Raw genomic sequence first — 56,140 nt, 5'->3', positions numbered from 1 at the left:
AGTTGAAACCGACGGCGATGGCTCCGAGCGCCTGGGCTGCCCAGAACGTGATCACCCATTCCGGGGTGTTGGCGGCAAGAATGCCCACACGATCGCCCTTGCCGACGCCGTACTGTTCGCGCAGCGCAGTGGCTAGAGCGGCAACGGCCGCACCATGTTCGAGGTAGCTGAAGCGTCGGTCCTTGGTCACCAGGTAGTCGCGTGAACCGTAGTCGACAGACGCTGCGAGTACGTCTCCCAGCGACTTGTCACGGTTCTTCATGACGGGCATCGAACTACCGAGAACGTCTTCGACGCCCATTTCGAAAGGTCCACCGGGGCCGGTCAGGCCTGCCATGACGGACGCGATGTATGCCTGTGTATCAGCGGGAGTGGTCACGTGAAGCACCTTTCGAGAATTAGGGTACGAGCACTGCGCGTCCGGTGACCTTGCCGTGCTCGAGACGATCGAGTGCGTCGCGGGCATCAGCGAGGTCGAAGCGGGCCACTTCTACCGTTACCAGACCGGCCTGCGCCAGGGCGATGGAATCGACGAGGTCGTTTCTGGTGCCGCCATACGACTTCCGGACCGATGCACCCCACGGCCAGCCCGGTCCGCCGGCGGCTTCGGCAGTGATTCCGGGGTTTCCGCCTCCGAGACCTACCATGCGATACGCGCCGTTCGGCGCAACCGCTTGAACGGACATCTGTGCAGTTGCGTCGATACCGACGAAGTCGAAGATGACTTCTGCGCCTCTGGCCGACGTGAGGTCGAGGATGTGCTGCGCGGTGTCCGGTCCCGATTCGAGCGTGATGTCGGCGCCGCAACGTTTGGCGAGATCGAGTTGATCCTGTCCGACATCGACGGCGATGACGCGCACGGCACTGATTGCGCGAAGTATTTGTACTGCAACGTGACCGAGGCCGCCGACTCCGATTACCACGGCGGTGGCGCCGGGCTGCAGATGCTCACGAGCGCCACGGATGGCGTGGTAGCTGGTCAGCGCTGCGTCGGCGAGTGGTGCGGCCTGGAGAAAGTCGAGATCTCCGATGGGGACAAAGGAGCGGGCCGGGATTTTCACGTACTCGGCCATGCCGCCTTCGGGACCGAGCCCGGGACAGGGAGGCATTGCGGTTCGTCCGGCAGCGAGGCACATGTTCTCGTTGCCGCTCATGCATTCTCGGCACTGTCCACAGGACCAGCACAGGTAGACGACGCCACGCTCTCCGACGGAACGGCCGTCGACGCTACTCCCGACGGCTTCGATCGTTCCGGCAATTTCGTGGCCGATTGTCAGCGGTTCTTCGCGCATCTTGTACGGAAAGTGCAGCAGGTGCAGGTCGGAGTGGCAGATTCCCGCTGCGCCCACCCGAATCAGCAGTTCCGACGGACCGATCTCGGGGATCGGCACGTCGTTGATCTCGAGGAGACCAGGCCCCATGAGCTGAGCTGCCTTCATGAACTGACCTCACTGATCTCGGAGTTGTACGCAGCGCTCAGGTAGGCGTTGCTGCGGTCGGACCCGATCAGGCCCGGTGCCATTTTGTTCATGACGTACGCGAAGGTCATCCGACGGTCCAGATCGTTGACCAGCATCGAGCCGCCGATTCCGGCCCACCAGCACGCGCGTCCGCCTGGAACGAGTGGTGCGGTATCCGGGTGCGGCAGTCCGTAGCCGATACCGAACTTGAGGGGAGTCATGATCCCGAGGTCGATGCCATCGGCTTGGACTTCGAAGATCAAGTCGATAGTGCTCTGCGAGAGCAACTTCTGGCCGTCGAGTTCACCGCCACACGAAATCAGAGATTGAACTCGTGCAATCGAACGTGCGTTTCCGTGGCCGTTGACCCCGCCGATTTCGGCTTCGCGCCAGGGCGCGGTATTGACCTCGGGGTAGTCGAGCAAGGGGCAGGTCAGGGTCTTGATGAAGATGCTGTCCTGGTCGAGCGTGGACAGATCGAATTCCAGCGCCGGCGGCGGAACAAGAGTTGCGATTCGGCCGAAATGCTCTGCGGACGTGCCGATGTGGAAGTCGGCGCCCAGCGGGCCGGCAAGCTCTTCGGCAAAGAACCTGCCGAGGGTCCGCCCGTCGATGCGTCGGATGACTTCGCTGATCAGATGTCCGTAGTTGATCGCGTGATAGCCCGACGCCGTACCTGGCGTCCACCACGGAGACTGGGTGGCGAGGCGGGCGGTAGACGTCTCGAGGTCGTAGATGTCCTTCAGTTCGATCGGGCGCTCCCAGCCCGAGACCCCCGACGTGTGCGACAGCAGGTGGCGAACTTCGATGTCTTCCTTGCCGTTTGCCGCAAACTCGGGCCAGTAGTGGGCGACCTTCTGGTAGACGTCCAGTTGTCCGCGTTCGACAAGAAGCAACGCGGACAGTGCTGCCATGGTCTTGGTGATGGAGAAGGTGTTCACGATGGTGTCGGAACCCCAAGGAGTGGTGCGGGATTCGTCGGCGTAGCCACCCCAGATGTCCACGACGGATTCTCCGTCGACGGTGATGGCGATGGAGCCGCCCAGTTCCTCGCCGGATGCCAGTTGCGCTTCGAAGGCGTTGTAGACGGCCTCGAACTCGCTGTTGCAGTGGCCATTTACCAGGCTCATATGCGATCCGCCTTCTCGAGCTCGTGCGCTGCGGCACGCGGCGCGACGGGGAGCTTGTTCCCCGAAGCCTCGGCGCGCTTGGTGCCCTTGGCGATTTCCTTGTTCATGTTGCGGACGTAGGGATCGAACTCGAGCTGAATGGTGTGGCGCGGAGACTTGTAATAGGGGGCGAGGAAGTACGCCTCGTCGGCCTTGGTGATCTCCTGCATTTCGCTGGGGGTTGGCAGTTGGTATTTACCGGTCAGGTAGGCCGCGACGAGCTTGCTCTGCTGTTCGGCGAAGTTGACGAGTGTCGGCATGGGCTGAGCCAGTCCCATGAAGAAGAGGTTGTCGATTCCGGGCTTCATCATTCGCTTGAAGAGCGGGAATCGATTGTCTTTGTCCGGCAGCAGATTCGGATCGCTGAAGAAGGGGAAGCTGATGTTGTAACCGGTTGCGCAGATGACTACGTCGACGTCCTCAGCTGTGCCGTCCGCGAAATGAACCTGCTTTCCGTCGAGTTTGGTGATCGCCGGCTTGAAGGTGATGTCGCCGGACCCGGCGCGTCCCAGGAACTCGCCACTGGCCGACGGATGGGCCTCGAAGGGGCGGTGGTCTGGCTTGGGCAGTCCGTAGCCCTCCATGGTTCCCAGGTTCTTTCCGAGGAATCGGCGACTCAGGAACAGGCGCAGACCGCGGGGCATCCAGGGCGGGGTGATCAATTTGTCTCCGGGCACTCCGCCCAGGTATTTCGGCAACACCCACACGCCGCGGCGCGCCGAGACGATGAGTTTGTCAGCGAGGTATCGCTGCCCCAGTTCGGACGCAATGTCCAAGCCGGAGTTGCCCATTCCGACCACGACGACCTTCTTGCCGCGCATGTCGATCGGATCGAACGGGTCGTTGTAGCTGTGACTGTGCATCAGGACGCCGTCGAACTCGCCCGGGTAGTCCGGGATGTTGGGGTCCCAGTGGTGGCCGTTGCAGACCATCAGTACGTCGTAGGTGCGGACTTCGCCGTCTGAGCGCGTAATGGTCCAGAGTCCGTCTGCATCACGTTCTGCTGCAACAACACTGGTGTTGAAGATGATCGACTCGCGCAAGCCGAAATGTTCGACGTAGTCCTTGAAGTACTGGAAAAGTTCGGAGTGGTGCGGGAAATCGGGTAGGTCTGCGGAGACGGGAAAGTCCTCGAATGCCAATCGCCACTTGGAGGTGTCGATGTGCAGGCTCTGGTAGCAGGCCGACATGCCGTTGGGGTTCTTGTAGTACCAGTTTCCGCCGACCTCGTCGGATGCTTCGTAGCAGTCGAAGGGTATTCCGAATTCCTTCATTCGCTTGGCCGTCGTGATTCCGGTCGGCCCGGCGCCGATGATGCAGACTCTCGGCAAATTCGTGGGGCTCATACGCCATCGCTTTCTGTTCTGATCCGGACATCGAGACGAAGAGTCGAAGCCCGGAAAGTGACTTGAGTCATAGTGCATCATTGGCTGACGTTGTGTCAATGAGTGACGCAATGTTGCTCGATGACGATGAGTCGGCGATTTGCCAGAGAGCGCAAAGTGAACGAAGGTAGTTGATGTGAGCACGGCAACGGATGGTCGAAAAGGCAAGCGGGGCACCCTGCGGGACGAGCAGAAGCGCGCGACGCGGGCCAAACTCGTGGACGCTGCTCGCATTTTGTTCGAAGAACGCGGGTACGCGGCAGTAACGGTCGACGACATCGCCTCGGCTGTCGGATGCAGTAGAGCCACGTTTTACGTGCATTTCCCCAGCAAGGTGGCGATGCTGAAGACCATCGGGGAAGCCGGTATGGCCGCCAGTGCGTTCACTTTCTACATTGATCTCGACCGTGTGCTCGACACACATTCGCGCGCGGAATTCACCGCGTGGTTGGAGCGGGCATTCGACTGGTTCGACGAGAACAAGAGGCTGCTGCCGGCGTGGGACGAGGCGGTAGCACTCGAGCCGGAATTCCGGATCACTGCGCGTGACGGGATGACACAGCTGCCGAATGCGATGCCGAAATATCTCGAGCGGTGGCCGTCCGATCAGCGCGACGAGGCTCGGCTGCGCGTCGAACTGCTGGTCAGCCAACTCGAGCGCTTCTTCACCCGCTGGGCGGTTCAGGGAACCATCGACGTGACCCGGGTTCAGGCAGCGGAGGTCCTGACCGATATCTGGTTCCCAGCCTTGTTGCCGGGGTCGAAGAGTCGCGACGAGCAGTAGACGAGCAGTAGTGGCCTGTCGCTAGTTCGGGTCGATCTCCACTCTGATTGTGCCGGTGAGAAGTTCTCCGGCTGGGCTCGGCGCTTCTCGGCCTGGATCGGATTGTTCGTCACGGAAGCCGCCTGAAGCGGCCTTGAACATTGTCGTGAAGAGTTGGACCGGCGGACAGGAGAAGGTGCACAAGTTCGGCTTGGCGGTGCGTGCCGGTCTTGTCGAAGATGTGCTGAAGGTGGGTCCTGACTGTGGTGATCGAGACGGAGAAATTCTCGGCAATCAGCTCCATCCTGTCGCCCTGTGCTAGGCGCAGGGCGACTTCCGACTCGGTGCCGGTGAGTGCGTACAACTCGCGCAATGCGGTTGTGTCCAAATCGGTTTCGCGATCCGGGTCGTCGATCACGATGAGTGCGGCGGCTCGCGCTTCGCCCAGTCCGACCGTGCCGATTCCGGCGATGTCCGCGGCGAGAGGAACTACATGAACGGCATAGTCGCAGCGCCCGGAAAGGCGAGGGCAGGAAAGTGTGCCGCCGCGAGGAACCCGGTTATCGTGTGAGTCCGTCGCGAGGTACATGAGGTCTCGGAGTTTTCGATCGGTACGAGCGAGCGACGCTCCAATGGACCCATGCTGACCGAGATGTAGGCCGTCACCGGAAGCGAGGATTGTCTCAGCTCTGGAGTTGAGCCGCATAATCCGACCATCCAGTCCGATGATCACGATACCGCGCTCGACCTGCTCGAGTGCGGTAGAGAGAGCGCATTCGCCCTGCTTGAGGTGTACGAGTTTCGCTTCGGTGTGAATCGCCTGTTGTAGGTGCGGAACCAACCGCCTGATCAGTCTGAGTCGATCAGGGGTTCCGAACGGCTCCGAGTCCCTGGATGCGGCAATCCCCAGCCACGCACTGGAATTGCCTCCGGTCAGACGGACGAACAGGCCATCGCCGAAGCGGTTGGGGCGGCACCAGTCGGCATAGAACTCCGTGTTCGTGTTGGGGAGGATCAGTTCGGTCCCCGTGTGGATATGGCCGATCGGAGACTTCTCCACGGCTTCTGCCACATAGTCGAGCCGACCGTAATAGGCGTTGTAGGTCGATAGCGCGGAAGGATCTTTACCTATCTGCTTTACCATCACGTCGGATTTCCGGTTGGTCGGTCCCGAGGTCAGCAGGCCGCAACCGACACCGTCGAAGGCTCGCACAAAATCGGCAAGCGTCGAATTCCAGTGTTCAGGATCGACGGCCGATGCGTAGATCGCGGCCACGAGCCGGGAGAATTCGTCAACTGTGATCATCGACCACCCCTGTGGGGTCAGGTGTGCGGCGTCGCGCGTGTCCATTCGATTATCGCGGATCTCATCTGTTTGCACGAGGACAAAGCCGACAGCGAGTGATGTGCTGGTGGTGGATCCCGAACCCGGATTCGATCACGATGCCCGACCGGGGGCGCTGACAGATCAACCTGCGACCCGAAACTCCAAGGAGATCACGATCACTCTCCTGGTCGAGTCAGTCGAAACCGCTCCGCACACTCCGAGCTAGGCAGGTTGAAATGAATAGTCCAAGTCCAGCACTATCAGGGCCACTCATGGATCAGTGCGATGTTTGCATCGTCGGCGCCGGGATCGCGGGACTGAATGCTGCAGCGGTCGCTTCACAGTATCTATCGCGCGACCACAAGATCATTCTCATCGACCGACGCCACCGGCCCGGCGGGATGTGGAGCGACACCTACCCTTACATTCGGTTGCACCAGCCCCACCCACTGTTCACCGCCGGAAACATCAAGTGGACCTTGGGCCAAGAGAGATCGTATTTGGCGACCAAGCCCGAGGTTCTCGATCACTTCACGCATTGCCTCGACGTCATCAAGAAACGCGTTCAGGTCATCGAGTACTTCGGGTGGACAGTCGATTCCCACGCCGAGTCGGCGGATGGCAATCGCATCACTGCGCAATCGGAAACAGGACAACGCCTTGCGATCGCCGCAACGCGCGTCATCAAAGCGAATGGCTTCGGGGTCAACCCAAACGAACCGCTGTCGGTATCGAGTGAACAGATCCACTCTGTATCGCCGGATTTCTTCGACATCCGAAGCGAGGAGATGCATGCAAGCGATACGCCGATCTGGATCGTCGGCGGCGGAAAAACGGCAATGGATACCGCCTACGCAGCGGTAACCGAATACCCGGGCAGGGAAGTCAACGTCATCGCCGGGGCCGGAACGTACTTCATCAACAGGGACGACATGTTTCCCAACGGTGCCCGACGATTGTGGAAGGGAACGCTACCAACCCGCATGTTCAATGAGATCGCGCTTCGATTCGATGGCACAAACGAGGACGAGGTCAGGGACTGGTTTCAGGCAACCCACGGACTGGAACCGATCCAGCCATCACGACGATTCTTCAACGGACTGCTCTCGGAATCGGAAGCCGCGACGATCTCGTCCGGACTTAACACTGTCGACATGGAGTACTTTGACGACGCGATCGACCAGCCCGACGGACTCGAAATCCTATATCGCAGTGGAGAAACGAGGCTCATACAGCCCGGGAGCTGGCTGGTGAACTGCTCGGGTTATCTTCTCCGGAATGACACTGAATACGAACCCTATATTTCGACTTACGGTACGACATTGTCGATCAATACGCGGTCAGTGACGATTGGATTCTCATCGTTCGCCAGCTACTTTCTGACCCACCTGTTGTTCCTCGGCAAGCTCGACGAGACACCACTCTACGAGCTCGATGGTGAAGATCTGGCCCGCAAGTCCAGAGAGACCTTGATCTGGACAGCACTTACGCTTGGTCAGTACAACCTCAGCCTCATCTTCGACGCCGTCCCGAACAAGGTCTTCCTGAACTGCGGTCTCAACTTCGATCGTTGGTACCCCATTCCGCGCAGGATGCTTGAAACTCTCCGATTCATGCGGACGCATCACAATGACCGGGAACACCATCGGCAGACACTTGGCGCCGTTCGTGAGCGCTTTGACGTCAGATGCGGACCACTTTGATATCCGAGCACGTCGCAGTCGCGGTTCACCGATAGAACTTCGGGCGTCAGGATGCTGCAGAAATGCTGCTCATGACGTCCTCCCAGACGTCCATGACCGCTGATTCGGTTGGGGGGCGGTTCGTATCGCTTCGAAGGCAAGGCGATAGAGGCCGGGTCTGGTAGGTGGTGTGGGAGCTGGACCCGTGGGTGTCGAACACCGTGCTCGGCGACCACCTCGCGCAACGCGTCGTCGATGTCCTTTGCCATCCGGGTGGCGTCGCCGCAGACGTACACGTGGGCGCCCTTTTCTAGCCAGGCAAACAACTCCAGGCCCTGCTCGCGCATACGAGTCTGGACGTAGATCTTCTCGGACTGATCACGCGAGAGGGCCAGATCCAGGCGCGTCAGTACGCCGTCGCGGGTCAGTCCGTTCAGTTCGTCCTCGTAGATGAAGTCACTCGACTGATGCTGATCACCGAACAAGTACTCGAACAGCGCCCGCGCTGCGGGGGAGATGCCGCCTGCCTGGGAAAACGACACCTGGTTGCCCGGCAATGGTTCGTCTGGGCAGATATGACGGCATGTATCCGTCAGGGCAGGGCGTCGCTGCTTCGCTGAAGCGGCACCCGAATGGGATCAGACTACTGAGAGAAGCCTTACCTTAGTCAAGTTTCATCGGTGTGAAATTGATCGTTGCAGCTCAGAGAGTTGCTTTGTAGACCAGTGAGTAGGCGATCTTGCCCGGCTTGTCATCTGTGTACGGCTTCGACAGCTTTGCGAACTCGCCCTTCGACTCCGCCTTCCCGTCATTCCAGGCGGTCAGTACGCCAAGATCGCTGGCGGTGAAACCGCTGTCGACGACGGCGTTACCGGGCAATGCAGTCTGAGCCTGTGACACGGACTTGACGGTGCTGAGGTAGCTGGTGAGATCGTTGTTGTTCCAGCCGCTCAGATCGACCGGCGAGGCGTCGCGAACCCAGGCACCCCAGTAGAACTCCTGGAACGGGATCGAGCCGGGCGCAAAGCCGATGTCGCGGGCGAAGTACAGGAGGCTGCGGTGCTTGTCGTCGGCGAAGTTGGCCAGGCCGACGCCCTTAGGCAATGACTGCACCGAAACCTGGTTGCCGTCGACGTCGCGCGTCCACACCCACTTGTTCTTCTCCATCTCGGCCCAGAATGCCGACTCGCTCAGGTTGCTGAGGTTGCCGAGCACTCGCAGTCGAACGTGCATGTCAGGGCCGCCGTCCGGCGTTTCGTAGAACGACGTGAGGGTGTGGTGTCCGTCGGTGAGGTAGAGCTCGCCGCGTGGCCCGACCACAACTGTCTTCATGGGCGCGATGCTCTCGGCGGTTTCCGAGCCGACCGGTTGTGCGCAGGTGAAGGATGCCGGATCCTTCAGTGATGATGTCTCCGAGGCTGTTTCGGCCTCAATTTGACCGTTGGCTTCGCACCAGTCGTCGAACTTCTTGTTGATCTCGTCTTTGCCGAGTGTGTATCGACCGAGTTTGTAGTACACCTCGTCGTATCCGAGGGAAGGCTGCGTGGCGTGTACGTCGCCGATGCGTACGTCGAGAAGGTCACCTTCCTGCGCACACAGGTACTCCGAACCGCCGGCCGAGCCGGAGAATGAACCAGTCGAGATACCGCCACACGCGAGCGGAGCGGCGACGGCGGGTGTGCCGGCCAATGTTCCGGCGCCGAGAAGCGCCAGCGTAGTGAGAGCCGAGATAGCGGAACGACGCATGTAGGGAAGTCTCCTGAGGATGTGGTCACACGTGAAGAAGCTTGCGTCACAATCGCTCAGGTGTGTTTCGTGCATACTGCCAACAGACGACTGCACGGTGGCCGCGACGTGAATTCACGTAGCGACCACCGCGCGGTCTGCTGGTGAGTGATCAGCTCTTGTAGTTGTAGAAGCCCTCGCCGACTGCGACGCCGAGCTTGCCTTCGTCGATGTAGTTCTTCTTGATGTAGTCAGCGAATTCGCGCTGCTTCTCGCCGCCCTGGGAGGAAATGTTGTAGACGGTGGTCAGCCCGACGACATCCATGATCTGGAAGGGCCCGAACGGGGCCCCGGTGCCGATACGCCAAGTCTTGTCGACCATGTCGGGATCGGCAATGCCGTCGATCAGTAGGTCGGAGGCAGCATTGAGGAGCGGGACCAGGAGGGAGTTGAGTACGTAACCTGCCTTCTCCTTCTTGAGCTCGATCGGCACCATGCCGATGTTCTTCGCGAACTCGACAACCTCTCGGTACACGGCGGGGTCGGTGGACTCGGTGCCCATGACCTCGGCAGTGTTGTTGACCCACACGTGATTTGCGAAGTGCAGAGCCAGGAACTTCTCGGGGCGACCAGTGAACTCCTTGAGATCGCTCGGCAGGAGCGTCGAGGAGTTGGTCGCAAACACCGTGTGTTCCGGAGCTACTGCAGCGAGCTTCTCGTACGTATCGCGCTTGATGCCGATGTCTTCGGGAATTGCCTCGATGACCAGATCGGCCTTGGCCACGGCTTCGGCGAGATCGTGCGAGTACGTAATACGTTGCAGCGCTTCGTCAGCCTTGCCTTCGGCAGCGCCCTTGACGTTCTCCGCCTTGTAGGCGGCGGCCAACGATGCAAACCGGGCCTTGGCCTTGTCGATGACCTCCGCGTTGATGTCGTACGCGACCACGTCGAATCCGTGGTACGCGGTCTGATAGGCGATCTGCGAGCCGAGAACCCCGGTACCCAGAACGGTGATCTGCTTCAGTTCAGACATTGTGATCCTCAATCCTTTTCGGTGGGTAGTCCGGCAAGCGTCAATCGGACCTGTGCGGCAACGATGTTCGTGAGTTCGTCAGCCGTGATCCGGTCCAATGCCGCGCGGGCTATCTCGAAATGCAGCACGTTCGAAATTGTTCGAGCTGCGATGGTGGTGTGGGCGGTGTGGTCGGGATGAGCCTCGGCCAAGATCGCTGCAATCCGCGCTTGCAGGCGCTGCGACAGTTCCAGGCCTTCGGCCCGGAAACATTCGGTCGGCTCGCCGAACAACACTTCTCGTTGATAGATGCCGGTGTTCTCGTCGTTTCGGCGGCTGGCGATCAGCAGCGGTGAAACAAGCTCGAGTACACGGGTTTCCGTGTCCGTCGACTTGGCTTCACGTTCTTCTCCCAGTTCGATCTGCTTCCGAAACTCCGCGTTGTAGACCATGAGCAGTAGCTCGGCTTTGCTTGCGGCGTAACGAAAGAGGGTGCCGCCGGCTACATCGGCGCGGTCGGCGATTTCTTGTGTTGTGACCGCGCTGTAGCCCTTTTCTGCGAACAGTTCGGCTGCGGCTTCAAAGATGCGTGTCTGTTTCTCGAGTTTGTTGCGTTCGCGACGACCCAACTCGTGGTCTGTCTTCGTCATCCCGCTCACCTCGTTTCATTTCGGATCACGCTCATAAATGAGTCTACTCCGAAATGTTTCGAGTGGTTGTCTACCTCGTCACATCACTGCAGGCCGGCAACCCATCGCGCAAAGATGTCGCTGAAAACATCGTCCTCACACGCGTGCGCGGTGTCCGGGAAAGCGCAGTCCGGGAATCCCGAGACAATGTCGGTCAAGTCCACCCCGCAACATTGCGCCAGAAGTCCACGCAGCAGATCGGCCACCGACCACTTTTCGGCAGCGGAGGCCAGGACACCTTCGTCCTCGTAGATGTTCACGAGATCGCCGTGATGCCAGGACATCTCCTCTGCGACTAGGGCATCGGGGTTGAATTCCATCGCGCGGTCGAGTGCTTCGCGCAGCATGGAGTGCGGATCTTCCTGTCCACGAAGGAGAATCGCGATATCGGCCGGTGCTTTCTGCATGATAAACATCCAGGGTTTGCCGTCTGGAAAGGTTCCGCCGAATCCGGCGACGTGAAACGGCAGATGGCTACTCAGGAAGTCGGCTTCGACGTCGACGTGTTGATCGTCGCCGAGGTGAATGAAGTGACCCGACGCGATCTCTTCACTCTTCGCTTCGTCGGCCCACGTGTTGTTCCACAGATCCGTCATCCGACTGCCGTCGGGGAAATCGAGAAGTTCGAACAGGAATCCCATGGCTACGCCTCCCCGTCGAAATGCGAGCTCGTCCGACCACTGAGTCGGCTCACCGATTGAGCTGAGGTAGCGAGGACGACTCTGCTTGTCTCGAAGCCCATTTCATCGCGTTCGGAGTCCGATCCGGTCGCGTCTCCGGCAAGCGAGAATTCGAGTTCGACGCGCTGATCGGTGCTGGAGCGGACGGAGATCGTCAAGCCGAGGGTCTCGTCACTGAAAGTTGGCAGTGACAACTCCGGGTGGAAGTCGGCCGCGGCGTGGAAGAAGAATGTCGACAGCCGTTCCACGAACCCGTCGTCGGCACGTCGGCTGAGGTATTGGTTGTATTCGTCGGGGCTGAGCAATCCTACGTCGAACACCAGGATCGGGGCCGCTGTGTCGAGCACCCGAGCCGGAACAGCGTGGCTGCGTAGGAAAACCGCGGCACCGCCATAGCCGGGTAAGCGAAAACCTTCACGCATGTGGTGTGCTCCCGTCGACGCGATGTCCTACACACGGTAGGCCACCGGGCCGACAAGTGCTTTAGCTGTGCTCGTCATGGGCAGGCCGGTGTCACCAATTTGTAGATCTGCTCGGCTTGAGTCTGCGTCGCTTCCGTGCCGTCGTTCGCGGCGAGATCCCGGATCTCCTTGGTGACCTCTTGCTCGGTCGCACCGTCGGCGATGGCGTTGCACGAGCTGAACACAATTTCCTGGATGCTTTCGTCGTCGCGATCCTGAGAGAGATCCGCGTAGGCGGTGCGGAAGGCCACAACAAATGCTGCCAGTTTTGCCTGGTCGATCATTCCCAGATCGGCGGTGGAGGTGACGGAGCTGATTTGAACGGTCGTAGATTCGGCAGTGTTGCTGGTTCTGGTTGCCGTCTCTGTGTTTGTGTCGTCATTGCCACAGGCGGGTAGGGACACGAGGGCGCCCGCGACGATGAGTGCTGCGATCATTCGTTTCATGAGTTCTCCACCCGTCGGCCGTTCTCGCTGCATATCCCGCACATCGGAGAGCGAAACATGCTGCCTGACGAGTCGTCGAATTATTCTGGTGGACAATGTTTTTGGAAAGTCGATGTTCGCCGACGGCTGCTCGGATGGCAGGATCGATCCATGAGTGCTTACTTGTTTCCTCCGGTTGATCCGTACGAATCAGGGATGCTCGACACCTCGGACGGGCAAACCTTGTACTGGGAGAGCGTCGGGATATCTACGGGTGTTCCGGTTCTGTATCTCCACGGTGGGCCGGGTTCGGGGTGCACGCTCGGCGCCAGACGGTTCTTCGACCCCGATATTTTCCGCGCAGTCCTGTTCGATCAACGTGGGTGTGGGCGTAGCCGCCCGCTGGCGGACGGGCCCGACGTCGATCTCACGGTGAACACAACGGCCCACATCCTCGACGATATCGAGCGCCTGCGCGAGTATCTCGGTATCGAACGATGGATCGTCACCGGTCTTTCCTGGGGCGTCAGTTTGGGGCTGGTGTACGCGCAGGCCTTTCCCGAGCGTGTGATCGCGATGGTGTTGGGTGCGATCACCGGTGGCACCAACACCGAAATCGAGTGGATCACCCGCGCCATGGGCAGAGTGTTCCCTCGCGAGTGGGAGGAGTTCATCGAGCCGGTGCCGATGGATGAACGTGACGGAAACCTTCCGGCGGCGTACGCGCGGTTGCTTGCGGATCCGAATCCTGTTGTGCGGGAAAATGCTGCGCTTCAGTGGTGCCGGTGGGAAGACGTACATGTATCGCTGATGCCAGGGTGGACTCCGAGTAAGCGATACGAAAATCCGGACTTCCGGCGGGTGTTCACCCGATTGGTGACGCACTTCTGGAGCCACGATTGCTTCCTCGTGCCCAATCAGATCATGGACGGAATGCATCGTCTCGCAGAGATACCGGCGATCCTCGTACACGGGCGATACGACGTCTCCGGGCCGCTCGATACTGCCTGGGCGATTCACAAAAGCTGGCCGGGTAGTGAATTGGTAGTGCGAGGCGACGCCGGTCACGGCGGCGGTGGATTCAACGAGGCAATAGTGGAAGCGCTGAATGCGGTTGGCCGCTCCGCGTAGGGCACGTCATTTCCGGGCAGGTAATTTCCACTGAAGCCCGCTCGGGCAATAGTGTTCTCGGTTGTGGTGCTCAGTACGCGTTTCCCCGGTAGTAAGACCTTCGCGAAGGTTCGCGTTCTACCGCCAGTTGTGAAGCTACTGCTTCTGTCGATGGTGTTGTTCAACATCGGGTTCTACCTCGTTGTGCCCTTTCTCGCGGTACATCTCTCGGAAGATCTTGGCTTTGCGGCATGGATTGTCGGCCTGGTTCTCGGCCTGCGCATGTTCAGTCAGCAGGGCATGTTCTTCATCGGAGGAAGCCTCGCCGACCGATTCGGAAAGCGCCCGATCATTCTGTTGGGCATCGCCGTTCGAGTAGTCGGTTTTTTGATGCTCGGCTTGGCCGAGAGTATGGCCGCCGTGATTGTCGGAGTGCTCATGGTGGGCTTTGCCGCTGCGCTCTTTGCTCCGGCGGTGGAGTCGGCCAACGCTGAATACGGTCGCGAACTCGAGTCCTCGGGCATCATGCGTCGTACCGATTTGTTTGCAGTGGAACAGATGTGCAGCCGACTGGGAACCGTGATCGGTCCGGCGCTCGGTGCTGCTCTGCTGGTGTTTCCGTTCTCGTGGACGGCGTCGGCGGCAGCCCTGTTGTTCGCGATTATGTGGGTGGGGTTCTTCGTCTGGTTTCCCCGTCCGGGCGACGCGCACGAGGGTCCGGTGTCGATTTATACGCTGCGCGACGTGTGGCGAAGTGTGTTGACCAACAATAGCTTCCTGATCTTCGCCACCCTGTGCAGCTTTCAGTTGGTTGCCTACAGCCAGCTGTACCTGATGCTTCCCGAACAACTCGAGCGCGGAATCGGGTCCCAGTCTGCGCTCGGTTGGTTTTACGTGGGCGCGGCGGTACTGGTGATAGTGGGGCAGGGGCCGACGGTTGCAGTGGCTCACCGCATTGGTCATCGCCGAGCGATCGCCTTCGGGCTGGTGCTGATTTCCGGTTCGTTCCTGGTGCCACTGGCTACCGGTGTGAGTACCGAGGCGTCGGCGTCGACGCAGATAGTCGGGCTGGCGCTCTGGATCGGACTGCTCCACTTGGGTCAGATGCTGATGGTGCCACCGATGCGCGACACCATCGCGATCCTCGGCCGTGAAAGCAATCTCGGGGCGCACTTCGGCATGCTCAACACGATCGGAGGGCTGCTTGCGCTGCTGGGAACGGTGGGAGTCGGCTTTGTGTACGACCTCGTCGACAACGGCCACGCAGCGCCGGCGTCACCGTGGGTGATCGTTTCGGTCTGTGTGGCCGTGTCAGCTGTGGCGTTGTGGGTGTGGTCAGGTCGAACGAAGGCTATCGAGCCGCGATCGTCTGATTGATCTTCGCGACGAAGTCTTCCAGGACAAACGGAATGGTGAGTGGATTCGGCATGGACACCGCATCACTGACGATGGGGTCCAAGCTGATCAGGCCACCGGACTTCACGACGTTCAAATTGGTGAACGCAGCCTGCGTCTCCATCTCGGGGCGAGCCTTCTCGTAGTTGTCGAAGAGTAGGTAGTCGCATTCGAGAAGGTCGTAGTTCTCGGCGGAGATCTCGTAGTTCAGCTTGCCCGCAAATCGCTCCTTCAGTGCGGCAGGCGCCGTGAACCCCAACTGAGTAAGCAGCTGCGCCCGTGCGGCCTCGGGGCTGAATGCGCGCAGATTGCCGTCGCTCCACCGAATGACGAGTGCTGCTGTCTTGCCTTCGAACTGAGGGTTCTCGGCGCGAGTGCGAGTGATCAGATCCTGGACGTCCTGCACCTCTTGCTTGGCCTGTGCGGGAACGCCCACGGCAGTACCGATACGGGTTGTCACTTCCTGCCAGGGCAGAACCCAATCGGTCTGATCGGCAGCGTGCAGCACCGTAGGTGCGATTGCACTGAGCTGCTTGTACAGGTCTTCGTCGATCGCGTTGTTGACCGCGATGATCAAGTCCGGAGCCGCAGCGATAATCGTCTCGATATCGAACTCGGTGGTGGCGTTGGCCAATGGTGTCGGCTCAGCGCCCTGAACGGCCGAGTCGGCCCAGACACCGATTCCGTCGTCGGTTGAGCCCTTCCACACCGGGACCAGGACGGGCGTCAGCCCGAGGGAAAGTAGGACATCGGCGTCACCGATACCGACAGCTGCGATACGACTGGGGGCCTGCTCGATTGTGGTGGACCCGAATTTGTGATCGATCGTGACAGGGAAGGCGCCCGGTTCGGCGTGGCCGCCCTCGGCGCTCGTAGTGGACTCGTCATTCGCACTGTCACCGCAGGCAGCAAGGACAAAACCTGCTGCAGTGGCGAAGGTGACCGACAACATGGCACGGCGGCTCAACATGGGATTCACAGCAATCTCGTCCTTCAGTTATTGGGGTACCCTAACCATAGACGAGAAACTCCTGACAAAGCGTCGGTACCTCTCTTCTGGGATGCTTGCGCCATGAATTCGGAACATCGCCAACTCGAGTACGGACTTCGATTCGACTGGGGCCGAGCAGGTGCCGAAGCGATTGCTACTGGTGTTGACCTGGCCATTGTGGTTGATGTTCTCTCGTTCACGACGACTCTGAGCGTCGCCGCTGATGCAGGAATCGAGGTCTTTCCTTATTCCTGGTACGACGAGAGTGCGGCTGACTACGCTCGCGACGTCGACGCGGTTCTGGCTGTGCGACGGAGTGTGGCTTCTGAAGGCCAGATCAGTTTGTCTCCCAAGTCGATTCGCGATTCGGAACGTCCGCGACGGTTGGTATTGCCGTCCCCGAACGGGTCGACGATCGCGTTTGCGCTGGCGGCCATTGTTCCGGTTTGTGTGGGTGCTTCGTTGAGGAACGCATCGGCGGTAGCAGATTGGGTTGTGCACGAACATGGTTCGCGATCCCGGGTGGCGATCGTTGCATCCGGGGAGAAATGGCCCGGTGGAGAATTGCGTCCGGCAGTGGAGGATCTGTGGGGAGCGGGTGCTGTTATCGAGGCGTTGATCGAGGCCGGCTGGAACGGATCCGTATCGCCGGAGTCTCGGATGGCAGCAGATGCATGGGCGGCGGTATCGGATTCGATCGAAGACCGCCTACGGGACTGCGCCTCCGGGCGCGAGTTGATGGTTCTCGGGTTTCCGCACGACGTCGCCATCGCCTCCGAACTCGACGACAGCGACACCGTACCTGTTCTCGAAGATCGTGTGTTTCGAGCTCAGCGCACCGGGCGACGGTTGAACAAACTACGCGCCCAGAGGTAGGAGAGGAAGGTGATCGCGACGCACCACGCGACTGCGAGAATTGCGTTGTTTCCGATCGCTTCGCCGAGAAGTAGTCCCCGGAGCGTTTCGATGATCGGAGTGAACGGCTGATACTCGGCGAACCATCGTAATACGGTTGGCATCGACTCGGTCGGCACGAATCCGCTTCCGAGGAAAGGCAAGAGGATCAACACCATTGGAAGATTGCTTGCCGTCTCGACGCTCTTGCTCACAAGTCCGAAGGCAACGGACAACCAGATCATGGCAATCGACACCAAGATGAGGAGCGCAAACGTGGCGACCCATTCGACAACGCCGGCGCTCGGCCGGAAGCCGACGGCGACGGCCACCGCGATGACAACAACGAGGCTTACTATCGTTTGAAGAAGACTGCCCAGAACGTGGCCAGTGAGAACAGAAGTGCGTGTGATTGCCATCGTGCGGAATCGTGCGATGATCCCCGCAGTCATGTCGGTGGCAACGGAGATGGCAGTACCCTGCGCAGCCGCGGCAACCGTCATCAGAATGATCGCCGGGGCAACATAATTGACGTATTCCGCCCGGCCGCCACCACCGCCGCCCGGGGTGAGGCCGTTCCCGAGTGTCCCGCCGAGAACGTAGACGAACAGCAACAGGAAGACGACCGGCATCCCGACCAGCATCACCGTCATCGACGGATATCTCACGATGTGGCGAATGCTGCGGCGCAGCATGGTTTTCGAGTCCTGGTATGCAAGAGTTGCAGTAGTCATCGCGCGTCGGTCCTTTCGGTGGCGGTCAGCGTCAGGAACACGTCGTCCAGGTCCGGTGTGTGGACGGAGAGTTCCTTGACATCGATCGAGTGAGCGTCGAGTTGGTCGAGAACAGAGCGCAGTGACCTGACGCCGCCGTCGCTGGGAACTTGCAGAACATAGGCAGCATCGTCACGCGAGGAGTGGTCGAGAATATCTGCAGCAGAGTCGAGTTGGACTCGGTCTGCGAAATGCAGGCGAATATGTCCGCCTGGGATGTGTCGTTTGAGTTCTGCAGCGGTTCCTTCGGCCACGATCCGGCCGTGGTCGAGTACGGCGATGTGGTCGGCCAGTTGGTCGGCTTCCTCGAGGTACTGCGTTGTGAGGAAGATGGTGACGCCGCCACTCACCAACTCGCGGATGATCTGCCACATCGAGCGTCGACTCCGAGGATCGAGGCCGGTGGTGGGCTCGTCCAGGAAGATGATCTCCGGCCGGCCGATCAATGTCATTGCAAGATCGAGCTTTCGGCGCATTCCACCCGAGTATGTCGATGCGAGCTTTCCGGCGGAGTCGACTAGATCGAACTTCTTCAGGAGATCGTCAGTGCGAGTGCGGCGTTCGTCTTTGCTCAGGTGATGAAGGTCGGCCATGAGGAGAAGGTTCTCCTCGCCGCTGAGATAGTCGTCCACCGCCGAGAATTGTCCGGTGACACCGATGCGCGCACGCACCGCGTCTGGATCGTCGGATGGGTTGTACCCCGCGATGCGGATGTTGCCGCCGTCCGCGGGAACAAGGGTCGAAAGGATTTCCACGATGGTGGTCTTGCCGGCGCCGTTTGGGCCGAGAAGCGCAAAGACGGTGCCACTGTCGACGGAAATGTCGATTCCGTCCAGTACCGTTTTGTCGGAGTAAGACTTTGTCAGGCCCGTTGCGGTGATAGCTGGTTTGCGGGTCATCAGCGTTCCCTTTCGCTAGATTTTTGGAGGCTCCGAACGTCGAATGACGATGTCGCCGTAGCTGGTATGTGCGCGGACATCCACTCTGCGCTCGGTGGATGCCGGTCCGTGTGTGGTGTTCATCTGGTTGTCGACGCGGCCGAAGGAGGTATGGGCGTCTAATCGAGCGGCGGTTCCGGATCGAACGCCGATATGAATCTTCCCGGCAGCGGTTTTCGCGGAGACAACTCCACTCTCGATGCTGTCGAAGCGAATGTCCCCGTTGGCTGTTGCGGCAGTGGCATCAGATTCGGCGTGCTCCACGATAACGTCGCCGTTTGCCGTTTTTGCCTTGAGCGTGCCCGTAATCGCGCCGATGTTGTTGTCGCCATTGGAGTTCTTGATGACCGCGTTGCCGTCGATGCGGCGTATGCGGATGGTTCCTGATCCGGTGCTCGCATCGAGGTCGCCCACGACGTGCTCGACGGTGATTGTGCCTGCGCCGGTGCTGATGTCGAGTGGTCCGGTGGTGTCGAGTGCGCATTCCCCGCTCGAGAGTTTCACGCGAGATCTTCCCAGTGTGCCGGTGGCGTGGAGGCTTGCGACTGCCGCGGTGCCCTCGAGTTCCGAGCCGGAGGGAAGTTGAACGGAGACGTCGACAGATCCGGTTTTGCCGAAGATGCCGAGTCCACGCTGTTTCGGCGTCTTGATCTGGAGTCGTCCACCAGCGAATTCGACGCGAGTCTGTTCGGCGACGCGGATGTCGGCGTCGTGAGATGAGTTGGTGGGCAGTACTTCCACAATGGTGTCGTCACGGTCGCTTGCGCTGATCCGGATATGTCCGACAGTTACGTCGATGCTCGCGATGATGGGGTCCGGTGTGCTGAATACAGGCATGGTGATACTCCCGATGATGTTGTCTTCGGTTGGTGAAAGGGGTTGGTGCGAGAAGAGAGTCTGGTGTCAGTGCACCCAGCCGGTGAAGCTCTCGGAACCTCGGGACGGTTGTTGCCTCGGCGTGTTTCGGCTCGGATTGCCTTCCAGTGCGGCCGCAGCCGAGCGGACCAGCCACGCGTTGACCGATATCCCGGCCTCTCGGGCAGCTGCCTCCACCCGGTCCTTGAGTTCTTGACCCAGTCGCAGGTTTATTCGAGTCATCGCCGCGTCGTCGGACTCCGTGATGGCGCGTGGAACTGGCGTCGGTTGCTCTTCGACGTCTGCCGGAGTCGGTTCGCTGAGGGCGGGTGTCACAACGAATTCTGGTTCGCGTCCCCGGAGGCGGAGATCCACCGAGCCTGGTGCGAGGTCGCGAGTGATTTCTGCTGCCGCCGCGGACAACGCGTCGAGGAGAGTGAGTCGCACTGCTGATTCCAGCGGTGCGGTCAAACGTTCGGCGAGTGCCTTTGCGTCTTCTCCGCCGGCTTCGGCAGCCACCGCGAGTTCGTGGCGAAGGTTGTCGACGTACGGTGTCAAGTCCATGGCACCACTATGGCACCACTTTGATGCCATGGCAATAGGTACGTGGCACACATTGTGATGCGTCAGGACATCGCAGGCACTTTTTTCGGACTTTTCCGACTGATTTCGAATAGCTGTTCTATTCGAACAGGATTTCGATTAGGGTGGGGGAATGTTCGATTCGGGGGTGGGGAGTTTCGGTATCTCAGCACAGCTGAGTGGTACCGAAACCGATTGCGCCCTCGTTGATTTGATGGCCGAGTTGCATTCATGTGAAGCGATGTTGGTCGAGCGGAAACTGGCCGTGGTGGCGGAGTTTTTCACCCGCCGCAGCGCCGAGCATGTCGAGGGTGGCACGTGGACGTCGTCGGCGCACGAGCTCGCCGAATCCGAGGTCGGCGCGGTCCTGACGATGGGACGGGCTGCGGCCGGGAAGCTCATCGGTTTGGGTTTTGCGTTGAAGACGCGGTTGCATCGCACAAGGGAGGCGATGGCCCGCGGTGAACTCGATTTCTACCGTGTCGGTTTGATCGAGTCCGCGACCGCGAATGTCGGTGACGAGCTGATCGACGAGGTCGAACGCTTGTTGCTCGAGCAGGTGTTGGCTCCACCCGTGGACGGTGGGACGGGGTTGACGGGTCGGCGGTTGACGGCGGCGATCGACCGGATTGTCGCCCGCGTCGATCCGGAGGGGATGCGGGAACGCCGCCGCCGGGCCCTGGCGGATCGGTTCGTGGGGGTCAGTGCCGCCGAGGACGGGATGGCCCGCATCTTGGGCAGTATCCCGGCGGAGCAGGCCCGCGCCTTTGACGGCCGGTTGCGGGAGTTGGCGATGTCGGTGTGTCGCCGTGATTCCCGTACGTATGAGCAGCGGCGCGCGGATGCGTTGGGCGCTTTGGTGAGTGGTTCGACGGTGTTGGTGTGCGACTGCGACCGCGGTGATTGCCCGCAGGACCGCAGTGGTTTGGTGATCATGCGCCGGCCGTTGGTACATGTCGTAGTACACGATTCCACCCTGAGTCCAGGATCGAACGAACCTGCACATCTCGACGGCTTTGGCGTGATCAGTGCCGAGCATGCCCGCGACATCGTGAAAGACGCAGACGTTCGGGAAGTGCGAGTACCGGAATCACCTGATCCCGCCTCGGCGACGGTGTACCGCCCCGGAGCGGCACTCGATGCGTGGCTGCGGGTCATCGCGGGAAGCTGCCAATGGCCGCACTGCGATGTCCCGGCCTGGAATTGCGACCTCGACCATAACGATCCGTTCAACCACGCGGACCCTGCGAAGGGTGGGAAGACGCTTGCGTCGAATCTGAGTGCGTTCTGCCGTAACCATCACCGCCTCAAGCATTCCGGGAAGTGGCTGCTCGCCCCGAATCCGGATCGTAGTATCACCCTGACCTCGCAGACCGGGCATTGCTACCGCACCAGGGCTTCCGGACTACTCGCGGGGATGCAGGAACCACCGCCACAGGAAGGCGGCAAACCGCGACGCACACGACTCGAGAACAAAGCTGCCCGCATCCGAGGTGAGCGGAAGCTCCGGCGTGTCAAGATTCAGCACCGGGCCGCGAAACACGCGGATTGGAAACGCCGGCAAACGTTCCCGATCTCCACACCGCGAAAGCGCGTGCCTCACAAACCCGTCGACTACGGCAACGACCCGCCGCCATTCTGAATCAAGCTATGGGATTCTCAGCCGCCGACTCTGTCTCGGCAAGACAACAACAAGAGAACAATTGGAAGATGGATCCCATGGCACACGTACAACGTTTCGACCACATCGGTATTACCGTCGCGGACCTCGACTCCGCAACGGCGTTCTTCGTCGGACTGGGTCTAGAGCTAGAGGGCACCGGGTCCGTGGAGGGTGAATTCGTGGAGACCGTCTGTGGCATCCCCGGCGCGCACTGTCAGATCGCAATGCTGCGGCCACCGGGCGAAGGATCCCGGCTGGAGCTCTCGTCCTTCGTTACGCCCGATCACGTGCCCGGATCGCCAACGGCGATGGCCAACGAGCTTGGGCTGCGCAATGTGTCCTTCGAGGTCGGCGACCTCCAGGCGGCCGTCGACGCGGTGGCCGCAGACGGGTACGGGCTCATCGGCGGTATCGGAGAGTACGAGAACAGCGTGCGGATGGCCTACGTGCGTGGGCCAGAAGGGATCATCGTGTCCCTGTTCGAGCAGATCGGCTGACTGGCATGCGCCTGACCCACATAGTGCGGACATAACCTCTCGCTCAGCGATTGGATTCCGAGCGAGCTGGCACACTCGTCAGGGTGAGTCCTGCCGAACCGAACCGTCGACGTCGAATCCTGATCTGGATTGCCGGGGTCCTTGGCATCGTTGTTGTGGTCGGTGCCGTCGTTGTGGCATTCGCACCCTCGCGTTACTTGCCGTGGGATACTGCCGATTTCCCGGAAGTTGATGCGAGCAGACTCTCCTCGGATCAAGTGCGCGTACTCGAATTACTGCAGTCCGAGCATGAGCAGGACCGTCCAGGCACCTTCTACTCCGAGGGAATTGACGAGGAATGGTGCGCTGATTTTGTCAGCTGGATCATGCGAGAAGCCGGACGCCCGCTCTCCAATCCGAACTCCGGAAGTTGGCGTATTCCAGGTGTTTACACCCTCCAGGAGTATTACCAGGGAATTGACGCCTACGCCGAGAACGACGGCAGTTACACACCTGAAATCGGCGACGTCGTGATCTACGACAGTTCACGATGGTCCGGTCAGCACACCAATATTGTTGTATCCGTCGACGGAGACAAGGCAATCACCGTAGGTGGCAACGAGTTCGGGAAGGTTCGAGTACACGATTTGGATTGGGCATCCGATTCTGCGGTCGTGGGTTTCGGTCTCTTTACCCCCGATTCAACCTCGTAGTAGGGGTAGGGCTGAGATTCGTCTGCCGCCGCGCTGGCGTATTCGCCGTATTTATTGGCGCTGGTGGGAGCTGTTTTCCCGTTCCCGACGCAAGCTCCTAAGGCTAACCTAATTAGCATGACGCGACTTCTTTCTCCGACCACCACCGATCGTGACTACTGGGCGATCGTGAACAACCTGACCCGACGCGGATTCTTCGGCGTCGGAGCAGGCGTTGCCGCCGCTGCATTTCTAGCCGCTTGCAGCAGTTCAGAGGGTGCGACGACCGAAAGCGCGGAGACCTTCGAGTTCACGCGCGGCGACGAGAAGCTGATCATTCCGACGGACCCGCAGAATGTGGTTGCTCTCGATCCGCGAGACGGCCTCGAACTCTCGATCCTCGCCGGATACCCGGTGACCGCCTACCCCGCCGGCGCCGCTGAACATCTCCGTCGTGAAGTTCCTGGTGCCACAGGCGTCGAGATCTTCGCCGAAGGTGCTTCGGATCCCAACTTCGAGTACATCTCGACCCTCGGTGCAGACCTTCTGGTCCTCAGTGCCGGGTGGTGGGACACCGGGTCGTACGGCAACGACCGGATGCAGCAGATCGCACCAGTCCTGCCCGTCGGCAAGGACTTCACCCCGGAGTGGCGAAAGGTCATGTCGGACTTCCTCACCGGCATCGGGCGCAGCGATCGCGCCGAAGAAGTACTCGCCGAGTACGACGCCCATGTGGCTCAGGTCCGCCCTACCGTCGAACCGCTGATGGCCGGCAAGAAGGTTGCCTTCGTTGCCGCCGCAGAGGATCAGATCGCGTGGTTCCAGAACGATTTCCGCACCGCCGTCGCCGAGGACCTGGGGTTCGAGGTGCTCCGTGAGGGCCCCGACCTTCGCGTGATGCTCGGGTCGGAGCAGTTCAACCGTCTCGAAGAAGCTGACGTCATCTTCGCCTTGGATCGCAGCGCCTCCGGCAGCGTGTACACCTCGCCCACATGGCAGCGACTGCCCGCCGCACAGGCCGGTCGAGTGATTCCCTTCGACTACTACAAGGCCGCGGGATACGCCTTGACCGCCAAGGTGCTGGTCGACGACTTGGCGGCCGGGGTCAAGCGCTAGAACTACCTTTTCAGCAGGGCGCGGATCGCGTCGACCACGTCGGTGGGCGCCTCCTCTGCCATGAAGTGACCTGCGGACAGCGTGCGGTGCTCGAGATCGGGCGCCCACGCTTTCCACAGGGCCTCGGCGTCGTAGCCGAGCATCGAACCCCAGTCCTGCTGGATGGCGGTGACCGGCATACGCAGCTGGTGGCCTGAATCGCGATCAGCCTGATCGTGTTCGACGTCTATGCCTGCCGACGCGCGGTAATCGGCAACGATCGACGGCACCGCCTCCCGCGAGGCCCGCAGGTACTCCGCTCGCACGTCAGCCGGAATTGCTTCGCGATCAGTCGTCCAGACGTCGAGAAAATACTCGAAGAACGCGTCGGCGCTGGCGCTGATCATCTGTTCGGGGAGGCCAGGTGGCTGAGCCATCAAGTAGAGATGGAATGCCACGGCCGCATTCGATCCATGCAGGATGTCCCACATATCCAAGGTGGGCAGCACGTCCAGTGAACCGAGGTGTGTGATCACTTCCGGATGATCCAACCCGGCTCTGATGGCAACCAATGCACCTCGATCGTGGCCGACGAGAGCGAATCTCTCGTGTCCCAGATTCTGCGCCACCTCGACGACGTCGGCAGCCATTGTTCTTTTGGAGTAGGTGTCGGGGCTTTTCTCGACAGGCTTGTCGCTGGCTCCGTATCCGCGGAGATCCGGGCAGATGACGGTGTGATCCGACGCCAATTCGGTGGCCACGTGACGCCACATGAGATGGGTCTGAGGAAAGCCGTGAAGAAGGACGAGCGGTGCGCCGCTTCCGCCGATCGCGAGGTTGAGCCGCACGCCGTCGTGGGTGGAAATCTGCTGGTAGGCGAAGCCTGGGATGGTGATCGTCATCGGTCGCTCTCGTTTGTCGGGGTGATGGCAATCAGCATCGCCGCATTCGATGAGCATTCGATGAGCGCGATAGCGTGGGGACATGCGAGACCACACAGTTGGAAGCCCGGTTTTCGGAGTGCTGGGTCCGGTGGTCGCATGGAATAACTCGGGAGACCTGATCGATCTGAAGGGTCCACGACACCGAGCTGTCCTCGCTCGCCTGATCGTTGCCCGCGGCCGTGTGGTTCCGGTGGACGTGATTGTCGACGATCTCTGGGTCGATCCTCCGGCCGGAGCGACCAGCGCACTACGTACGTTCGTCTCGGCGCTGCGACGTGCGCTCGAACCCGGTCGTCCGCCTCGGACGAAGCCGAAAGTTATTGTGACGGAAGGGCGCGGCTACGCCATTCAGGCCGCACCCGAAGCGGTCGATGCCTGGAAATTCGAGAGCCTGGTGCGTGAAGCCGCTGAGTCCACACCACCGCAATCACTCGAACTACTCCGAACCGCCCTCCACTTGTGGCGAGGACCGGCATACGCGGAGTTCACCGAAGAACCCTGGGCTCGATCGGAGCGATCCCGCTTGGAGGAACTGCGTCTGACAGCCGTCGAACGCTTGGCCTCTGCCCAACTGGATCTCGGGCAGACCACCGAAGCGATTCCCGATCTGGATGCCCATGTGACGGAACACCCTTGGCGAGAAGATGGTTGGCGACTGCTAGCTCTTGCGCTGTACCGCTCCGACCGTCAGGGCGACGCCCTGGCTGTCCTGCGTCGCGCACGAAAGTTACTCGCCGAGGAACTCGGCATCGACCCTGGTCCGCGACTGACCGACCTCGAGTCCGACATACTTCGACGAGAGGGGCATCTGGATCCTGGAGCGGCAGAGCAGATCTTCAGTCAGGTGTCTGCAGCGTACGACCGAACCGTAGCGGCGGGATCGAAGTCGAGATTGGAGTCCACTGTCGGCCTGCTCCGAAGTTTGGCAGTTGCCGGCGGAAGCGGACTGGAGGCTGCTCGAAACCAGCGACTGGCAATCATCAGTGCCGCTGAACAATTGGACGACGTCGAACTCACCGCACGGATTATCGGTAATTACGACGTGCCTGCCATCTGGACGCGATCCGACGATCCGGGGCAGGCTGCTCAGATTGTCGAGGCCGCTCAGCGCACCATCGATCGACTTCCTGACGGGAACGACCTCGCTCGGGCAAGACTCTTGGCGACAATCGCACTCGAATCACGCGGACTTGCCGGCGACCCCGGACTCGAACCTGCCCGCGCTGCCGTTCAGATCGCCCGCTCCCTCGACGACCCCGGACTTCTTGCCTTCACACTCAACGGGTTGTTCATACAGAGTTTCTGGCGAACTGGCCTGGCTCCAGAGCGCGACGCCATCGGGGGTGAACTGATAACGCTCTCCGCTCGGCACGATCTGGCCACCTTTGAAATTCTCGGGCATCTGGTGCGTATGCAAGCTCTCGGTGCACTCGGGCAATTCGATGCCGCCGAACAACATGCCGACGCAGTGGATCGATTGGCCGGACGTCACGAGCGTCCGTTGGCAGCGGTATTCACCACCTGGTTCCGCGCGATGCGAATTGCCGCCACAGGCGCGGACGTGTCGCACTGCGAGGAGCTGTACGAAGCCGCCGCGGTCAGTCTTCCCGGTTCCGGCATGCCCGGCCTCGAGGACGGAATTCTCCCGCTGGCAATTCTCGCACTCCGAGTCTGGCACGGCGTGCCGGCGGCCTTCGGCGCCGATACGAACTGGGGCCCGTACGAGCCCTGGGCTCGGCCACATCTGCTTCTCGCGCAGGGGAAAGTGAACGAGGCCGCAGAAGCGGTGCGCGCGTTGCCCAACCCGCCGAACGACCTACTTTCCGAAGCGCTGTGGTGCCTTATCGCAGCAGCTTCCGTCGCGGTCGGTGACCGTCAGGTCATGGAACGAGCGCGGGCTGCTCTTATGTCTGCTGAAGACGAAATTGCCGGTGCGGGCAGTGGAATGCTCACTGTCGGCCGGGTCTCGGACCATCTTGCGGGGCTTAACGAGCACACCTGAGGTCCCGGTCGGTGATCGCCGCGGACGGGATTCATCCGCGATGGGTGATGTCTTCCCTAAATGGGTACTCGAGACTTAGAGAGGGAAGTGCTTTCTCGTCGAAAGGAACGCTGATGACTGCTCCACCACGAGAACCCGCCGAACACCCTGTCAAGCAGGGGTTCGCGGTCGGTACGACGTTCGCGGCGGCGATTCTGCTGCTGACAGCCGGCATCGTTGCCCTGCTGCAGGGGATCGCTGCTGTCGCCGACAACAATCTGTTTGTCGTCGGAATCAACTACACCTACAAGTTCGATATCTCGACGTGGGGTTGGATCCACATAGTTCTGGGCATCATCGGAATTGTGGTCTCCCTTGGCCTCTTCACGGGTGCGGTGTGGGCAAGAGCGTCGGCAATCGTGATTGCGTCACTCTCCATCATCGCGAACTTCTTGTGGCTCCCGTACTACCCGATGTGGTCGATCCTGGTGATTGCGCTTGACATCGTGGTCATTTGGGCAGTCGCAACGTGGGATACCGCGTAGATCATCGCGTCAGAAACTGTGGCCCCGGCTGATTCCCCCAGTCGGGGCCACAGTCATGTGAATGTCGATCAGTCTGGGAGTCTGCGTAATTCGGCGACGGTCAGTCCCAGCGAATCGAGCCGTGCCATGATGCTCCGCATGGCGCTGTGATCGGCAACGGGACCGTACAGGCTGGTGTAGCCACCGGCGGTTGGTGCCACACTCAATTCGGGGAATGCGGCCTTCACGCGATCCGACACTTCGCCGTCGATGAGAAATTGGTAGCGAGTGGGAGCAGTCATCGTTTCTCTCTCCCATCACACGTGTTGCGCATCGATTTAGTCTGTACCCATTTATTTTTACGTTGCCGCGCGGTGAATACGTCATCCCCTTCGGGTGAATGCCGGACATGCGGCCACGACGTCTCATCGGGACAGCATCCTCTTCCAGGGTTCTCGCTGGTGTTCATCCTTTTTGTGTGAGGTCGAATCCGACTGTTTTCCCTAGTCTCTAGCGGGAGAGAGAAGAGGCCGAAATGGGTTCTGTCATCGGAGATCTGTTGCCACTCGCGTTGGGAGTGGCAATCTCGCCGATTCCGATCATCGCGGCCATCCTGATGCTCCTGTCCAAGCGAGCAGGAAGTACCAGCATCGGTTTTGCCTTGGGTTGGTTACTCGGAATCGTTGTTGCAACAGTAATATTCGTTCTGCTGTCGAATCAATTGGAGAAATCCTCCGATTCTTCGGCTGGTGTTTCGTGGATCAAGATCGCCTTGGGTGTTCTCCTGCTTGCTTTCGGCGCAAAGCAGTGGCGCGGACGCGGCGGTGAACATGAGACTCCCAAATGGATGCAGGCCATTGACGACATGACGGCAGCCAAGGGATTCGGCCTCGGATTCGCACTGGCCGCCGTCAACCCCAAAAATCTGATGATGTGTATCGCCGCAGGTGTCTCGATCGGTGCTGCATCGTTGCCGACCGGGCAGGTAGTCATCGCCGTCGCGGTTTTCACCGTCATCGCTGCATCGACTGTCTGTCTACCCGTGATCGGGTATCTGATCGCGGCGGATCGTTTGCGCACCCCGTTGGCAGAGTTGAAGGTCTGGCTGCAGGCGAACAACGCGACGGTGATGAGCGTGCTGATCCTGGTCATCGGAGTTGTGCTGATCGGCAAGGGAATCGGCGGATTCTAACCGAGCGGAGGTAGTCATGGGGTCGTTGTTGTTGCAGCAGATTCCGCTGGCGCTCGGCATCATCATGAGCCCACTTGCGATAGTGGCTGTAGTCGCAGTGTTGTTCTCCGAGCGGGCGCGGATCAACAGCATCGCGTATCTCGTCGGATGGTTTCTCGGAATCATTGTGTCGCTGGCCGTCTCGTTTGCAATTTTGACAGCGCTGGAAGTTCATCAGCGGACACACCCGCCGCTGTGGGTACCTATCCTGCACTTGATCCTCGGAACGGTACTTCTGGGCGGGGCCTGGTTCGTGTACACCCGTAGTCATCGGCGGATGCAGGCAATGGCGGCGGCAACCGGACCGGGTGACATTGCCGCGGCGGCCCCTCAGTTGCCGAAGATGCTGCAATCGGTGGAACATTTCTCACCGTGGCGCTCCGGTGTTCTCGGCTTTGCTCTCTTCGTCCTCAATCCCATCGACATGTCCTGTGCCATAGCAGCGGCCATGAATTTTCGATTGAGCAGCGCAGCACCGTCCGCGGAGTGGGCATCCGCTGTTGTGTTCGCGCTGGTATCGGCTAGTTCGGTCGCAGTTCCGGTCGCGCTGCTCCTGATCAAGAAGGAGAAGGCAACAGAGCCGTTGCAGCGTATTCGGACGTGGATCGCCACCAATACCCATCTGCTGAACGTCGGACTGCTGATCTTGATCTCGGCAATGCAGATAAGCAAAGGGATCCAAGGACTATGAGCACTCGACACACGCACACCCCGCTTGTCTTCGGTTCGCTGGCCGGCTATCAACGTGCGTGGCTGCGGCCCGACATCATCGCCGGGCTCACGGTCTGGGCGGTGCTGGTGCCGGAAGCCCTGGCATACGCCACCATTGCCGGCGTCCCACCCGTTGTGGGGCTTTACGCAGCAGTGCCCGCGCTGGTTCTCTATGCGGCCGCTGGTAGTTCACGCCACCTTGTTGTCGGTCCGATGTCGGCAACCGCGGCATTGTCTGCTGCATTGATCGCTCCATTTGCCGGTGGCGACGACTCACGTTTTGTTGCCCTGTCTGTCGGACTTGCCGTCGTCACCGGTCTGGTCGGGTTGCTCGCCGGATTTGTGCGGCTGGGATTCATCGCCTCGTTCATCTCCGAACCGGTGCTCAAGGGGTTCATCGTCGGATTGGCGCTGACCATCATCATCGGGCAAGTTCCGAAGCTACTGGGCGTCGAGAAGGGCGAAGGTAATTTCTTCGTACAAGCCGCGACGGTTGTGCGTGAGTTGGGGAGCGTCGACGGGCTCACGGTCTTTGTCGGATTACTCAGCCTGACTTTGGTGTTGGCGGTCAAGAGGTGGTTACCGCTGGTTCCAGGGTCACTCCTGGTCGTTCTGCTGGGCATCACGGCGGTTGCACTGTTCGGCCTCGACGATCGGGGCATCGACATTGTCGGCCACATCGACGCGGGGCTGCCGAGCGTCGGGCTACCGGAGGGAGTGCGAGCCGAGGATTACCTGGACTTGATCGGACCGGCCATCGGCGTGCTGCTCATCGGTTTCGCCGAAGGTCTCGGCGCAGCAAAGACATACGCAGCCAAGGCCGGTTACACCGTCGACGCGAACCGGGAACTGACTGGACTCGGTGCCGCGAACTTGGGAGCCGGCCTGTGCTCGGGCATGGTGGTCAACGGCAGTCTCTCCAAGACGGCAGTCAATGGTGGGGCCGGAGCCAAGACGCAGGTCAGTGGGCTCACGGTTGCAGTGCTCACGGTGCTGACACTTCTCTTTCTCACCGGGTTGTTCGAGAAACTGCCCGAAGCGACACTCGCTGCCGTGGTGATCGCCGCCGTGGTCGAGTTGGTCGACTTCTCCTCTCTCGCAGCGCTGTACCGGGTGTGGACCAAGCGGTTGGGCAGCATCTACGGCGTGGCGGCTCGTGCCGATTTCGCGGCAGCCGTAGCGGCTATGTTCGGTGTGCTGATCTTCGACACATTGCCGGGTTTGATCATCGGAATCGCCGTGTCGATGCTGCTGCTTCTGTACCGCGTCTCCAAACCGCATGTGGCGGAACTGGCCAAGAGCGGCTCGCGATGGGTGGACATTGCGTCTCACCCGGAATTGCAGCCTTCCGACGGCGTGATCGTCGTGCGAGTGGAAGCCGGCCTGTTCTTTGCCAACGCCGATCATGTTCGAGACCGGATCGACGATCTTGTCACCGACGGTACGTCCATGATCATCCTCGACGCCGAGACCTCGCCGTTCATCGATGTGAGCGGTGCGCAAATGCTCGAACAGTTGCGGGATTCGCTGGCACGGAAGAACATCGTGTTCCGGGTGGCCCGCGACGTTGGGCAGTTCAGGGACGTTCTTGCCGGTACGCCTGGTGGTGGTGTGAAACTCGATGTCTACCCGAGCGTCGCGGAAGCCATGGCTGATCCCAATGATCGCCGGAGTTCATGATCGACCCGAGCTCACGATCCTCGCAGCCAACGCCCCAGCGGCCCGTCGTCTTTGGCAACTGATCCCACGATCGTTCCGGCGACGACAACAATCGCGGAGAAGACGAACAACCAACTGATGAGGGTGAACATCACTCCGAGAAGACCGAATTGGTCTTGCGATGTGCGCGTGATCCGCGGAAGGAAGAGGGTGCTGGCAACGTGAAGGGCACTCAGGCCGGTGGCCGTCAACAGTCCGGAGCCGATGCACATCCGGGTGGTCATCCGGTTGGCTGTCAGCAGCATCGGAACCAATGTCCAGACCAGTGCCCATACGCCGTAGACGGCCGTGAATCCGAGCAATTGACCTACTGCGGGAATCGAATCCAACTTGTGACACACCGCGGCGATGGCAACCGAACCTGCGATGACAAAAACTACGGCGAGCCACCGCCAGGCTTGTCGGAGCGTGGCAATCGGTACATGCCAGATCCGCCCGTACATCCGACCCAGTGCTCGGGCATACGACGTCGAACTGATCAGCAGCATCAGCAGACCCACGATGCCGAAAGCTGTCGCGGATCCGGTGGTGACATCGCTCGGTGGGAATTCGGCGCCGAGATTGTCGCGCGCTGCGTCCGAGAGTGGTTGCAGACGTTGAAGGGTTGATGCGGCGATCATCACCGGCAGCAGGGACGTGAATGCCTGCGCCGCAAGGGTCATCGCGCTGTCCACCAACCCGACTTCGACGATGTCGAACGTAACGCGCGACGCGAGCCGTCGACGTGGTGTGACGGTCACCCACACCTTCATGCGGTCGCGGGTGTCGTTGTAGATCTGCGGGGGCAACTGCATGCGCTTCGGGCGGCGCGTCTGCTCAGATGAGTCCGCCACGCCGCGCGGCTTTCAGAGCGTCGCGACGATTACTGACGTCGAGTTTGCGGTAGATCCCGCGCAGGTGGGTCTTGATGGTGTTGACCGAGAGGAACAGGGTTTCCGCGATCGATTCCGTGGTGTCGCCCGAAGCGAGTTCGCGCAGTACCGTGTACTCGCCCGGAGTCAGAATCGGAGCGATGGCAAGTTCATGTGGTTGCAGGTGTGACCGTACGTGTTCGGCAAACAGTTCTTGGTCTCCGAAATGTCCGGTGAAATCATCAAGGATTCCTCGCAGGGCGCGACCGTAATCGAGGAAGGGGCGCAGAAGGTTTCCGTGCTCGGCGGCGCGTAATGCGTCGTGCAGTGATCGAAATGCCTTGCGTGGTTGGTGATTGGCGGAATGAATGACGGATTGCAACACCGATGTGTAGATGCCGTGAGCGAGTAGTGGGTGTTCGGGTGATTCCACAGCGGCGGTCAGTTCGGCCTGTGCCTCGGTGAGCTTGCCGCCGGCCAGTCGCAGAGACGACAACGCCAAGTGTGCCTCGGTGGTAGCGCCGAATTGCTGTGTCGCGTCGTGTATCAGTCGGCTCGCCCAGTCCAATTCGCCCACCGAGAGGCAGACACTGACCACGGTGGGTAGCAGTGCGGATGTCGCGATCGGGAAGGTCCCCAGTTCGATGGCTTTGATCATGGCATCACGGATGTCCGCGGCAGTCGAGCGTCGATCGTCAGAGGTGTCGAGTCGACACAATCCGAAAGTGATGACACTGTGCCAGCCGAATGCGGGCATGCTGACGCCGAGAACATCAGCCTGGCGGCAGTTTTCGATGGTGGGGATCCGATACGGGAGATCCGGTGAACTGCAGAGATATGTGCCGAGGGCTGCTACCGATGTTGCCAACTCGTACTCCGCGGTGCCCATGAGATTATGCTCGCCAGCGTAGGTCAGGGCGTGTGTGATGTGGGCGATCATCGCTTCGATGTCGCCGTTCATGGCGGCCGAGAATCCGATACCGGTGAGGGCTCTCAGCACTAAACTGCTTCGGCCACGAAGCATTCCGAGTGCGGCGGCCTCGGTGTATTCGGTGCTTGCGCGCTCGAAGTCGCGGTCGAGGAAGTATCCGGTCGCAGTTTGCAGGTGTGCAAACGCTTCGATGTCGGAGTGAGTGCTGCGTTGCCGTTCGGCGTGCCCGGCGAATGCGGTGTCGAATCCCGCGCCGGCGTACAGAGCCTGCAGCTTCAACGCGCAGAACAGCGGGTCGCGATCCAGCCCGGATGACGCAGTTTCGAGGAAATTCAGGTACGTCCTGGCCGTAGTCACGTCACCGCTGTGGAGGGCTGAGGCGGCGAGGAGCATTCGAGTGCGCGGTGACTCGGATACGAGAGTAGGTACCGACTCGAGTATTCGGGTCAGATCGCTGCCGTATCCGTCCAGAACGAGCCCGAGGCCGCAGCGATCGAGGAAGGCGATAATACGTTCCGGATCACCGATGGAGGCTTCGAGTTCGAGTGCTTCGAGTTCGTGTTGATGCGCCTCGAACCACGTTGCGGCCTCATGATGCGCTCGGATACGTTCGTTCTGATCGACCCGGCGAAACTCTGCACGAAGGTGTTCGCGCAGCAGTGGATGGTAACTGAACCAAGTTGTGTGATCGGTTGAATCGGTGCGTGTGAGTGGCAAATTGAACTGAATCAGTGTGTCGATTTCTGTCACTGCGTCTTCGTCGGTGATCGCCTCTGCCAAGTCGACGGAAAATGCTTCGGCCACAGAGGTCTTGAGCATGAAGTTCGTGAGATGGGTGGGGAGTGCGGCCAAGACCTCGTCTACCAGGAAATCGGCAACAGGCCTGGGTGTGTGTGTGAATTCATCGACGGCATCCGCGGTGTCACCTCGTCCTGCGAGATAGGTAGCAGCCAACCGAACCACGGCGCCCCATCCCTTGGTGAACGATTCGATGAGCGCAAGCTGTCGTTGGTCCAGTTCGATGTCGTATTCGCCTAACAGCACGCTGATTTCGTCGCTGTCGAATGCAAGATCATGTGCTTCGAATCGAGTCAGACGACCGTCGAGGGCTAGGCGATGCCAGGTCAAAGGAGGTTCGTACCTGGCCGCGAGAACGATCGTGAGGTTCGGCGGCGCGTCCGCGAGAACCTGGTCGAGGGTGCTGATCGACATCGGATCGTGAAGGGCATGAACGTCATCGAGAATCAGCGTGATCGGTTTTCCGCTGGCCTCGATCGCCTTCATGAAGCGGGAGTGCCAGAACTGCGTCGGTGCACCGCACGCGACGGGTTCGACATGCGTGGCCAGTGCTTCGGCGAGGGAGGTGCACAACACTTGCGCGTTGTTCTCACGCTCCGCCAACGTCAGCCAGGAAACCGCTGCGGGAGCCTGTTTACGGGCCCAGTCGGCCAGCAGCAGTGTCTTGCCTGCCCCAGCAGGGGCGCACAGTAAGTTCACCGCGCGAGCGTGATGTGCGGCTGAGAGCTTGCGATGCAGACGGGGGCGCGAGATGACATTGGAGATCGCCGACGGAGGACGGAAGCGGTTCTCGTTTTCGCGCGCGGCTATACCTGGACCCGACAATCTAGCCGTCGAAACGGATGCACGAACCGAGCTGCTCATCAAACTCCTGAAGTTGGTGAGTGCGACGCGGTGTAGTCCCGTTACGGCAATTACCCAAACCGGACGTTTGCTAATCAGCGGGCAAGAAGATGGTGACCAAGGTCCCGGTGCGAGGTATATCGGCCATTTCGGATTGTGGAACACTGTGAACGGTGAATCGGAAGTCGGGAATCGTTCTTGCCGCAGGCGTTGTTCTTGCCGTGGCTGGTTGTGGTTCGGCGGCGTCACCTGCAACTTCGCCTTCGGCGCCCGTCGCTTCTGCCGAAGCATCCACGTCATCAGAGCCATCGGTTGCCCCGGCTCGGTCGACTCCTGAATCCGAGCGGGCGTTGATCGCGGCCACCAAAGCCAACGACGTGGAGGCGGCAACCGCCCTGATCCTCGCCGGTGCCGACGTGAACGCCAAGGATTCCATTCAGGATTCGGCCTTCCTGTACGCCGGAGCGGAAGGTTTGAACCAGATTCTCGCGTTGACGCTCAGTCACGGAGCGGATGTCCGCAGTGTCAACCGATTCGGTGGCACCGCTTTGATTCCCGCCAGCGAGCACGCGCACGTCGACACGGTTCGGATGCTGATCGCGGCCGGAGTGCCTGTCAATCACATCAACGACCCGGGGTGGACGGCTTTGCTCGAGGCTGTTGTCTACGGTGACGGTTCGCCGCGCTACCTCGACGTGATCACACAGCTGCTCGACGCCGGGGCGGATCAGGAGATCAGGGACGCACGCGGACGGACAGCGTTGGAGAACGCGCAGAATCTGGGACAGGCCGATGTTGCTGCGCTGCTGACTTCTCGGCGCTGACGGAATCAATACGGAGTTCTGACCCGTCGGTTTTCATCGGTGGGATGGGGGTATTCCGCTGGGCGTGATGTCTCGCCCGAGCTGATCGCCCATCCGACTCGAAGGAAACACATGAAGATTTCCCGTGTATTCACCGCAATTCTGTCGGTAGTGGTGGTGTCGACTGCTGGAATCATCCTCGGTTCCGGCGGCGCGAGTGCCGCGCCCCAGCCAACCGTGGTCCTGGTCCACGGGGCTTTTGCCGACGCAACAAGCTGGGATGGTGTGGCCGCCGATTTGCGTTCGCGCGGCTATGAGGTTGTGACTCCGGATAATCCGCTGCGGGGGCCGTCGTACGACTCGGCAGTGATCGAGAAGACCGTCGCGGATATCGACGGTCCGGTAGTTTTGGTCGGACATTCGTACGGGGGCGCCGTGATCACCAATGTGCACGATCCCAAGGTGCAGTCGATGGTGTATATCGCGGCTTTTGCTCCGGTGGAGGGTGAGCCGGTCCAGATCACGATCGATCCCATTCGGTTCCCGGGCAGCCAATTGCTACCTCCCGCACTGGGGTTGAAGATCGTCGACGACGCTCACGCGATTGGCGGTAAGAACGTCGACGGATATGTGACCGACGAGTACTTCCATTCGGTTTTTGCGCAAGATGTTTCGGACGAGACGGCGGCAACGATGTTGGCGCATCAAAAGTCTGCGGCGCTCTGGGCGAACCTTGAACTCGGCGGTCCGCCGTCCTGGGCGAACACACCGACGTGGTACCTCGTGGCTGGTAACGATCGGGTGATTCCGGCTACCGCACAACGGTTCATGGCAAACCGGATGGGCGCGACCACCAGCGAACTCCCGACGTCTCACGCTTCGCTGGTCTCGCAGCCGGGTGCGGTCGCAGACGTGATCGTGGCGGCCGCTCACAGTTAAGTGTGCGACCGCCACGACAGTAAGGCGGGTTAAGCGGAAACGATCACCGAGGAGCCATGGCCGAAGAGGCCTTGGTTGGCGGTGATGCCGATGCGGGCGCCTTCGACCTGACGGCCTTCGGCTTGTCCGCGCAGCTGCCAGGTGAGCTCGCACACCTGCGCAAGTGCCTGGGCGGGAACAGCTTCACCGAAGCAGGCGAGGCCACCGGACGGATTGACCGGGATGCGGCCACCGATGGTGGTGTCGCCTGCACGCAGGAGGTGTTCGGCTTCGCCGCGCTTGCAGAGTGCAAGGTCTTCGATCCAGTCGAGTTCGACGGACGTGGCGAGGTCGTAGACCTCCGCGACGTCGACGTCCTCCGGGGAGATGCCGGCTTCTTCGTACGCCGCGTAGCCGATGGATTCCTTGAACGTGCGCTCCGGAGCCGAGACCGCAGAGCTGGAGTCGGTCGAGAAGTTCGGCATGTCCATGATCGTCTGCGGGAACGTCGGAGTGACCGTCGAAATCGCCTTGATGCGAACAGGTTCCGCGATGCCCATCTTGCGGGCGTATTCCATGGACGTCAGCAGGATGGCTGCGCCGCCGTCCGAAGTGGCGCAGATGTCGAGGAGGTGCAGCGGGTTGGACACCACGGGGGATGCCAGCACGTTCTCGACGGTGACTTCCTTGCGGTAACGCGCGTTGGGGTTGCTCAGACCGTGCTTCGCGTTCTTCACCTTCACGTTGGCGAAGTCCTCGGCGGTGGCGCCGTACAGATCGATGCGTCGACGCGCATTGAGTGCGAAGTACGCCGGGTTGGTCATGCCCATGAGGCGGAAGCGCAGCCAGTCCGGGTCGTCCCAACGCTCACCGGCGACGGGAGCGAGGAAGCCCTTCGGCGTGGTGTCTGCGCCGACGACCAAGGCAACTTCGCTGAGGCCGGCCAGGATTCGGGCGCGAGCTGTGTCGAGTGCCTGCGCACCCGTCGCGCACGCTGCGTACGACGTGGCGACGCGAGCGCCGTTCCAGCCGAGGGCCTGAGCGAACGTGGCTCCGGCGACGTATCCGCCGTATCCGTTGCGGACGGTTTCGCCGCCGACGATGAAGTCGACATCCTTCCAGTCCACGCCGGAATCAGCGAGGGCGGCGCGTGCGGCGGCAACGCCGTACTTCACGAACGACTGGCCCCACTTGCCCCAGGGGTGCATACCTACACCGAGTACTGCGACGTCCTTGCTCATGACTGCGACTCCTGATCAGCTGCGGCGACAGGCTTCCAGCGCCACGTCGTACGAACTCCGGTTTCGTCGGTGTACAGCGGCTCGACCACCAATTCGACGGTATTACCCACCTTGAGATCGTCGACGCCGAATCCGTCGGCTACCTGGCCGAGGATGACGATGCCCTCGGGCAATTCGACGGCGGCCAGTGCAAACGGCACGTACGGGTCGGAGCTGGGGATGTACGGCGGCGGCGGCTGGTACTGCGCGTCGGTGTACGACCAGACCGTGCCCCGGCGGGAAAGTTCGACGTCGCCGAACTCTTCACCCGAGCAGCTCGGGTTCTTGCAGAACGTGGTCTCGCGCGGGAAGGAAATGGTGCCGCAGGATTGGCACTTCGTGCCGATCAGAGCAGGTTCGGGGCCGGTAGTAAACCAACCCTCCACCGCAGGTGTCACGCTGCCGCTCGGTGCCGACGTTGCAGTCTCGCTCATGCAAACCTCATCTGGTGGGCGTGCCGGATCCGAGGATCGTGGCTCGCTGTGCCGCTTACTGGAACAGGTTGCAGTATTACACGATAAGCAGCGCAGATGGGGCGAAATTTTCGGTCAGTGGGACGCTTTCCAGAGCTTTCGACGTGGTGGTTTCACCTGGCCTGCAGCTCCGACGATGGACGACACTTCACCCTGGTCGAGGATCTTCTCCCGAACGCGTCCGTGCGCGACGCCGCGATCGACTTCGGCTTTGTCGATGGCATGCCAACCGGCTCGATCGACGACGCCATTCTGTCGCGCCCGGACCAGCCGATCGAGGGCAGCAGTGTCGGGCGCCGGGGTACGCAGACGTCCGTGGTTGAAGTCGTCGACGAGCATCCGGACGGTTTCCTGTGCGCAGGATTTGTTGGTGCCGATGAAGCCGCTTGGTCCGCGCTTGATCCAGCCCGTCGCGTACACGCCGGGTGCCTCGTTAACGCGGCCTCCCTCGTTCGGGATAACCGAGGTGCGCTCGTCGAATGGAACACCCGCGATGGGTACACCGCGGTATCCGATGGACGTGAGTACCAGGCCGGCATCGATGGTTTCCGTATCTCCGGTGGGTTCGATGCGGACAGTCCCGTCGGCGTCGACAAGCGTGTTGCGCTCGAATTCGATCCCGCTGACGCGGTCCTCACCGGAAATCTCGGTTGGCGTCAGTAGGTAGCGCAAAGTGATGCGTTTGCTTCCGACTTCGACATGATCGCGATTCTTCAGCGCTTCGAGGAGTCGGAGTTTCTGCTCGACAGCGTGCGGCAGTGAGTCGGCTTTCTCGGTGATCGGGTCGAGAACCATGTCGTCCGGGCCGACGGACAGTTCGATATCCGGTAGCGCCAACAGGCCGGTGAACTCGGGAACGGTGAAGGCAGACTGCGCAATTCCGCGTCGGCCGACGATCACTACTTCTTCGATCCGACTCTTCCGTAACGCTGCGAGCGCGTGAGCAGAGATGTCGGTGCCGGCCAGCTTTTCGGGATCTGCCGTCAGAATGCGGGCAACGTCAAGTGCGACGTTGCCGTTTCCGATGATGACGGCCCGCCGATGTGAAAGGTCGAAGACATCGTCGACATGATCGGGATGACCGTTGTACCAGGCCACGAAATCGGTGGCCGACGCAGTTCCGGGGAGGTCTGCGCCCGGGATGCCAAGGCCGCGATCGGATGAAGCGCCGACTGCGTAGAGAACGGCATGGTGGTTCTCGAGAAGTTCGTCGTGAGTGAGGTGTTTACCGATCTCCACGTTGAGGTAGAACTCGAAACCCCGCTGCGCGGCGATCTTGTCGAACAGTCGCGTGACCTGCTTGGTCTTCTGATGATCAGGTGCCACGCCGGCGCGAACCAAGCCGTAGGGAACGGGTAGCCGATCGAAGACGTTGACCTGCACACCGGGTTGCGTGAGCAACTCGTCTGCCGCGTACATCGCGGACGGACCGGAGCCGACGATCGCAACTCGCAGCGGCGGACGCCCCTGGTCGATAGTCGCGGCTGGGATCACCTTGGCAAGTAACGGGCGGGGCCGCTGCTCCTTGTAGAAATCTGCGTTGATCGAGAGGAAAACCCGCTGCGGTTCAGCCAGTTTCGACTCGGGAACAATGGCGTCGACCGGGCAGGCCGAGACGCATGCGCCGCAGTCGACGCAGGCCTGTGGATCGATGTGCAACATCTCGGCGGTGAGGAAATCCGGTTCGTCCGGCGTCGGATGAATGCAATTGACCGGGCAGGCGTAGACGCACGAGGCGTCGCTGCAGCAGGACTGCGTGACTACGTGTGGCATGGCGGTTGGGTCCGATCTCGGATTAGGCGGCAGCGTTGTGTGCGCTGCGGTGGGGTTCGCTGCGGAAACGTGATGCGCGGCCGTCCATCTTGCAGGCCTTCCACACCAATCGCGACGCGCGGTTCATCAAACCCGTCTCTGTTGCGAGCATGCGGACGTCGCCGAAGTAGTTGCGCAGCGTCTGACGCGATTCCGGTAGCTCCCAGAACAAGTCCTTCTTGACGGACTTCGGGATGTCGAACTGCTTCCAGAATGTGTTGGGCGGAATCACGATGGCATCGCACAGGATTCGCATGGTGATCGGGAAGAGGAGCGACAGGACAAAGCGGCTCGGCCGCGACATCAGCGGGATGCGTCGGCTCAGAAGTTTGTGCGCAAACGAGATATGACGCGCTTCTTCGGCAACGTGAATTGCCATGACGGACGCCATGATCGGGTGGATATCGCCCCCGGAGCGCAGGATGCTCTTCTGGATGTGGTCGATAGGTTCTTCGCCTGCGAGGACACCCACGAAGAAGAGTTCCGGGAAGGGGCCGGCAGCAAGTGGGATGAACGGCGCCAGCATGCGCATCACGCGATTCATGCCCGGAGCGTCGGCGCCGATGCGGTTCACCATTTCCTGGAACATCATGGTGTGGTTGCACTCTTCGACGGATTCGTGAGTGCAGTAGCGTGCCTCGGCCGACTGGTTGGGAAGTGAAAAAACGTACTGCATCATGCCGCGGATCAGGATGTTCTCGAACTGCAGGCCGACCTTCGCGACGTTGGCCTGACGCCACATCCCGATTTCGATTTGTTTGTCGATCGGCTGAGCCTGGTACCACGGGTGGGCGCCGAGCGGATCCGTCTCAGCCGGGAGGATCCAGCGCGTATCGCCGGGCGTGACCGCAAATTCGGGGGCATCCCAGTCGATATCGAGATACGGATCGAAGTGCTTGTTCACGGATCCTTCGGACAGGAGGCGAAGTGTCTCGTTGTACGAGTCGTCGGATGCTTCCGCGTTCTTGTCGAACGGCGTTGTCAGCGTCATGTGCGTCTCCCTCTTTGTCGCGGTCACCGCTGGTCTTACGTGCGGTTTCGGTGGTATCGAGGGCCGGTTCGTGTGATCGCAGGCACTCGGTCTGGCTTTAATGTAACCACAGGTATCAGGAAAAGCTAGTCCCAGACAGTTCTCGATCGACAAGCGGCATGAGCTACTGGTCAGTAGCTTTGTGGGTCACGCTTTGCCTGCTGCTTCGTGGGCGTTTCCGCGATCTTCTGGCGTATGGGCGCGCAATAACTTACTGCTCGGTAATCTCGTCAACCTATAGAAAAGGACAGGCGATGACGATGATCAGCAGGCTGGTGGGCAATTTCGTGTTGAATCCGCCCACGAGGCTTGGTTCGCTGCTTCCGCGCCCCCGCGTCGACCTTTCGGAGAGAACCATCGTGCTGACCGGGGCGTCGTCCGGTATCGGGGAGGCAACCGCGCACATGTTGGCGGCTCGTGGTGCCGAGATGATCCTGGTTGCCCGAGGCATTGACGAACTCGAGCGCGTGCGTGACGACATCCACCGAGAGGGAGGGTGGGCTCACGTTCTACCCGCGGATCTCTCGAACGGTGAAAGCGTCGACGAACTTGCCGACGCGATAGCCGACCAGTTCGGGACCGTCGACGTTTTGATCAACAACGCGGGCCGCTCGATCCGCCGCAGTGCCGCCGATTCCGTAGAACGGTTTCATGATTACGAGCGCACGATGGCGCTCAACTACTTCGGTCCGGCGCGGCTGACGCTTCGACTCTTGCCGTCAATGCTCGAGGCCGGTGCCGGACATATTGTCAACGTCGGGACGTGGGGTGTGAGCGCCGGCGTGATGCCACGGTTCAGTGCGTATCACGCGTCGAAGTCTGCGCTCAGTGCCTTCGGCCGTAGTCTCGGCGCAGAGTGTCATGGCACGGGCGTCGCCGTCAGTACCGTGCAATTTCCACTGATTCGCACGCCGATGATTGCGCCAACCGCCGAATACGTCAGCCAACCGGCATTGACCGCGGAGCAGGCAGCGTCGTGGATCCTGCGGGCAATCGAAACGCGTCCGATCGAGTTGTATCCACGCTATGCCGGCCTGCTCAGGGTCATTGGCGCTATATCACCCTCTGCCACAGATGCATTCGTGCGACGTTCTGGAATCTGAAAGTACTCGCTGCCGAAGTATCGGGTAAATAAATGAGGGTATGGCGTACTTTGAAGACGGCGAATGCGCGCAAAACTTGATCGAGAAATGAAGTAGGGGAATAGCCAGTGGCAGACATTCGCCGGAAACCGGCGCGGGTCAAGAAGATTTCGCTGAGTGCTCGCGAAATTCTATCGCGGAACCCAGCTGTCTTGGCGCTCACTGCCGGAATTCTCAGCCTCGTGTGGATGCTCGTTGCAACCTGGTCGGTGGCGCGGGGTAGTGGTTATTCGGGAGAGTCGGCCGCGGACGACCCGGTTGTTCTCATCACGACAGTGCTCATTCTGACTGTCATGACAGTGGCCGCATGTTTCCGTCGGCGGCATCCGGTGTGGATGTATCTTCTGACTCTCGTCGGCACCGTCGCTTTGGCCCTGCTGTTCGAGGACCGAGTAGCAGCGGCCACTCCGCTGTATTGGTTTGCGATCATCGTCATGGCTGGGAGAACTTCCGGAAGTCGCTTGGTACTACTGACGATTGCCGGAATGCTCGCTGATCTGTGGATGACGACCAGATTTCGACCGGGCGACGCTGGTGAAAGCATGACGCTTGCTCAGGTCCCGGCTGGGGATTTGCCAGAATTCTTGTTAGCACCCGCGGTGAATATCATGACCAGCTACGCGGTCATGATCGTTATCGGGAAAGTTGTGCAGAGATATCGAGCTCAATCATCCGCCAGTGCCGCAGCCATCGAGCAAATGCAGTTGAACAGCGACGCGCGAATAAGCGATGCGATCACAGAGGAACGGCAGAATATGGCGCGTGAATTGCACGACGTCGCCGCTCATCACCTCACGGGTCTGCTGATCCAGGCGAGGTCGGCCGACAAATTGTTTTCCTCCAACCCGGCGCAAGCTAAGGCACTGCTCGGTGGTGTGATCGACCATGGCGACCGGGCGCTGAACAGTTTGCGTCAAACTGTGGGGATTCTGCGGTTGGGCGAGGCCGATCCCAAGTACCCCCAACCGATGATCGCCGATATTCCGGAACTCGTGGAGGGATGTCGAGCGTCCATACCGTCCTTGGAACTCGATCTGGAGGATAGCTTCACCGAACTCGACAGTGCCGTGCAACTGTCCTCCTATCGCGTTGTACAAGAGGCATTGTCGAATATTCTTCGCCACGCGCCGGAAAGTTCCGCGACAGTGACTGTGCGACGTGAGCGCGATTCGATCAGCGTCGACGTCACCAATATTGCCGACAGAGGAACACCCGCGACAGACGGTCAGAGTCTGGGAATCTCGGGGATGCGTGAACGCGTCACCCTTCTTGGCGGAACCCTTCTCGCCGGACCCAACGACAACGGTTGGACTGTAAAGGCAGTCATTCCCACTGCTGGCCAGATCATCGGATAGTTACCCCGCGGCAAATCGGGCAAGATTCAACCAGGACGTCTCTCGATGATCGTGTTGGCCTTCGTGTTCTCAGTGTTCTTCTTTCTCGCGACACGTTAGGCGAGTCGCTCATTCCCCTGTAGTAAATGCGCTGATGAGCTACGCGTTATTCATAACCTTCGGTAAAGTTGTGCAGAACCACCGCGAAGAGTGCTTCTTTTGTCTCTTGGCGAAGTGCGGAATCTCGATTCATAGAGGTGGCTTGAATGCGGGATCGCGTTCCTAATACTTTGGTGTTAATTCCTTTTGGTGAGGACATCTCGGGCTCATTGGTTTAGGGCCACTACACGGTCGAACGTAGCGCTGCCGACTCCGTCGCTGGGCGCCTCCTTGCCCCCTGTCCGCCCCGTATCGATCCCAGTGGTTGCCATTGACGCCGGCATCTCTGGCATGATAGCTATTTAACGAGCGCTAAGTCAGTGGTTGGCTTGCGCAACATGATCTCGGTCCGGTGCCTGATGCATGCGTCTTGGGTGCCGGACCGTCTCAAGTGCACGTCCTCGAAGGGAACGAAGAAGATGACCAAGGCAGTGATTGTCGATGTAGTCCGGATCGCATCAGGCAAGGGCAAGCCAGGCGGGGCACTGTCCGGGACACATCCCGTCGAACTGTTGGCCCACGTACTTCGGTCGATCGTCGAGCGCAACGGCATCGATCCGGCGCTGGTAGACGACGTCATCGGCGGCTGTGTCGGTCAGGCCGGCGAGCAGGCACTGAACATCACCCGAACGGCCGTGCTCTCGGCTGGGTTCCCCGAATCCGTGCCTGCCACTACGATCGACCGCCAGTGCGGATCCAGCCAGCAGGCAGCACATTTCGCCGCTCAGGGCGTTATCGCCGGGGCGTACGACATCGTGATTGCCGCCGGTGTCGAATCCATGAGCCGTGTACCTATGGGGTTCACCTCGGTGGGTAAGGACGCATCCGGTCCCGGTATCGCCGCTCGCTACCCCGAGGGCTTGGTCAACCAAGGCATTTCGGCTGAACTGATTGCGGCGAAGTGGAAGTTCGACCGGGACACGCTCGACGCTTTCTCGGCTCAGTCCCATCAGCGCGCTGCGGCTGCGGCGGCGGAGGGACTGTTCGACAAGGAGATCGTGCCGATCTCGGTGACCAATGCCGCTGGTGAGACCGTTTCGCACACCGTCGACGAGACTGTGCGCGCATCGACCACCGCCGAGGGCCTGGCCGGTTTGAAGCCGTCGTTCTACTCCGAGAAGTACGCAGCTCGTTTCCCGGAAGCACAGTGGTCGATCACTCCCGGCAACTCCTCACCGCTCACCGACGGCGCTTCGGCTGCTCTGATCATGAGCGAAGAGATGGCCTCCAAGCTGGGTCTGACGCCCCGAGCGCGTTTCCACTCGTTCTCCGTGATGGGCGACGACCCGGTCTTCATGCTCACCGCACCGATCCCGGCCACCCACAAGGTCCTTGCTCGCGCAGGACTGAGCATCGACGACATCGACACCTACGAGGTCAACGAAGCATTTGCGCCCGTGCCACTCGCGTGGGCACACGAATTCGGTGCCGACCCGGCCAAGCTCAACCCGTGGGGCGGAGCCATCTCGCTCGGCCACGCACTCGGATCCTCGGGCACGCGTTTGCTGACGACGATGGTCAACCACCTCGAGGCCACCGGCGGACGCTACGGCCTGCAGACCATGTGTGAAGGTGCCGGCATGGCAAACGCCACCATCATCGAACGTATCTGACACACAACATCTTTCGAAAGGGAATCACATGATCGTCAACGACAGCGTAGCCGTCGTCACCGGTGGAGCCTCCGGGCTCGGCCTGGCCACCGCCAAAGCCCTTCTCGCCGACGGCGCCAGCGTCGTCATCATCGACCTGCCGTCCTCCAACGGTGAGGCCATCGCCAAGGAACTCGGCGACCGCGTTCGCTTCGCTGCGGCCGACGTCACGGACGAGACAGCTGTGTCGGCCGCTCTCGATCTCGCGGAGACCCTCGGACCGATCCGCGTCACGGTCAACTGCGCCGGAATCGGCAACGCCATCAAGACCGTCAGCAAGAAGGGCGCATTCCCCCTCGACGCGTTCAAGAAGGTCGTGGACGTCAACCTGATCGGCACGTTCAACGTGCTTCGCCTTGCTGCAGAGCGCATTTCGAAGACCGAGCCCATTGACGGCGAGCGGGGTGTCATCATCAACACCGCCTCGGTCGCAGCATACGACGGACAGATCGGCCAGGCTGCTTACTCCGCATCCAAGGGCGGCGTTGTCGGTATGACGCTCCCCATCGCCCGCGACCTCGCGTCGCTGCTGATCCGCGTCAACACGATTGCTCCTGGCCTGTTCAAGACGCCGTTGCTCGCCAGCCTGCCGGAAGAGGCTCAGGCGTCGCTCGGTACTCAGGTGCCGCACCCCTCCCGCTTGGGTGACCCCAGCGAGTACGGTGCACTCGCAGCGCACATCGTCTCCAACCCGATGCTCAACGGTGAGACGATCCGCCTCGACGGTGCAATCCGTATGGCACCGCGGTAATTTCGGAGACAAGATGACTGGCGAAGCGATGAGTGTAGATTCGGTAGCAGTGGACTGGAGGTCTTTTCCGCCGCTGTTGATGAGTGACATCCTGACGGCTTCGCTGGAACTGTTCAACGAGAACGGTTACCACGGCACAACTGTGCGGCAGATTGCCAACCGCGTCGGGGTAACCGTTCCCGCGCTCTACTATCACCACGCGAACAAAGAGGCCGTTCTGGTCGCGCTGTTCGACGTATCGATGAGCGAACTGAATACCAGAACCGAAGCGGCAGAAGCAGAAGCCGGAGAAAAACCGGTGGAGCGCTTTGCGCTGGTGGTCGAGGCGATCGTTCTGTACATGACTCATCGGGCGCATCACGCTGCGTTGGACACCGAGATCCGGCATGTCTCGCCGGAAAGCCGAAGCCGATACGCGGCCAGTCGCAAGCGACTCGAATTGCTGATGCGCAGGATTGTCGATAACGGTGTGGCATCAGGAGATTTCTCGGTCACCGACACCGAAGAAACCGTCCGGGCCATACTCGGAATGGCTCAATCTTTACCACGTTGGTTCCAGACCGGTGGTCCGATGTCGCCGTCCCAATTGGCAGAGAAGTACGTCGACATCGCGTTTCATACAGTCGGGTATCGACCGTAAACGAAGGCGGGCAACAGGTTTAAGACCTGTTGCCCGCCTTGTGGTGTTTACCCTGTGTCAGAGCCGCGTGACGTTGAGTCCGCCGTCGTGGTAGTCGGCCCGCAGACGCTTCTTGTCGAACTTGCCGACACTCGTCTTCGGAACTTCCTGCACCACAGCCCAGTTCTCGGGAAGCTGCCACTTTGCGATCTTGTCCGAGAGGAACTCTTGCAGTTCGGCCATCGTTGTTGCCGAATCCGCGCGCAGGACTACCGCCACCAGCGGTCGCTCATCCCACTTCTCGTCGGGAATGCCGATTACAGCTGCTTCCGTGACATCGGGATGACCCATGACTGCGTTCTCGAGGTCGACCGACGAAATCCACTCGCCGCCCGACTTGATGATGTCCTTGGAACGGTCCGAGAGGCTGAGGAAGCCGTCGGCAGTGATGGATCCGACGTCGCCGGTCTTGAGCCAGCCGTCGTTGAACTTGTCTGCTGCCTCGACACCGTAATACGACGCCGTAATCCAGGGGCCGCGCACTTCGAGCTCGCCAACGGAGACGCCGTCGTGGGCAACAGTTTTGCCGTCATCGTCGATGAGGCGTGCTTCGACGGATGCGGGGAAGCGGCCCTGCGAGTATCGGTACTTCCACATCTCGTCACCCGTGATACCGAGCGGCGGGCGAGCCACGGAGCCGAGTGGCGAGGTTTCGGTCATGCCCCACGCATGCAGGACGCTGACGTTGTGATCGTCTTCGAACGCGTGCATCAGTGCCGGCGGAACTGCCGAGCCGCCGATCAGAACCTCACGCATAGACGAGATGTCCTGAGGATTCTGTTCGAGGTAGAGGTGCAGACCCTGCCAGATCGTGGGGACCGCGGCGGCGAACGTCGGCTTCTCGCTGGCGATGATCGCGGCCAACGGAGCCGGCTGGAGGAAGCGATCGGGCATGATCAGCGAAGCGCCGATCATGAACGCGGCGTAGGGAAGTCCCCACGACATCGCATGGAACTGCGGAACGACGGCAAGTGCGCGGTCGCCCTGCTTGAGGTTGGGTCCGTCGCTCATGCAGACCTGCATCGAGTGCAGGTAGATCGAACGATGGGAATACACAACACCTTTGGGGTCGCCTGTGGTGCCGGAGGTGTAACACATCGCGGCAGCGCTGCGCTCGTCCAGTTCGGGCCAGTCGAACTCTGTCGGCTGCTCCGCGATCAGGCCTTCGTACGTGTGTACCTCAACACCGGCGGGCGCTTCGAGGCCGGCGGCGGAAGAGCCCGTCACGATGATGTGCTTGACGGTCGTGAGCGAAGGCAGTTGGGGTGCGAGCAACGGGATCAGCGACGGATCCACGATGATCACGTGATCCTCGGCGTGATTGGCAACGTGGATCAGCTGCTCGGGGAACAATCGGATGTTGAGGGTGTGCAGGACAGCGCCCATCGCAGGAATGCCGAGGTACGCCTCGAGGTGCTCCGAGTTGTTCCACATGAACGTGGCCACTCGCTGATCCCCGTCGACGCCCAGTCCGCGCAGTGCGTGTGCCAGCTGAGCGCAGCGACGTCCCACCTCGGCATACGACGTACGGCGCGGACCACTTTCGGTCCAGGTCACAACCTCGGCGTCACCGTGGACGGAGGCTCCGTGCCGCAGGATTTGAGCAATGGAGAGTGGGGCGTCTTGCATCGTGCTCAGCATGGGCTACTCCTGGGTGTCATGCGATCCTGTGCTTTCCAGACCGGCCGCAATCGAGGTTGTGTGATGTCAGGCTAGTCATATCGCCGGGGCACCGTGTTAGTGACCCACTGCACACTCGAAGAACCATGCGATAACGAGTGCGCCCGGGTCGACGACGCCGCGAGCAGCCTCGCCGACATAGCTTGCGCGGCCCCGGCTGGCGACCATGACTTCCGTCGACTCGGCTCCGGCGCGAGCGGCTTCCGAGGTTCGTTGCAACACGTCCGCGCGTACGCCGTCGAGTCGAACTCCTTCCTCGAGAGCGTCCACTGCGGGGGCAATCGCATCCACCATGGTCTTGTCTCCGGGGCGTGCTCCCCCCAGTGCGGTGATGTTGTCCAGACCTGCCCGTGCCGCAGCGGCAATGGTCGCGAGATCCAGTGTGCCCTCTCGGGCTACCCGGAAGAAATGACGGAACCAGATGCCGAACAGTGCTCCGGACGTTCCACCCGCATGGCCGAGATAGGCTTGCGAGATGGCATCGAATGTTGTTGATGCGGAATAGGTATTGCGCATCTCGGTCAAATCCAATTGTTCCAGTGCGGCCACCATGTTGGTACCGAAATCGCCGTCGCCCGCCCGTCGATCGAGATCGGTGAGGGCGGGTTCCTCGTCGAGTACCTTCTGTGCCCAATCGGCTACCCATGCCCCGATGTTTCCGTCGGAAGTCGGGGTTGTCGGTGCAGTGTACGAAGGGCCGAACGATTCCCGCGGACCCACAGCCGAGTAACTTCGTGCCGGCGAATTCGGCCAGGCCGGCGCGGCGCTCGGGGCGTCCCACAGTTCGAGGATCTGATCGTCGACGCGTACCAAGGTGATGGATGCGCCTGCCATGTTCATCGCCGTCACAAATGTTCCGACGAGGGGGCGTTCGATGTGAATTCCCTTCTCGCCTAGATATTCTCCGAGTTCCGCGAACAGCAACTGCAGTTCCAGGGGATGTGTTGCACCTAATCCGTTGACCAGCGCGATAACACGATCTCCCTCTGCCAGTTCGAGTGAGTCGATGATCGGATCGGTCAGTCGGCGCACCAGTTCGGGAGCAGGCAACGCGTCGATCCGTTCGCGTCCTCGCTCGCCGTGGATGCCGATGCCCAGTTCCATCTGGCCCGCGGGTAGATCGAACGAAGGTTCCGTTGCGCCGGGGAGCGTGCACGGCGCAAGCGCGACGGCCATGCTGCGTGCCGATTGTGCGACAAGGCGACCGATCCGGACAACCTCTGCCAAAGACTCGCCGCGCTCGGCTGCGGCACCGCAAACCTTTTCCACGACGACGGTGGCTGCCGTACCTCGGCGTCCTGGTCCGTCGCCGTCAGCTCGTTCGGTTGCCACATCGTCCTCGACGAGGACCACATCGGTATCGATGTGGTCTTCCCGCAGCAACTCTCGTGCGATACCGAAGTTCATGACGTCGCCGGTGTAGTTCTTCACGATGTGGAGGACACCGCCGCCGGCGTCGACGGCTTTGCACGCCTCGTGAATTTGCAGAGCATTGGGTGAGGTGAAGACCAAGCCGGGGCAGACTGCGGTCAGCATGCCTGCGCCGAGGAACCCGGCGTGCATCGGTTCGTGTCCGGATCCGCCGCCGGAGACGATCGCGACCTGTCCATTGGGCAGCGGTTGTGCCCGTGTGAGGTATCCGGGGTCGGGATTCCACGCGATGTCGCCAGTGGATGCGATCAACCCGCGAAGTGCGTCGGGAACAAATGTCTTTGCGCTGCGCATGAACATCACTTCAGAGTAGGTCTAACGTCGAGTTCGGGCACGGGTCGTGATCGACGAGAGGTGGACGGCGTGAAACTGGGGTTGGTACTGGCCGGTGGCGGCGTTGCGGGAATCGCCTGGGAAACCGGTTTTCTACTGGGCGTTCAGGACAATTCGGAGGACGCTGCCGCAGCGCTGCTGGCAGCGGACGTGTTGATCGGTACTTCTGCAGGCTCCACCGTGACCGCTCAGATCGCGGGCGGTGCGACACTGCAGGAACTTTTCGACGCACAAACAGCGGAGGCGACGGGGGAGATCGATCCGAAGGTCGATGTCGAGGTGCTCGGTCAGATGTTCGTCGACGCGATCGCAGGTTCCGCGGATCGATCCGAACAACTTCGTGCACTCGGCGAGGCAGCGATGGCCGCCGACACCGTCGAACCCGCCGTGCGTCGTGCGGTCATCGAGGCGAGGCTGCGCAATCGGGCGTGGCCCGACCGGGAGTTGCGCATCCCGGCAATCAACGCCGAGACCGGTGAGTTGAGGGTGTTCGGCAAGTCGGCCGGCGTAGACCTGATCGACGCAGTCGGAGCGAGTTGCGCCGTCCCCGGTGTGTGGCCGGTGGTCACGATCGACGGGCGCCGATACATGGATGGCGGAATGGCAAGTGGCTCGAATGTTCATTTGGCTGCCGACTGTGATGTGGTCGTGGTTCTTTCACCCGCAGCCGATCCCGCCCCGAATCTTTTGGGCGGCAGTCTGCGAGAGGAAATCGACGCGATGACGCAGTCACGGGTACTGCCGATCTTCGCCGACGACGCCGTCGTCGAGGCGATCGGAACGAACTCCCTCTCGCCGGCCACCCGGCGTCCGGCAGCTGAACTCGGTCGCGAACAGGGCCGCCGAACGGCTGACGAGATCGCTGCGTTTCTGGTGACGACATGAGTGGGGCCCGGATTGCCGTGGTCCTTCGTCCGGAGCAGTCGCCGGAGGATCTGATCCAGCTTGCCAAATATGCCGACGAAGTCGGTATCGACGAGGTCTGGTTGTGGGAGGACTGCTTCTTCGGTGGAGGAATAGCTACTGCTGCAACTGTATTGGCCGCAACCGCGCGGATGAGAGTGGCGATCGGTGTGCTGCCGACGCCGATGCGCAACACCGCGATCACGGCGATGGAGATTTCGGCGCTGGGCAGAATCCATCCGGATCGACTGCGGGTTGGCTTCGGTCACGGCGTTCAGAGTTGGATGCGACAGATCGGCGCCAAGGCCGAATCGCCGTTGACCCTCCTGCGTGAGCAGTTCAGAGCGGTCGAGCGGCTACTACGTGGCGAGTCGGTGACGGTATCCGGTAGGTACGTGAATCTCGAGGACGTCACGCTGGCATGGCCGCCGGAGGAGGTGCCTCAGTTGCTTGTCGGTGCTACGGGGCCAAAGACTTTGGCGCTCAGTGGTGAGTTGGCGCAGGGCACGGTGTTGTCGGGAGGGACCACCCCGGACGGCGTGCGCCGGGCGATCCAACACATCGGAGCGCAAGATCACGAGGTGGTCGTCTACGTCATCTGTGCCTTCGGTTCAGGCGGTCGTGAGCGCGCACTGGCCGAGGCCGCAGCGTCCGGTAGCGAGTCGCCGGTGGATGCGGTTGCCGTGGGGACCGCGGCCGACGTTGCGGCCGCAGCAGTGCGATGGGTGGACGCGGGTGCAACCACCGTGGTACTCCAACCGACCGTTGACGAGCCGGACGTCCGTGAGTTTATTCGCCTTGTCGCGCAGGAGGTTCAACCGCTGATGGTGTAGCTCAGGCGGTTAGTCGGGACAGAACCTCGTCGATGTCGGCAGTGCTCACGTCTCGATGTGTCACGAACCGAACCTTCCCGGCGACGGTGACGGCACCGACGTCGACAGCGGCGAGCTGAGCAACGGTGGCCGATGGATCGGCTGTGGCGGCGAGAACGATGTTGGTGGCGGGTTCGTCGACAGCCCAACCGCGCTCACGAAGCCCCGACGCGAGGCGCTGCGCATTGTCGTGATCGTCGGACAGTCGGGCCTGCGAGCGCAAGGCCACGATGCCGGCCGCGGCAAGCACGCCGCCCTGACGAACGCCGCCGCCGAGCATCTTGCGGATCCTTCGGGCCTCGGTGATCAGTTCGGGTGACGCGGCCAGTATCGAGCCGACCGGCGCGCCCAGTCCCTTGCTCAGGCATACCTGGACGGTGTCGGCGCCGGAAGTCAGTTCGGTGGGCGAAACATCCAGTGCAGCAGCGGCATTCCAGAGGCGTGCACCGTCGAGGTGAATCTTCAAGCCGCGTGATCGGGCTGCCTCGACCAGCGCCGCCCATTCGGCCGGATTCATGACGGCGCCGCCGGCGAAGTTGTGGGTGTTCTCGAGACAGAGCAACGTGGTGTTCAACGTGAAATACGGACCGGGGGAGCCTGCGGCCTTCAGAACCGTCTCGGGCCTGGGCCGTCCGGGCCCTCCGTCGTGCGGCAGCGCCACCGGCATGCCCTGGGCGAGCCAGGCAGCGGTGCCCAACTCGGACCCCAGGACGTGGGAGTGCTCCGGTGCCAGGAACTGATCACCACGGCGGAGGTGCAGCATCAGCGCAATCAGGTTGCCCATCGATCCGCTCGGTACCCACAGAGCCGCCGGAAAACCGAGAGTGTGTGCCACTTTTTCCTCGAGCGCCGCCATGGTCGGGTCGTGATCGAGGACGTCGTCACCGACCTCTGCGTCGGCCATTGCCCTTCGCATCTCTGCGTCAGGTTTGGTGACGGTGTCCGAGCGTAGGTCGATGTACGACGAAGTCATGGTTCATTCGATCAAGTCGCGTGATCCGGCGTCAAACTGCAGTGAGTCGGACGTGAGGGATCAGATTCCCGGCTCCGCGGCGATCGTACCGGCGGATACCGCCCGGCACAGAGCGTCGTGGTCACGTTCGGTTTGATCGGCGTAGAGCCGAGCGAATCGGGTGAGGGCAGTATCGACCGTGTCCGAGGTTCCCAGATAGCCGGAAATCAGTGACGCGCCACTGGTTCGGGCGTGTCCCTTCGCCAGTAGGCGACCGCAGATCGCGACATAGTCGGTCAGCGCTGCTGCGTCGATATTGTTCAGGTCCACTGAACCTTTCATGTTCCGGAACTGGCGGACGTAGTACTGGCGGTCGTCGACGGTGCACCAACCGAGCAGTGGATCGCTGACTGTCTGGAGGGCCTGCTGGTATTCCGCGACACGTCGTCCTTGGTGATCGTGCCAGGCCGAGTCGCCGTGCACGAACGGCGCAACAACGGATCGGCGAGCCTGTTTGAGCTGCAGGAATATGACGTCGTCCGGGATGCTCCCTTCACACAGGGCGACATAGGCTCGTAGGGCGACACTTCCGACGCCGACGACCCGGTGCGCCACGTCGATGACGTTGTATCCCGAGACCACTCGACGCCAGTGCGGTGCAAGGGTTTCGAGATATTCGTCGAGACCTTCCAAGAGGAAGTCGGTGTCCTGTGGGGTGAGTCGTGTTGTGAGCGGCGGGTTCTCGAGTAGTTGTCGTCGTCCGTGATCCTCGACGGTGAATCGGGGAACCGCGTGATCGCTGGTACGTCGGCGGGCGCGTTCCGCTGCGCGTTGGATCTCGGCGAGCAAGCCTGGATCGGTGACGTGGTCGGTCAGTCCGTCGAAATCGACTCGGTCGAAAGAACGATCGAAGAGTGGCCGCTCGGACAGCTTTCCCAGGTGGAGGCGATACGCGGACACACACGAGGTCGTCGCTGTTTCGCATTGAGATTCGGTGAGGCCGTTTTGTCGACCGGCCACCCAGATGCTCGCAGCCAACCTACGCAGGTCCCATTCCCACGGGCCTGGATGTGCTTCGTCGAAATCGTTGAGGTCTATGACAAGTTCGCGTTCCGGCGATCCGTAGAACCCGAAGTTGCCGACGTGGGCGTCACCGCAGATGACCGGCGTGATACCGGTGGCCGGGAGCGCCGCCATGTCCTCGGCCATCAGTCCGGCAGTCCCGCGGAGGAATCCGTACGGGGAAGCGACCATGCGCCCCACCCGAATCGGTACCAACCAGTCGAGTCTTCCCTCGTGGGCAGTGTTGACCTGATCGACCGGGTCACGTCGGTTCGGTGGTGGCGTCCAATCGCCAAGTGACGACCGTGCCACTCGTTTACGTAGACTCTTTCCGATCTTGCGCCGCTCACTGCGAGGGGTTTGACGCGCGCGCAGGGTCGCCCTGCCGTCCGGTTCGTTTTCGAGAGCCAACTGACCGGCAGGCCTACTCAGCGGGTCCATGTCGGGCTCTCTTTCGTCGGGCGTGCGAAACTCGCGCTCGATCTTATGCCCGCTGGAATTAGTACCGCGCGACGAGTTCGTTAACTACTCGCCTGGGCAATCAACTCGACAACGCGGTCGGCGCACAGGTCCGGATCGGGCATTCTCCCGATGCCGAGGCACTCGACGACGGTGAACGACGCATCCGGCATGTCCTCCACACCGAGCGCCCACCCGAAGTAGTGGTTCCACGCGAGTACGGCGCGGTGGCCGCTGTGCTGCGGAATCTCGTTGCCAAGCACAAGTACCGCGTCGAACGCCGGACCGTCGAACCAGATGACCGATTCGGCAAAGGCGGAGGCGGCGACCGCGACTACGTACCTTTGACAAGTGGATTCGCTCGGAATGGCGGTGTGTGCACGCATGCTCGCTCCTCCGGCTCGGTGGTGATCGGAGGGTTCCCCCTTGGTGCCGCCGAAGAAACGCCGTGCAGATTACGTCCCGGCCACAGATTTACGACGCAGGCGATGCCCGAGATGTTTTTTTGGGCTTCGCCGTTGTCGTGGGTGGCCGCGGAAATGAGAAGACGGTGTGCTTTCGGCCGCCCGCGTACCCGCCCATGTAGTCGATGTGGATCGTCATACCCGCTCTGGCACTGCGGTATTGAGTCAAAGTAGCGGTTACGTTCCGCTGTAAATCGGGGCCGTGTGTTGTCGTCTTCACCAGCGTCGCCGATGAGTGCGAACCCGTTACCTACGGGGTCGGTGACGGTTGTCGAGAAGCTCAGTCGTCATGTTCGGGCGTTAGGTCCCGAACTGCGGCTCGTATGGACCGTTCACGAAGTTCGTTCTCTCTGCGCAGCTCACGGCGCCTACGGCCCGCCTCGAATCGTTGCCTCGCAATTGTTCCGGTTGGTCGGAGTTGGGGTACTTCAGCTGGTTTTCCGTCGCTGCCCATTGCCACCATCGTGAAATAGCAACTATTGGTGTGTCGAGATTTTCCGAGAAGAATGTCTTCGGTTTCGACTCGTATTCCGATTTCCATCGACGTGCGCCCGGTGTAATTGACGGAAGCGCTGAACGTGACGAGTTCTCCGACATGCACCGGTTCGCGGAACACCACACGATCCACGGACAGGGTCACGACGTACGTCTGGGCGTATCGACTCGCGCACGCGTATGCAACCTGGTCGAGAAACTTCAGAATCGTTCCGCCGTGCACGTTGCCCGAGAAGTTGGACATGTCCGGCGTCATGAGGACGGTCATGGACAGGGTTTGTTTTGCCGTATGCTGCGGTGCTTGCTTGGATTCAGGCAGGGAGATCGATTCAGACATCGAGTGGGCCTCTTGGAGTCGGTGGACGGTGAAGAGACCGTATCCGGCAAAGAGGGTTACCCGCGCGTTCGGAAGAGCGCGGTGTCAGAGTTCGGGACAGTGCCAATGTGGAGGATGTATTCGCTGGTGGCGACGGGGCCGGCCGCGCTCGACCTGAGATAGGGCGCGAGCGTCGAGCGGAGGTGCGCTGACATCGAAGCCCAATTCCCTGTGCTTCGAACGGCCTCGCGAAAGTTCTTCAACGCCGGTGCCTGGTCGCACAGTTCCTCGACGGGATCCGATCCGGCTGGTAGTTCCCACTCGAGCAGGTGGGAGGCCGAGCTCACCGACTCCAATCCGGCTGC

At 61.0% G+C, this 56,140-nt stretch carries 54 protein-coding genes and 1 pseudogene (2 of these 55 running past the window's edge); 23 read left to right on the top strand and 32 right to left on the bottom strand.

What is annotated here, in order from left to right:
• The 4 genes in view from EEB13_RS29360 to EEB13_RS29345 are tightly spaced (at most 19 nt apart) and all read right to left on the bottom strand, a layout consistent with a single transcriptional unit that may run on beyond the window.
• Positions 1-379 carry the 5' end (the start) of a class I adenylate-forming enzyme family protein gene (locus EEB13_RS29360; RefSeq protein WP_141486868.1) on the bottom strand. 1,283 nt of this gene lie to the left of the window's left edge, so only the first 379 of its 1,662 coding nucleotides appear in the window; the start codon lies at positions 377-379; the stop codon falls past the left edge of the window.
• Between the two features lie 19 nt (positions 380-398).
• Positions 399-1,439, bottom strand: coding sequence for an NAD(P)-dependent alcohol dehydrogenase (locus EEB13_RS29355; RefSeq protein ID WP_141486867.1), 1,041 nt, complete (start codon positions 1,437-1,439; stop codon positions 399-401).
• Complete coding sequence (locus EEB13_RS29350) at positions 1,436-2,590, bottom strand: serine hydrolase domain-containing protein (RefSeq protein ID WP_141486866.1); 1,155 nt, start codon at positions 2,588-2,590, stop codon at positions 1,436-1,438. Before EEB13_RS29350 ends, EEB13_RS29355 begins: the two co-directional genes overlap by 4 nt.
• Complete coding sequence (locus EEB13_RS29345) at positions 2,587-3,975, bottom strand: flavin-containing monooxygenase (RefSeq protein ID WP_141486865.1); 1,389 nt, start codon at positions 3,973-3,975, stop codon at positions 2,587-2,589. The genes EEB13_RS29350 and EEB13_RS29345 overlap by 4 nt, the downstream gene beginning before the upstream one ends.
• Before the next feature lie 175 nt (positions 3,976-4,150).
• Here EEB13_RS29345 and EEB13_RS29340 point away from each other — a divergent pair, with 175 nt between their 5' ends.
• Entirely contained in the window at positions 4,151-4,798 is a 648-nt protein-coding gene (locus EEB13_RS29340; protein ID WP_045065624.1) for a TetR/AcrR family transcriptional regulator, read from the top strand.
• 109 nt (positions 4,799-4,907) lie between these two features.
• Here EEB13_RS29340 and EEB13_RS29335 read toward each other — a convergent pair whose 3' ends face one another.
• Positions 4,908-6,083 (bottom strand): helix-turn-helix transcriptional regulator, encoded by a 1,176-nt coding sequence (locus EEB13_RS29335; RefSeq protein ID WP_045066779.1) that lies wholly within the window; start codon positions 6,081-6,083, stop codon positions 4,908-4,910.
• A gap of 293 nt (positions 6,084-6,376) precedes the next feature.
• Here EEB13_RS29335 and EEB13_RS29330 point away from each other — a divergent pair, with 293 nt between their 5' ends.
• Positions 6,377-7,807, top strand: a complete 1,431-nt coding sequence (locus EEB13_RS29330; protein ID WP_095887404.1) for an FAD-dependent oxidoreductase — start codon at positions 6,377-6,379, stop codon at positions 7,805-7,807.
• Between the two features lie 197 nt (positions 7,808-8,004).
• Here the strand turns inward: EEB13_RS29330 and EEB13_RS29325 are convergent.
• From EEB13_RS29325 to EEB13_RS29295, 7 genes and pseudogenes are all read right to left on the bottom strand, one after another.
• A pseudogene (locus EEB13_RS29325) lies at positions 8,005-8,268 on the bottom strand (sulfite reductase subunit alpha); the annotation flags it as partial.
• 220 nt (positions 8,269-8,488) lie between these two features.
• Positions 8,489-9,532 carry a ParB/Srx family N-terminal domain-containing protein gene (locus EEB13_RS29320; RefSeq protein WP_141486864.1) on the bottom strand — a complete coding sequence of 348 codons (1,044 nt, stop codon included), beginning with the start codon at positions 9,530-9,532 and terminating at the stop codon, positions 8,489-8,491.
• Between the two features lie 151 nt (positions 9,533-9,683).
• Positions 9,684-10,544 carry a 3-hydroxyacyl-CoA dehydrogenase gene (locus EEB13_RS29315; protein WP_141486863.1) on the bottom strand — a complete coding sequence of 287 codons (861 nt, stop codon included), beginning with the start codon at positions 10,542-10,544 and terminating at the stop codon, positions 9,684-9,686.
• An 8-nt stretch (positions 10,545-10,552) separates the two neighbouring features.
• Positions 10,553-11,173: a TetR/AcrR family transcriptional regulator gene (locus EEB13_RS29310; protein ID WP_141486862.1), complete on the bottom strand. Its 621-nt coding sequence runs from the start codon at positions 11,171-11,173 to the stop codon at positions 10,553-10,555.
• Between the two features lie 83 nt (positions 11,174-11,256).
• Positions 11,257-11,853, bottom strand: coding sequence for a hypothetical protein (locus tag EEB13_RS29305; RefSeq protein WP_033233724.1), 597 nt, complete (start codon positions 11,851-11,853; stop codon positions 11,257-11,259).
• Between the two features lie 2 nt (positions 11,854-11,855).
• Positions 11,856-12,314 carry a hypothetical protein gene (locus EEB13_RS29300; protein WP_033233723.1) on the bottom strand — a complete coding sequence of 153 codons (459 nt, stop codon included), beginning with the start codon at positions 12,312-12,314 and terminating at the stop codon, positions 11,856-11,858.
• Between the two features lie 74 nt (positions 12,315-12,388).
• Positions 12,389-12,799, bottom strand: coding sequence for a hypothetical protein (locus EEB13_RS29295; protein ID WP_033233722.1), 411 nt, complete (start codon positions 12,797-12,799; stop codon positions 12,389-12,391).
• A 150-nt stretch (positions 12,800-12,949) separates the two neighbouring features.
• Between EEB13_RS29295 and pip the strand changes: the two genes are divergently transcribed.
• Both pip and EEB13_RS29285 read left to right on the top strand, forming a co-directional pair.
• The gene (gene pip, locus EEB13_RS29290) at positions 12,950-13,909 is read left to right on the top strand and encodes a prolyl aminopeptidase (protein WP_095887398.1); all 960 of its coding nucleotides are present in this window, start codon (positions 12,950-12,952) and stop codon (positions 13,907-13,909) included.
• 63 nt (positions 13,910-13,972) lie between these two features.
• Entirely contained in the window at positions 13,973-15,265 is a 1,293-nt protein-coding gene (locus EEB13_RS29285) for an MFS transporter (RefSeq protein ID WP_141486861.1), read from the top strand.
• Here the strand turns inward: EEB13_RS29285 and EEB13_RS29280 are convergent.
• Positions 15,240-16,253 (bottom strand): ABC transporter substrate-binding protein, encoded by a 1,014-nt coding sequence (locus EEB13_RS29280; RefSeq protein ID WP_239654691.1) that lies wholly within the window; start codon positions 16,251-16,253, stop codon positions 15,240-15,242. The genes EEB13_RS29285 and EEB13_RS29280 overlap by 26 nt on opposite strands.
• Positions 16,254-16,355: 102 nt before the next feature.
• On the opposite strand from EEB13_RS29280, the gene EEB13_RS29275 reads away from it, so the two are divergent.
• Positions 16,356-17,150: a 2-phosphosulfolactate phosphatase gene (locus EEB13_RS29275; RefSeq protein ID WP_141486860.1), complete on the top strand. Its 795-nt coding sequence runs from the start codon at positions 16,356-16,358 to the stop codon at positions 17,148-17,150.
• Here EEB13_RS29275 and EEB13_RS29270 read toward each other — a convergent pair.
• The 4 genes from EEB13_RS29270 to EEB13_RS29255 all read right to left on the bottom strand — a co-directional run bounded on the left by EEB13_RS29270 (position 17,105) and on the right by EEB13_RS29255 (position 20,298).
• Entirely contained in the window at positions 17,105-17,902 is a 798-nt protein-coding gene (locus EEB13_RS29270) for an ABC transporter permease (RefSeq protein WP_045065608.1), read from the bottom strand. The genes EEB13_RS29275 and EEB13_RS29270 overlap by 46 nt on opposite strands.
• Positions 17,899-18,840 carry an ATP-binding cassette domain-containing protein gene (locus tag EEB13_RS29265; protein WP_092804703.1) on the bottom strand — a complete coding sequence of 314 codons (942 nt, stop codon included), beginning with the start codon at positions 18,838-18,840 and terminating at the stop codon, positions 17,899-17,901. The genes EEB13_RS29270 and EEB13_RS29265 overlap by 4 nt, the downstream gene beginning before the upstream one ends.
• Before the next feature lie 15 nt (positions 18,841-18,855).
• Entirely contained in the window at positions 18,856-19,716 is an 861-nt protein-coding gene (locus tag EEB13_RS29260) for a DUF4097 family beta strand repeat-containing protein (protein WP_141486859.1), read from the bottom strand.
• 66 nt (positions 19,717-19,782) lie between these two features.
• Positions 19,783-20,298 (bottom strand): toxin-antitoxin system HicB family antitoxin, encoded by a 516-nt coding sequence (locus EEB13_RS29255; RefSeq protein WP_095887395.1) that lies wholly within the window; start codon positions 20,296-20,298, stop codon positions 19,783-19,785.
• 151 nt (positions 20,299-20,449) lie between these two features.
• On the opposite strand from EEB13_RS29255, the gene EEB13_RS29250 reads away from it, so the two are divergent.
• From EEB13_RS29250 to EEB13_RS29235, 4 genes are all read left to right on the top strand, one after another.
• Positions 20,450-21,958, top strand: a complete 1,509-nt coding sequence (locus EEB13_RS29250; RefSeq protein ID WP_141486858.1) for an HNH endonuclease signature motif containing protein — start codon at positions 20,450-20,452, stop codon at positions 21,956-21,958.
• A 77-nt stretch (positions 21,959-22,035) separates the two neighbouring features.
• The gene (locus EEB13_RS29245; RefSeq protein ID WP_033233714.1) at positions 22,036-22,476 is read left to right on the top strand and encodes a VOC family protein; all 441 of its coding nucleotides are present in this window, start codon (positions 22,036-22,038) and stop codon (positions 22,474-22,476) included.
• A gap of 83 nt (positions 22,477-22,559) precedes the next feature.
• Entirely contained in the window at positions 22,560-23,168 is a 609-nt protein-coding gene (locus EEB13_RS29240; RefSeq protein WP_172937116.1) for a CHAP domain-containing protein, read from the top strand.
• A 117-nt stretch (positions 23,169-23,285) separates the two neighbouring features.
• The gene (locus EEB13_RS29235) at positions 23,286-24,263 is read left to right on the top strand and encodes an ABC transporter substrate-binding protein (RefSeq protein WP_141486857.1); all 978 of its coding nucleotides are present in this window, start codon (positions 23,286-23,288) and stop codon (positions 24,261-24,263) included.
• A gap of 2 nt (positions 24,264-24,265) precedes the next feature.
• On the opposite strand, the gene EEB13_RS29230 is transcribed toward EEB13_RS29235, so the two are convergent.
• Positions 24,266-25,144 carry an alpha/beta fold hydrolase gene (locus tag EEB13_RS29230; protein ID WP_141486856.1) on the bottom strand — a complete coding sequence of 293 codons (879 nt, stop codon included), beginning with the start codon at positions 25,142-25,144 and terminating at the stop codon, positions 24,266-24,268.
• Between the two features lie 82 nt (positions 25,145-25,226).
• Here EEB13_RS29230 and EEB13_RS29225 point away from each other — a divergent pair, with 82 nt between their 5' ends.
• Together EEB13_RS29225 and EEB13_RS29220 are read left to right on the top strand one after the other, a co-directional pair.
• Positions 25,227-27,188, top strand: a complete 1,962-nt coding sequence (locus tag EEB13_RS29225) for a BTAD domain-containing putative transcriptional regulator (protein ID WP_141486855.1) — start codon at positions 25,227-25,229, stop codon at positions 27,186-27,188.
• Between the two features lie 113 nt (positions 27,189-27,301).
• The gene (locus tag EEB13_RS29220) at positions 27,302-27,712 is read left to right on the top strand and encodes a hypothetical protein (protein ID WP_033233710.1); all 411 of its coding nucleotides are present in this window, start codon (positions 27,302-27,304) and stop codon (positions 27,710-27,712) included.
• 68 nt (positions 27,713-27,780) lie between these two features.
• On the opposite strand, the gene EEB13_RS29215 is transcribed toward EEB13_RS29220, so the two are convergent.
• On the bottom strand, positions 27,781-27,993 hold the full coding sequence (locus EEB13_RS29215; protein ID WP_045065598.1) for a hypothetical protein: 213 nt from the start codon (positions 27,991-27,993) through the stop codon (positions 27,781-27,783).
• Positions 27,994-28,226: 233 nt separating this feature from the next.
• Here EEB13_RS29215 and EEB13_RS29210 point away from each other — a divergent pair, with 233 nt between their 5' ends.
• From EEB13_RS29210 to EEB13_RS29200, 3 genes are read left to right on the top strand one after another with little or no spacing between them, the layout of a single operon-like run.
• Positions 28,227-28,883, top strand: a complete 657-nt coding sequence (locus EEB13_RS29210; RefSeq protein WP_033233708.1) for a GAP family protein — start codon at positions 28,227-28,229, stop codon at positions 28,881-28,883.
• A gap of 16 nt (positions 28,884-28,899) precedes the next feature.
• A complete protein-coding gene (locus EEB13_RS29205; protein WP_033233707.1) occupies positions 28,900-29,613 on the top strand; it encodes a GAP family protein in 714 nt (237 codons plus the stop codon).
• Complete coding sequence (locus EEB13_RS29200; protein WP_095887391.1) at positions 29,610-31,313, top strand: SulP family inorganic anion transporter; 1,704 nt, start codon at positions 29,610-29,612, stop codon at positions 31,311-31,313. The genes EEB13_RS29205 and EEB13_RS29200 overlap by 4 nt, the downstream gene beginning before the upstream one ends.
• Positions 31,314-31,324: 11 nt before the next feature.
• Here EEB13_RS29200 and EEB13_RS29195 read toward each other — a convergent pair whose 3' ends face one another.
• Together EEB13_RS29195 and EEB13_RS29190 are read right to left on the bottom strand one after the other, a co-directional pair.
• The gene (locus EEB13_RS29195; RefSeq protein WP_230590098.1) at positions 31,325-32,185 is read right to left on the bottom strand and encodes a hypothetical protein; all 861 of its coding nucleotides are present in this window, start codon (positions 32,183-32,185) and stop codon (positions 31,325-31,327) included.
• On the bottom strand, positions 32,169-34,796 hold the full coding sequence (locus tag EEB13_RS29190) for a LuxR C-terminal-related transcriptional regulator (protein ID WP_095887390.1): 2,628 nt from the start codon (positions 34,794-34,796) through the stop codon (positions 32,169-32,171). The genes EEB13_RS29195 and EEB13_RS29190 overlap by 17 nt, the downstream gene beginning before the upstream one ends.
• Positions 34,797-34,948: 152 nt before the next feature.
• Between EEB13_RS29190 and EEB13_RS29185 the strand changes: the two genes are divergently transcribed.
• Both EEB13_RS29185 and EEB13_RS29180 read left to right on the top strand, forming a co-directional pair.
• Positions 34,949-35,599: an ankyrin repeat domain-containing protein gene (locus tag EEB13_RS29185; protein ID WP_033233705.1), complete on the top strand. Its 651-nt coding sequence runs from the start codon at positions 34,949-34,951 to the stop codon at positions 35,597-35,599.
• Between the two features lie 111 nt (positions 35,600-35,710).
• Positions 35,711-36,517 carry an alpha/beta fold hydrolase gene (locus EEB13_RS29180; protein ID WP_045065592.1) on the top strand — a complete coding sequence of 269 codons (807 nt, stop codon included), beginning with the start codon at positions 35,711-35,713 and terminating at the stop codon, positions 36,515-36,517.
• 29 nt (positions 36,518-36,546) lie between these two features.
• Here the strand turns inward: EEB13_RS29180 and EEB13_RS29175 are convergent, their stop codons facing one another.
• The 4 genes from EEB13_RS29175 to EEB13_RS29160 form a co-directional block, all read right to left on the bottom strand.
• Complete coding sequence (locus EEB13_RS29175) at positions 36,547-37,737, bottom strand: lipid-transfer protein (protein ID WP_033233703.1); 1,191 nt, start codon at positions 37,735-37,737, stop codon at positions 36,547-36,549.
• Positions 37,734-38,210, bottom strand: a complete 477-nt coding sequence (locus EEB13_RS29170; RefSeq protein WP_033233702.1) for a Zn-ribbon domain-containing OB-fold protein — start codon at positions 38,208-38,210, stop codon at positions 37,734-37,736. The genes EEB13_RS29175 and EEB13_RS29170 overlap by 4 nt, the downstream gene beginning before the upstream one ends.
• A 114-nt stretch (positions 38,211-38,324) precedes the next feature.
• Positions 38,325-40,022: an FAD-dependent oxidoreductase gene (locus EEB13_RS29165; protein WP_033233701.1), complete on the bottom strand. Its 1,698-nt coding sequence runs from the start codon at positions 40,020-40,022 to the stop codon at positions 38,325-38,327.
• Between the two features lie 22 nt (positions 40,023-40,044).
• Positions 40,045-41,052, bottom strand: coding sequence for an AurF N-oxygenase family protein (locus EEB13_RS29160; protein ID WP_033233700.1), 1,008 nt, complete (start codon positions 41,050-41,052; stop codon positions 40,045-40,047).
• Between the two features lie 293 nt (positions 41,053-41,345).
• Between EEB13_RS29160 and EEB13_RS29155 the strand changes: the two genes are divergently transcribed.
• From EEB13_RS29155 to EEB13_RS29135, 5 genes are all read left to right on the top strand, one after another.
• Positions 41,346-42,194: an SDR family oxidoreductase gene (locus EEB13_RS29155; RefSeq protein ID WP_371851330.1), complete on the top strand. Its 849-nt coding sequence runs from the start codon at positions 41,346-41,348 to the stop codon at positions 42,192-42,194.
• Between the two features lie 107 nt (positions 42,195-42,301).
• Positions 42,302-43,588: a sensor histidine kinase gene (locus EEB13_RS29150; RefSeq protein WP_051730424.1), complete on the top strand. Its 1,287-nt coding sequence runs from the start codon at positions 42,302-42,304 to the stop codon at positions 43,586-43,588.
• Positions 43,589-44,145: 557 nt separating this feature from the next.
• A complete protein-coding gene (locus EEB13_RS29145; RefSeq protein WP_033233881.1) occupies positions 44,146-45,339 on the top strand; it encodes a thiolase family protein in 1,194 nt (397 codons plus the stop codon).
• A 28-nt stretch (positions 45,340-45,367) separates the two neighbouring features.
• Entirely contained in the window at positions 45,368-46,129 is a 762-nt protein-coding gene (locus tag EEB13_RS29140) for a 3-hydroxyacyl-CoA dehydrogenase (RefSeq protein WP_033233699.1), read from the top strand.
• Positions 46,130-46,142: 13 nt separating this feature from the next.
• Positions 46,143-46,769, top strand: coding sequence for a TetR/AcrR family transcriptional regulator (locus tag EEB13_RS29135; protein WP_033233698.1), 627 nt, complete (start codon positions 46,143-46,145; stop codon positions 46,767-46,769).
• A 57-nt stretch (positions 46,770-46,826) separates the two neighbouring features.
• On the opposite strand, the gene EEB13_RS29130 is transcribed toward EEB13_RS29135, so the two are convergent.
• Together EEB13_RS29130 and EEB13_RS29125 are read right to left on the bottom strand one after the other, a co-directional pair.
• Positions 46,827-48,449: a long-chain fatty acid--CoA ligase gene (locus tag EEB13_RS29130; RefSeq protein ID WP_033233697.1), complete on the bottom strand. Its 1,623-nt coding sequence runs from the start codon at positions 48,447-48,449 to the stop codon at positions 46,827-46,829.
• A 96-nt stretch (positions 48,450-48,545) separates the two neighbouring features.
• The gene (locus EEB13_RS29125) at positions 48,546-50,219 is read right to left on the bottom strand and encodes a dihydroxyacetone kinase family protein (RefSeq protein WP_187328640.1); all 1,674 of its coding nucleotides are present in this window, start codon (positions 50,217-50,219) and stop codon (positions 48,546-48,548) included.
• A gap of 54 nt (positions 50,220-50,273) precedes the next feature.
• Between EEB13_RS29125 and EEB13_RS29120 the strand changes: the two genes are divergently transcribed.
• The gene (locus EEB13_RS29120; protein ID WP_141486853.1) at positions 50,274-51,137 is read left to right on the top strand and encodes a patatin-like phospholipase family protein; all 864 of its coding nucleotides are present in this window, start codon (positions 50,274-50,276) and stop codon (positions 51,135-51,137) included.
• Complete coding sequence (locus EEB13_RS29115; RefSeq protein WP_141486852.1) at positions 51,134-51,988, top strand: LLM class flavin-dependent oxidoreductase; 855 nt, start codon at positions 51,134-51,136, stop codon at positions 51,986-51,988. The genes EEB13_RS29120 and EEB13_RS29115 overlap by 4 nt, the downstream gene beginning before the upstream one ends.
• A 1-nt stretch (position 51,989) precedes the next feature.
• Here the strand turns inward: EEB13_RS29115 and EEB13_RS29110 are convergent, their stop codons facing one another.
• From EEB13_RS29110 to EEB13_RS29085, 5 genes are all read right to left on the bottom strand, one after another.
• Positions 51,990-53,000, bottom strand: a complete 1,011-nt coding sequence (locus EEB13_RS29110; RefSeq protein ID WP_141486851.1) for a threonine aldolase family protein — start codon at positions 52,998-53,000, stop codon at positions 51,990-51,992.
• A 60-nt stretch (positions 53,001-53,060) separates the two neighbouring features.
• Positions 53,061-54,482, bottom strand: a complete 1,422-nt coding sequence (locus tag EEB13_RS29105; protein ID WP_033233692.1) for a DUF2252 domain-containing protein — start codon at positions 54,480-54,482, stop codon at positions 53,061-53,063.
• Positions 54,483-54,562: 80 nt separating this feature from the next.
• Positions 54,563-54,886: a DUF6292 family protein gene (locus EEB13_RS29100; RefSeq protein WP_033233691.1), complete on the bottom strand. Its 324-nt coding sequence runs from the start codon at positions 54,884-54,886 to the stop codon at positions 54,563-54,565.
• 358 nt (positions 54,887-55,244) lie between these two features.
• Positions 55,245-55,727, bottom strand: a complete 483-nt coding sequence (locus tag EEB13_RS29090; RefSeq protein ID WP_033233880.1) for a hotdog domain-containing protein — start codon at positions 55,725-55,727, stop codon at positions 55,245-55,247.
• 125 nt (positions 55,728-55,852) lie between these two features.
• Positions 55,853-56,140, bottom strand: the final stretch of a protein-coding gene (locus EEB13_RS29085) for a class I SAM-dependent methyltransferase (protein ID WP_116102517.1). It continues 516 nt past the right edge of the window; 288 of the gene's 804 nt are visible here — the last part of the coding sequence; the start codon falls outside the window, past its right edge; the stop codon is at positions 55,853-55,855.

The organism is Rhodococcus sp. WS3 (assembly GCF_003797085.1).
Lineage (GTDB): Bacteria > Actinomycetota > Actinomycetes > Mycobacteriales > Mycobacteriaceae > Rhodococcus_F > Rhodococcus_F globerula.
Note: the sequence above shows the minus strand (reverse complement) of the source record. Positions and strands in the feature narration are given on the sequence as shown.

What these genes read in the sequence shown, in the direction of transcription:
- EEB13_RS29355 (WP_141486867.1), bottom strand. Translation starts at nt 1,439, where the DNA reads ATGAAGGCAGCTCAGCTCATGGGGCCTGGTCTCCTCGAGATCAACGAC.
- EEB13_RS29350 (WP_141486866.1), bottom strand. Translation starts at nt 2,590, where the DNA reads ATGAGCCTGGTAAATGGCCACTGCAACAGCGAGTTCGAGGCCGTCTAC.
- EEB13_RS29345 (WP_141486865.1), bottom strand. Translation starts at nt 3,975, where the DNA reads ATGAGCCCCACGAATTTGCCGAGAGTCTGCATCATCGGCGCCGGGCCG.
- EEB13_RS29335 (WP_045066779.1), bottom strand. Translation starts at nt 6,083, where the DNA reads ATGATCACAGTTGACGAATTCTCCCGGCTCGTGGCCGCGATCTACGCA.
- EEB13_RS29330 (WP_095887404.1), top strand. Translation starts at nt 6,377, where the DNA reads ATGGATCAGTGCGATGTTTGCATCGTCGGCGCCGGGATCGCGGGACTG.
- EEB13_RS29320 (WP_141486864.1), bottom strand. Translation starts at nt 9,532, where the DNA reads ATGCGTCGTTCCGCTATCTCGGCTCTCACTACGCTGGCGCTTCTCGGC.
- EEB13_RS29315 (WP_141486863.1), bottom strand. Translation starts at nt 10,544, where the DNA reads ATGTCTGAACTGAAGCAGATCACCGTTCTGGGTACCGGGGTTCTCGGC.
- EEB13_RS29310 (WP_141486862.1), bottom strand. Translation starts at nt 11,173, where the DNA reads ATGACGAAGACAGACCACGAGTTGGGTCGTCGCGAACGCAACAAACTC.
- EEB13_RS29305 (WP_033233724.1), bottom strand. Translation starts at nt 11,853, where the DNA reads ATGGGATTCCTGTTCGAACTTCTCGATTTCCCCGACGGCAGTCGGATG.
- EEB13_RS29300 (WP_033233723.1), bottom strand. Translation starts at nt 12,314, where the DNA reads ATGCGTGAAGGTTTTCGCTTACCCGGCTATGGCGGTGCCGCGGTTTTC.
- EEB13_RS29295 (WP_033233722.1), bottom strand. Translation starts at nt 12,799, where the DNA reads ATGAAACGAATGATCGCAGCACTCATCGTCGCGGGCGCCCTCGTGTCC.
- pip (WP_095887398.1), top strand. Translation starts at nt 12,950, where the DNA reads ATGAGTGCTTACTTGTTTCCTCCGGTTGATCCGTACGAATCAGGGATG.
- EEB13_RS29280 (WP_239654691.1), bottom strand. Translation starts at nt 16,253, where the DNA reads ATGTTGAGCCGCCGTGCCATGTTGTCGGTCACCTTCGCCACTGCAGCA.
- EEB13_RS29275 (WP_141486860.1), top strand. Translation starts at nt 16,356, where the DNA reads ATGAATTCGGAACATCGCCAACTCGAGTACGGACTTCGATTCGACTGG.
- EEB13_RS29270 (WP_045065608.1), bottom strand. Translation starts at nt 17,902, where the DNA reads ATGACTACTGCAACTCTTGCATACCAGGACTCGAAAACCATGCTGCGC.
- EEB13_RS29265 (WP_092804703.1), bottom strand. Translation starts at nt 18,840, where the DNA reads ATGACCCGCAAACCAGCTATCACCGCAACGGGCCTGACAAAGTCTTAC.
- EEB13_RS29260 (WP_141486859.1), bottom strand. Translation starts at nt 19,716, where the DNA reads ATGCCTGTATTCAGCACACCGGACCCCATCATCGCGAGCATCGACGTA.
- EEB13_RS29255 (WP_095887395.1), bottom strand. Translation starts at nt 20,298, where the DNA reads ATGGACTTGACACCGTACGTCGACAACCTTCGCCACGAACTCGCGGTG.
- EEB13_RS29250 (WP_141486858.1), top strand. Translation starts at nt 20,450, where the DNA reads ATGTTCGATTCGGGGGTGGGGAGTTTCGGTATCTCAGCACAGCTGAGT.
- EEB13_RS29245 (WP_033233714.1), top strand. Translation starts at nt 22,036, where the DNA reads ATGGCACACGTACAACGTTTCGACCACATCGGTATTACCGTCGCGGAC.
- EEB13_RS29235 (WP_141486857.1), top strand. Translation starts at nt 23,286, where the DNA reads ATGACGCGACTTCTTTCTCCGACCACCACCGATCGTGACTACTGGGCG.
- EEB13_RS29230 (WP_141486856.1), bottom strand. Translation starts at nt 25,144, where the DNA reads ATGACGATCACCATCCCAGGCTTCGCCTACCAGCAGATTTCCACCCAC.
- EEB13_RS29225 (WP_141486855.1), top strand. Translation starts at nt 25,227, where the DNA reads ATGCGAGACCACACAGTTGGAAGCCCGGTTTTCGGAGTGCTGGGTCCG.
- EEB13_RS29220 (WP_033233710.1), top strand. Translation starts at nt 27,302, where the DNA reads ATGACTGCTCCACCACGAGAACCCGCCGAACACCCTGTCAAGCAGGGG.
- EEB13_RS29215 (WP_045065598.1), bottom strand. Translation starts at nt 27,993, where the DNA reads ATGACTGCTCCCACTCGCTACCAATTTCTCATCGACGGCGAAGTGTCG.
- EEB13_RS29210 (WP_033233708.1), top strand. Translation starts at nt 28,227, where the DNA reads ATGGGTTCTGTCATCGGAGATCTGTTGCCACTCGCGTTGGGAGTGGCA.
- EEB13_RS29205 (WP_033233707.1), top strand. Translation starts at nt 28,900, where the DNA reads ATGGGGTCGTTGTTGTTGCAGCAGATTCCGCTGGCGCTCGGCATCATC.
- EEB13_RS29200 (WP_095887391.1), top strand. Translation starts at nt 29,610, where the DNA reads ATGAGCACTCGACACACGCACACCCCGCTTGTCTTCGGTTCGCTGGCC.
- EEB13_RS29190 (WP_095887390.1), bottom strand. Translation starts at nt 34,796, where the DNA reads ATGAGCAGCTCGGTTCGTGCATCCGTTTCGACGGCTAGATTGTCGGGT.
- EEB13_RS29180 (WP_045065592.1), top strand. Translation starts at nt 35,711, where the DNA reads ATGAAGATTTCCCGTGTATTCACCGCAATTCTGTCGGTAGTGGTGGTG.
- EEB13_RS29175 (WP_033233703.1), bottom strand. Translation starts at nt 37,737, where the DNA reads ATGAGCAAGGACGTCGCAGTACTCGGTGTAGGTATGCACCCCTGGGGC.
- EEB13_RS29170 (WP_033233702.1), bottom strand. Translation starts at nt 38,210, where the DNA reads ATGAGCGAGACTGCAACGTCGGCACCGAGCGGCAGCGTGACACCTGCG.
- EEB13_RS29165 (WP_033233701.1), bottom strand. Translation starts at nt 40,022, where the DNA reads ATGCCACACGTAGTCACGCAGTCCTGCTGCAGCGACGCCTCGTGCGTC.
- EEB13_RS29160 (WP_033233700.1), bottom strand. Translation starts at nt 41,052, where the DNA reads ATGACGCTGACAACGCCGTTCGACAAGAACGCGGAAGCATCCGACGAC.
- EEB13_RS29155 (WP_371851330.1), top strand. Translation starts at nt 41,346, where the DNA reads ATGACGATGATCAGCAGGCTGGTGGGCAATTTCGTGTTGAATCCGCCC.
- EEB13_RS29145 (WP_033233881.1), top strand. Translation starts at nt 44,146, where the DNA reads ATGACCAAGGCAGTGATTGTCGATGTAGTCCGGATCGCATCAGGCAAG.
- EEB13_RS29140 (WP_033233699.1), top strand. Translation starts at nt 45,368, where the DNA reads ATGATCGTCAACGACAGCGTAGCCGTCGTCACCGGTGGAGCCTCCGGG.
- EEB13_RS29135 (WP_033233698.1), top strand. Translation starts at nt 46,143, where the DNA reads ATGACTGGCGAAGCGATGAGTGTAGATTCGGTAGCAGTGGACTGGAGG.
- EEB13_RS29130 (WP_033233697.1), bottom strand. Translation starts at nt 48,449, where the DNA reads ATGCTGAGCACGATGCAAGACGCCCCACTCTCCATTGCTCAAATCCTG.
- EEB13_RS29125 (WP_187328640.1), bottom strand. Translation starts at nt 50,219, where the DNA reads ATGTTCATGCGCAGCGCAAAGACATTTGTTCCCGACGCACTTCGCGGG.
- EEB13_RS29115 (WP_141486852.1), top strand. Translation starts at nt 51,134, where the DNA reads ATGAGTGGGGCCCGGATTGCCGTGGTCCTTCGTCCGGAGCAGTCGCCG.
- EEB13_RS29110 (WP_141486851.1), bottom strand. Translation starts at nt 53,000, where the DNA reads ATGACTTCGTCGTACATCGACCTACGCTCGGACACCGTCACCAAACCT.
- EEB13_RS29105 (WP_033233692.1), bottom strand. Translation starts at nt 54,482, where the DNA reads ATGGACCCGCTGAGTAGGCCTGCCGGTCAGTTGGCTCTCGAAAACGAA.
- EEB13_RS29100 (WP_033233691.1), bottom strand. Translation starts at nt 54,886, where the DNA reads ATGCGTGCACACACCGCCATTCCGAGCGAATCCACTTGTCAAAGGTAC.
- EEB13_RS29090 (WP_033233880.1), bottom strand. Translation starts at nt 55,727, where the DNA reads ATGACCGTCCTCATGACGCCGGACATGTCCAACTTCTCGGGCAACGTG.